Origin of the sequence: Candidatus Phytoplasma pruni (assembly GCF_001277135.1) — a bacterium.
Taxonomy (GTDB): Bacteria; Bacillota_I; Bacilli_A; order Acholeplasmatales; family Acholeplasmataceae; genus Phytoplasma; species Phytoplasma pruni.
In genome coordinates this window covers 1-42,483 of record NZ_LHCF01000004.1, presented here as the reverse complement: position 1 = coordinate 42,483, position 42,483 = coordinate 1, and the positions used below count along the sequence as shown (strand labels likewise).

Here is a 42,483-nt window from a genome sequence, read left to right as displayed (position 1 = left end):
TTAATTTTTATTATTAATAATAACTAATTTTTTAAAAAGGCGACAAAAAGTTACCTTTTTTTCAAAGTTCTAGTTTAAAGGGATATTTTTAAATAATTTATCTTAAATTTTGTTCATATTGGATAGGTGAAAGATAGTTTAATTTATTTAAAAGCCATTGATTGTTCCAAATAGAGATAATTGTTTGATAATATTTAAAACTAATTCTTTATTTTGTTTTTTTGAAAATATTAGAAGCGATAATTCGGTTATTAAAAGAATCAATAATACATGAAAAATATAAAAAACTTTGTTAAGTTTTAAAATAAGTAGATGTCAGTGAATAGTTTTTGCATTGTTTGTTTTGTTTTAAAGTCTGGCTTGATTAAATTAGGAACTATGTTTAAATCTTTTTTTAAAGAACGATAATGGTATTTATTTTTTTAATCCTTAAACAACGACAAATAACTTTTTCTTTCATAATGAGATAAACTTTTTTCTTAGTAATAGTTTCATTAAAAATTTTTTGCTATAAATCACTTATTTTTCTATACCCTAAGAAATATTCATGCATTTTACATAAAGATGCAATGCGTTTTTGTTGTAATTTTTAACTTCTTTTTTAATTTTAATTTGTTTTGAATTTTTAACCAATAATAAGTGCTTCTTTTCATTTTAATAGTTTTTAAAATGGTTGTTAAATTTAGTTTTTGATTAAATTGTTTAACCAATTCAAAAACTGTTTTTTTTATTATTTTTTTGATTTTTTTCATTAGAGTTTATAATAATAAATTATCAAATGAAGAAATAAAAAAAAATAAAATTTATTATTTACACATATTATAATAATATTTAAAAAAATTAATTATATTTTAAAATTAATAAATAATAATCAATATCACTAATGTTATTATATTTTTATTTTTTTAAAATAAGTTGATAAAACTTTAGATTATTTGTTTCTGTCCTGTTTTCTTTTGAAAAGTTAAGATGTTCAATATTAATGTTCTTTTATTTTAAAATAAAAATAACGGTCAAAAAAAGATACTGTTATTACAGGAATAGAACCTCCGCCGAGGTTCTATTTTCTTACCTACTTGAAAATGAGTATGTAATAATATGTTGTTTTAAAATGGTAAATTATCTAGTTTGAGGTTTATTATCTAAAAAGATGATTTTATGTACGATCACTTTTGTATTTGTTTTCTTTTGACCTTCGTTGTTGGTGTATTTTTGGATAGATAATGTTCCTTCTAGATAAATTTTAGATCCTTTATGTAAATATTTGTGACAGTTTTCAACTTGTGTTTTAAAAACAACACAAAGAATAAAATCTACTTTTTCTTTGGGTTGATTAACAGCTAAGTGAAAATCTATTTTAGGGATTTTTTTGTTATTACTGTGTTATAATGTATTGTTTTTCTAAATCATGTGCAATTCGACCGATTAATTAAACTTTGTTTAACATTTTTTATTCTTCTTATTTTTAGTTTAAAGACGGTTGCGGTCTTATAATTCTTTAATTATAAATCCAGCGGCTTATTAATTCATAAGCTGTATATCCAGACATTTAAATCTCCTTTTGTTTAAATTTTATTTAAATAGAAAAACAACTTTATTCACTTATCACCTACTCTTTCAAGATGAAGGGTTTTGGAAAGGTTTTAAAGTTAATAATCATCAAATCACTTTAGTATCTTATAAATTACCTTATCTTAGTTTTACCCCTCCTCCAACTGTGCCTTTTTTTAGGAACTGATCGTTTGCTTGAAATGCCATATATTGAAAAAAATATCGATGAAGAACCTAGAGGATAAAAGTGAATTTAGTTTAACTAATAAAGAAATTTATTTATTATCAATATATTTCCCTCTGATAAAAGTTATAGGATTACGGAAAAAGAATATTTTTATGGTTCTGAGGCGTTTTATCCTTATCCATACTAAAAAATAGAAACTACTTATTATGGTGTTTATAATGTACAAAAACCAAATCGAAAGAATCATAAATCGGTTATTAACCTTAACGAAGACAAAAACAATGCTTCCGAATTGATCGAATATAAAAAGGGTGATCCCTGTAAAAGAAGATCAAAACAACCTCTAAAAAAACATGCTTATGATTCACCAGTTAAAGAAATCCAGAAAAGTTATATAAAAAATGCAACAAACGCCCTTTAATATCAACAAAAAAAGACCTCTTATTTAAAGAGGTCGTTTTTTTTTAATTGTTTAAATAGATTTGATATTCTTAATTTTTGCATTTATATAGTAAAATTCTATTATTTGTTAATATTTATGGTTAACTTTACAATTTTTCTAACATATAATGGATAGCTACAACATGTAAAAGATTACCAGCATTAACGAAAAGATGCCAAATAAAATGGTAATATTTCTTATAGGAATTATTATAAAAAATAACTCCTGCGCTGTAAGCGACTCCACCTAAGACCAAAAACAACAAACTCGTTTTCAAATGCCAAAGAGAATGGATTAAAAAAAGACCACTCCAACCTAAGATTAAAAATAAAAACAAATGTAATTTTTCGCCTTTATCGAAACTCAAGATTTTAAAAGACATTCCTATAAAAACCACTATGGTTTGGATCAAGAAAAAGATCCAACCTTTTGTCACTTTAAGACTGCTGATAGAAAACAACTCTTGTTCTAATTTTAAAAATAAAAAAGGGAAGAAACTGCCCCAAATCAATAAATAAATACTTATATGATCTAATCTTTTGAATATTTTTTTAGCTTTAGTAAAAGCTAAAGCGTGATATAAAGAACTCATAGAATAAAGGATCATCATAGTCACAATAAAAGCGAATAAAGGAATACGACTGTGATCTTTACCATGTAAAGAACATTTATGAAAAAAATAAAAAATAAAAATACTGAAAGGAACCATTATGCCGTGTGATATCGCGTTAGCGATTTCTTCACCTATTGTTTGTCGTTCTACTTTTTTAGTTGGCCAATTCATTTTTATGCTATCCTCCTTTCTTGGGAATTTTTTTTAAATAATTAAAAAAGGTTATTTAATCATATTTTTTATTTTAACAAAAAAAATTTATTTATGCCAGTTTTGTAAAATACTGTTTTGAATTTCTTGATAATCTGTTTTAGTCAATTGGTTCATATGATTAACAGTGTCAATTATCAGCTCTTTTTCGTTATAACGCGGCAATAAATGTACGTGAAAATGAAAAACTGTTTGACCGGCTATTGCGCCGTTATTGTTTAATAAATTGATTCCTTCAGCGTTAAAGGTTTGAACTAAAACGTGACTCATTTGTTGGACTACTCCAAATAAATGTTTTAAGATCTCTGTCGGAACTGCGTGTATATTCGCATATTCCTCTTTAGTCGCCACTAATGTATGCCCTTTAGTGTTTTGCGAAACATCTAAAAAAGCGACCACTAAATCATCTTCATATAAAATATAACCAGGAATTTCTCGGCGAATAATTTTAGTAAATATAGTAGACATAATTAAAAAACCTCTTTTTTCTTCTATTTTTTTAAAAGAATAACTATTATTTATAAGATAACGTTATTTTAAATAAGTTCTGATATTTCTAAAATTATTTTTAGAAATATTTTTTAAAACCTCTAAACCTTTGTTTTGATAAATCCACTTAATTTGTTCATCCACTAACTTAGAAGCACCTAATTTTAACTCTATTTGTAGGGATTTATTTAAAGTTTTGATTTCTTGTAAAAAAACATATCTAGCGATAATAGAAGCCAAAGCAACGCTTAAATATTTAGATTCAGCTTGGGTTTCCAAAAGAAGATTGCGGAAAACTTCTTTTTCGTTGGCTAAATAAGCGAAATAATTTTTAGGAGAAGCAAATTGATCTAAAATAACAGGGTATTTTGGATTCGGCAATTCCTTTAAAAATTTTAAAAGATTATTGTTATGCAATAAAGCTTTGATTTTATTCAAATTATTGTTTTGAATTAAAAGGTTGTATTCTTGAGGAGAAAGGATTTGCACACGATAAGGTACTTTTCGCATCACTAAAGGAGCTATGTTCAAAATTTGTTGAGAAGATAATTTTTTAGAATCTTGAATGCCTATTTCTTGTAAAAAAGACATCTCTTCTTTTCTTATTAAAACAGCACATACCACAACCGGACCGAAAACATCGCCTGTTCCTACTTCGTCCAAACCAATGTTATTTGTTTTTGCTAAAAGACTCTCTTTAATAAGGCGGGGAGAAGATTCAGAAGATAAAGTCTGGGAAGGAGGATTAGACAAAGGAAGGTTTGTTTGCTGGGGAAAATTCAATTTTTCTTGAATAAAAGCAATTTCTGTTTGAATATTTTTACCTTGAAGCAAACAAGTTCCTGTTTTAAAAAAAGTAATTTTAACATTGTTTTTTTTAATAACCGCCATAACGGTAGGATTATTATGCGAAATCATGTCTTTTTGGTATTTTTTTTGCAGACTTTTTATTTGTTCTAAATTTAATTTAAAAGTGTGATTTTCAGACATTAAAAACCTCTTATTTTTCCTTGGAAAAAGAATGATTTAATTGATCGATTTAGCTATCTTGTTTTTATTTTTAAGTTAAAGACCAATCAATAATAGGAATTTTATTTTGCGCTAAATATTGGTTTGTTTTAGAAAAAGGTTGAGAATCGAAAAATCCTCTATGAGCTGAAAGGGGCGAAGGATGGGGACTTTTAATAATATAATTTTTTTCCGCATCAATGTATGGTTCAAAAGTTTGTGCGAATTTACCCCATAAAATATAGACAATCTTTTCTTTGCGGTTTAAAGTTTTTAAAATATTTTTAGTAAAACTTTGCCAACCGATATAACTATGACTTAAAGGTTTTCCTTTTTCTACCGTTAAAATAGCGTTTAATAATAAAACTCCTTGAAAAGCCCAATTAGACAAATTGTTTGTCTTTGTTTCTAAAGATAAATCATTTTTCAACTCTTTAAAAATATTTCTTAAACTAGCGGGCGTTTTATCGTTTAAAACACTAAAAGACAAGCCATGAGCTTGATTAACGCCGGGATAAGGATCTTGTCCTAAAATAACTACTTTTACTTTCTCCCAAGGGGTGAATTCAAAAGCATTAAAAATATTTTTTTGAGGAGGAAAAATTTCTTTGCCTTGGTTATATTCTTCTTCTAAAAAAAGCGATATTTTGTGAAAATATTTTTTTTGTTTTTCTTGTTCTATGATGGTTTTCCACACAATATTATTTTATCCCAATTCTTTTAATTAATGGTATTTTTATTCTTTTTCCTCTTCTTTGCCATAGTCCCTTATATAGGATAAATATAAATCAAACATAAATAAGATCAAGACTACAAAAAAGACAAAATAAACATAAAATTCGGGAATAATAAGCACGTGTTTAGCTCTAATATCCTCATATCGTAAATTTGTTTCATAATCCGCAGATTCCTTATTAGTCGCTTCGTTATCTCCTTTGGTCGTTATTAATGTTTTATCTTTGTCTTTGGTATTTCTTTCGTTGATCTCGTTTTTAACAACTCTATGGATAACATATCGAGCACCTTTTTTTTGCAAATCTGAAATATCTGACGTTGTGCCATCTGCTTGTTTCCCGCTAGGTTCAAAAACAATGATATCTCCATCTTTTTTACCTTTGCTAGATGGTTTTAATTTTTCCTTATCTTCGTCTGATATATATTTAATCAAAACATAATCTCCCGGTTTGATAGTTGGGTACATGCTTGGCGTCGGCACTTTAGATAAACTAAAACGAAAATATTTCAAAGTGGTAGCTAATGATCCAAAAACATTAAATAACATCATTAAAACAACTAAGAATAAAATAACGTAATAGAAAACAGTAACAATAATTTTAAAAATATTTTTTATTGGAGAATGATTATTTTTTTTCATGATTTTTTTGTACCATTACTTTTCGAATCTTTTGAGAAATAAATTATTAGAAATAGAATTAACTAACTCAATTATAATATATTTTTATTGTTTTTGGGATAAATTGAATCAATTTTTTTTCATTCTTTTTTATTAATGAAAAAAGGGACAAAATAGTTTTTAAAAAATTCGTTAAGTTAGAAAGTTTCTAATTATTGATAAATAAAGCTCATAAATTAAGATAATTGTTTATTCGTTGGACAACCCTTTCTAATAGAGATTCTTAAATCATGGTTTTGTATCTTTTTTTTGTTATAATGTTGATATAAAATAATTTATGTTTAAATTTAAAGTACATTAGAGGACAAAAAGAAATATGAATACAAAAGTAGTTTCTACTTCGACTAGTTGTTTAGATTATTATTCTGAAGCTGGTGAAATTGATTTAATAAGGATTAAAATTTATATTGATGGTAAAGAATATATAGACGGAGAAAATTTAAGTGCTTATGAATTTTACGAAATTTTAAATAAAAATCCGAAATTAGTGCCTAAAACATCTCAAATTTCAGTAGGCGAATTGGTAAATTATTTTAAAAAATTAGCTCAACAAGGTTATAAAAGGGTTTTAGTGACTACTATTTCTGCCCAATTGAGCGGTACTTATAATGGCGTCGTTCAAGCACAAAAAATAGTGAAAGACGAAATTGAAGTGATTCCTTATAACACTAATACAGTTGGTTTTTCGGAAGGCTATTTCGCTCTGGAAGGGCTACGTTTATTTAAACAAGGGGCTTCTGTTTCGGAAGTTATTCAACATTTAGATAAAATAAAAGCCAATAATACGATCTTTTTTGTTGTTAATTCTTTAACTCAATTAATCCAAAATGGTCGTTTAACTAAAACAAAAGGTTTTTTAGGAAGATTTTTTAGGGTTAAACCTATTTTACAACTAAACGACAAAGGTCAAATAGTGATGGTACAAAAAACTTTCTCTACCGAAAAAGCTTTTGATTATATTATTAACCAAATTAAAGATTATACTAAAGGTAGAAAATATCTTCTGTATTTGCCCTTTACTGGAAACCCTGGATTAAGAAAAGATTTTAGAGTCGCTTTAGAAAAAGAACTAAATTTAACTAATATTTTAGAAATGCCTTCATCTCCTTCTTTAGGCGCTCATGTCGGCAATAATGTTGTTGGAGTAGGGATTATTTTACAAGATTTATAAAATTCAAAAAAATAATCTAAAAGAGACTTTTATGAAAGTTAATCATAAACAAATAGATAAAATAAAGACAGCTCAAAAAGTTTTAAAAATTTTAAAACAAAACCACTTTGAAGCTTTTATTGTTGGTGGAGCAGTGAGAGATTTATTGTTAAATGTGTCTTTTTCTGATGTAGATATTACTACTAACGCTCATCCTTCTGTGGTGCAAAAATTATTTCCTTCTGTTCCTACTGGTTTGAAATATGGTTCTTTAAAAATTTTTTGGGAAGGTCATTCTTTTGAAATCACTACTTATCGCAAAGAAGGGAAATACCTCTCACATCGTTATCCTTCAGAAATATCTTTTATCTCTGATATTAAAATAGATCTTATGAGACGTGATTTCACTATAAATAGCTTACTATTAAATGAAGATGATGAAATTATCGATTATGTTAATGGAAGGCAGGATTTAGCTAAAAAACTGATTAGAACAGTAGGTGATCCGTATCAAAAATTCACAGAAGATGCTTTAAGGATGATGAGGATTTTTTATCTACAAGCTAAATTGAATTTTGATCTGGAAGTTGAAACGAAAAAGTTTTAAAAGAAAATATTTTTTTATTGGCAAAAATAAAACCGCAAACTTTATTAAAAGAATGGAAAAAATTTTAAAACAGAAAAATCTTACCAAAGCGTTTCGTTCTTTCCGAGATAATAACGCTCTTGAAGTGTTAACTAATTTTAAAAAAATCGTTCTTTTCGCCTTAGAAAAGAAAATAAACCATTTTACTTACGAATTATTTTTTAGTTTAGCTTTTCTTTTAGAGCCAAAAATTATCAATGATTACCCTTTTAAGTCAGAAGAAAAAACCTTATTTCAACAAATAGCTTTTTGGTATCAAAAACAACATTATCTCTTATCAGAATACGACACTCAACAACATTCTTCTTTAAATCAACAAATAAAAAAAAATTAAATTTAAATAAATAGTGAATAAAAAAAGTATGAAAAAATTAACTTATAAAGGTTTTTTTATAAATGAATTAAAAAGAGGAAAAAAGATGTATAAAAATCAAAGCAATATTTTAAAAGAAAAAAAAATTGGTCAAAAATATCAATTAATAGGGAAAGTAACTGGCATCAACCAAGGAGAAGACTTCTATAATACGACTATTTCTTTACCTGAAGGAAAATGCGTTAACATTAAATTAGAACCTCAATATACTCCTCCTATTAAAGATAAGATTTATCTTTTTACGGTTATTTGTGCTGAAAAAAAAGAAGATACGGTTTTTATTTGTCAAGATTATACTTTAATAGAGAATGTATTAGATTATCAACCAACTTATGAACTTTATTCGCATTTTTTTAATTGTTCTCCTATTTCGTTCGCTTTAGTGGATGAAATAATTCAAACTTATTTAGATAAAATTCAAAATAAAATATTAAAAGAAATCACGACTAATTTATATTTGAAAAATAAAACTTCTTTTTTAATTTGGCCGGCAGCTTTAAAAACGCATCATAATTATTATGGCGGATTAGGTTATCACACAACTAATATGTTAAAATCAGCTGAATCTTTCGTACGAATTCATTCTTTTTTAAACGTTGATTTATTGTATGCTGGAATTATTTTACATGATATGGCCAAAATAGAAGAATTCGATTTTTCCCAAAAAAAATATTTAAAAAAAGGTTCTTTATTAGGTCATTTAGTGTTAGGTTCTAACAACATTCACGAAGAAGCGCTGAATTTAGGTTATCAAGATAAAGAAGAAGTAACATTATTAAAACATTTATTAATTTCCCATCACGGTTTTTTAGAATATGGAGCCCCTAAAAGACCTCAAACTAGTGAAGCGCTTTTATTATGGCATTTAGACGATATAGACGCTAAATTAACCGCTTTGGGAGAGCTTTTAGAAAAAACTCCATCGGGAGAATTTTCAGAACCCTTATCAGCTGTAGGTAAAAGAAATTTTTATAAACCTTTATTTGACGAAAAAGATAAGAATAAAGAATAATAAAGATTTTCGAAGGTCTTTTTTTAAAATTAATGGGCGTTTTTTTATTCAAATAAAGGGGCTTTATTTTTGTCAAAAAGGTTTTCTTTTGTGTTAAAATGAATTTATGAAGAGAAAATCAAAGTAAACTAGTCAACTTTTAACCTTTCAATTTTACAAAATTAAAAAAAGAACTAGTTCAATTTATTTTTTTTAGAAAGAAAAGGATTTAAAAATGTTTGAGTTAATCAAAATTAATAAGGGTTTTGTTACTAAAACCGGCGTATCTACAATAGGTTTAAATAATATCTTTTTAAAATTGCCAAATAAAGGTTTAATCTTTATTTTAGGAAAATCAGGATCGGGCAAATCGACTCTTTTAAACTTGTTGGGAGGACTCGATAAGTGTGATAGTGGAGATATATTAATTAATAAGTTTTCTATAAAAGAATTAAAACAAAATGATTTAGACGACTATCGAAACGGCGTTTTAGGCTTTATTTTCCAAGAATTTAATTTAATAGAAAGTATGAATGTTTATGAAAATATCGCTTTAGCTAATGAGCTTCAGGGCCAAAAACCGGACAATAAACTAATTTATAACTTATTAAAAGAAATGGAACTTTTAGGTTATGAAGAAAGAAAAATTAACGAATTATCAGGCGGACAAAAACAAAGAATAGCCATCGCTCGTGCTTTGGTTAAAAATCCGGAGATTATTTTAGCGGATGAACCAACAGGGAACCTGGATTCAAAAACTGGCGAACAAATTTTTAATATTTTAAAAAAATTATCACAAGATAAATTAATTCTTATAATTTCTCACGATGTTGAAAGTGCTTTTAAATATGGAGACCGTGTGATCGAATTAAAAGATGGTCAAATTATAGAAGATTTAACTAAAGACCGAAACTTAGTTAAAACTAAGCAACCTAAGTTCACTCAAGGACAAGTTTTAAACGAAGACATAATTCAACAAATTCAAGATCAAGCTAAAAACGCTCATAGAGAAGGATTTGTGCCAACACAAGAAGTTCTTTTAGAAGAACAACCAGTAACGTTGAAAAATGTTTCAAGTCAACTACCTTGGAAAAAAGCTTTTAAAATGGGAGCTTCTGCTTTCAAAAATAAAAAAGTTTCATTAGTGTTTTCGGCACTCATTGTTTCTTGGGCGGCGACTATTTTTGCATTCATTGTAGAAACTTTTATTTCTTTTAAAGAAGCATTACGGAAACTTATCTTAGTTACAATTACAGGTTATGCAAATGCGAATCCTGCAATGAAAAAACAAATTGAAGAAAGTGTAAATTTGCAGCTTGAACAAAAATATGACACTTTAAAAGAACAGTTTTATTTGGCTCGCATAGGTTTAATTATTGTTTTAATAGTTATGAGTCTTATTGCCTTTATGATGATATACATGTATTTCAACGCCAGCATTAAATTGAAAAAGAAAGAAATTGGTTCTTTAAGAGCTTTAGGAGCGCGAGGTTCAACAGTTTCTAAAATATTTTTATCTGAAGGATTTATTTACGCAACAACCATCAATATATTAATTTTAGCTTTCCATTTGTTAGTAGGAGCAAGGTTTACAGTTTTTTCAATAATAGCAACACTTAGATTTTGGTTGATTTTAGGAGTGGAATATTTATTTGTTTACGCTTTAACATTCCTTTCTATTGCTCTTCCAATTTACAAATTATCGCGCAAAAAGCCAATTGATGTTATCGCAAATAAATAATTACAACAAATTTTTATTTAGACCTTATTTTTAAAAAGGTCTTTTTTAATGTTTTTTATATCTAGAAAATATGTTTCTTTAAGGAGTAAATATTTTTTTAAAAGAGACAATGTAATATAATAATAATGAATATCATTTTATGATATCAATTAGAAAATAATTTTAAATATAATTTAGAAAGGTTATACACAAATGTCAGACAACACTACACCAAAAATAGATTTTCAACAGTTAATTAATCAACAAGAATTAGTTTTAGTATATTTTTACGCTTCTTGGTGTTATCCTTGTCAAAAATTAATGCCTGTTTTAGATGAATATTTTGCCAAAAATAAAAATATTTCTTTAGTTAAAATCGATATTGATCAACATCCGAAAATAACGAAAGAAAATAAAGTAAATACTTTCCCTACTTTAATTTTTTATAAAAACAGGAAAGAAATCAAAAGAAGAATAGGCTATTGTTCTTCAGAAGAATTAAAATCTTTTTTAGAAAATAATGCATAATTGTTTTTGATAAAAAAGAAAGCAGTGTTTAATAATGAAATATGGATGGATTTTTTTTAATAAATAAAGAACCTAATATGACATCGCATGATGTCGTTTATAAAATCAAAAAAAAATTTAATTTTGCTAAAACGGGTCATACAGGGATTTTAGATCCTATGGCAAAAGGACTTTTAATCGTTTTAATCAATCGAGCAACTAAATTAGCTTTTTTGTTTGAACATTTAAATAAAGGTTATCAGGGGAGTATGATTTTTAATAAACAATACGACACTTTAGATATAACTGGTACTTTAACCGCTCAAAAAGAAATACCTTTGACTAATGAAATGATACAAGAAAGTTTTCGTTTTTTCGATCAAAAACAATATCTACAAAAACCTCCTCTTTATTCCGCCATTAAAGTTAAAGGGGGGAAATTATATGATTTAGCGAGGAAAAACATCGAGATAGATGTTGCTCCTAGAAAAGTTAAAATATATCATTTAGAGATGGTTTCAGCGTTGAAAAACGATCAAATAAAATTCGTGACTAATGTTTCCAAAGGAACCTATATTAGAGGCTTGGCGAGAGATATTGGGGAAAAAATGAATACTTACGGTTCTTTACAATCTTTAACAAGAACCCAAATTGGTTCTTATAATTGGAAACACGCTAAAACAATTGATGAGGTTAGTTTAGAAGATTTAAACGATGTTAAAATCTTATTTCAAAATCATAAACAAATCCTTTTAAACGATTATTTCGTTAGATTGGTACAAAACGGTGTTTATTTAGACGAAAGACAGATTATAACTGATGAACCTTTCTTGGTTTTAGATAAAAAAGAAAATTGGGTCGCTTATTATGAACCAATTAAAAAAAATAAATACCGTCCTAGATATTTTTTTTAATAAGTAAAAGTTTTTTTGCTTCATAACCAAAAGACTTTATAAATTAAAGTCTTTTTTTATTGATAAAAAAATATTTTTTTCTTCCTTAGAACCAATACGCCTCAAAAAGATCGTTTCTCAGTTTTAAACAAAGATAAAATAAATTTTACCATCAGAAGAAATTTAACAAAATTTCATTAATAAGAAAAAAATATAAAAAATAATTATAAATTAATGATAAAATTTAATAGTAAACAAGATAAATTTTTTTGCAAATTTATATAAAAAAGGAGAATCAATTTTGTTAAGTATTTTTATTTTTAAAAGATAATGATATTTAAGATTGAATAAGAATTATGAAAGGTTTATTAGTTTTATATAATGGTTTTGAAGATTGTGAAGCTTTAGTAACAAGAGCTTTACTGAAAAAAACAAATTTAGATGTTACTACTTTGACATTAAACGAATCTTTAAATGTTTTTTCATCGCAAAAACTTCAAGTTAAAGCAGATATGTATATTGATCAAGTTAATTATGATAATTATGATTTTTTAATTCTTCCAGGTGGTCCATATGTAAAAAAATTATTAGATGAAAACGTTCGTGACTTACAAATTATTTTAGATATTATTAAACATTTTGCCGATAGAAACAAAATTATTGGAGCTATTTGTGCAGCGCCATCTTTCTTAGGGAAGCTTAATTTATTAGAAAATCATCAATTTACTTGTTATCCTGGTTATGAGAAATATATTGTTGGCAATTATACAAGTGAAATTCCAACAGTTGTGAGCGGTAATTTTGTTACTTCTCAATCTCCAGCAACAGTTTTTGATTTTGTCTCTCATTTGATAGATCAATTAATCGTTTAATAATAGTTATAAATAACGATTATTAAAAATATTTTTAGTCCTTAATTAGAAACAATTAAAAAAGTTGAAATATTTTAGTCATTAAATATAAAAAATAATTATAAAAAAATTTAAGAAAGAAGAATATAAAATATTGATGCAAACACAAAATTCTGAAAAAAATATTTCGTTTCCAAGTTCTAAAAAACCAATAACTATTTTAGGTTTCCCTCTTTATTTAATTTTAATTATTTTAGCTATTTCCATAGCTTATTTAGGCTTTTCTTTTAGCGTGGAAAAAGTTGACACAGTTGACAAAGGCGTAATAAAATGGCACAATTTAATTGGTGTTTTATTAATCGCTATGGTTGTAGCTGAATTATTTAAAGTAATAGGTAAAAAAACTCCTATTTTAAAAGATATTGGCGGTGGAGCTATTTTAAGCTTATTAGTGCCTGCTTTTATTTTCAATTATAATTGTACATTTTTAAACGATAAATTCCGATTCAATTTGTTTCAACAAGCTTTTAGAGATAATATAAAAACCTTTAACGGTGCTATCGGTTTTTCTGAAATGTTTGTTGCTTCTTTAGTGGTTGGGAGCCTTTTAGGAATTGACAAAGAAATGTTGAAAAGAAATGGTCTTAAATTTTTATCTTTAGTAGTTATTTCTTTAATCGTTTCAGCTACATTTGTCGGTATAGCCGGTTGGTTTTTAAACCCTATAGGTGGTATTGATCGTCTTGGTGGTAGTGGGCAAGACAAAAACGGTGCTTTAAATGCTTTATTTTATATTTTTGTCCCTATTGCTAGCGGTGGTCTGACTTGCGGCATCATTCCTCTATCTACTATTTTTTCCCAAAGAAAAGGAAAAGAGATTGTAGGCGGTGCCGATGGAACGACTGTTCAAGCATTGTTTACAGCGCACATAATAACTGCTTTATTGATTGGCGGTATAGTAAGCGTTATGTTTAGTGGATTAATTAAAAAAATATTTGGCAAAAGTAAATTCAGCAGCCCAACTGGTTCATTAGAAAAAGAACTTTTGCCTTCTTTTGTTCCTAATGCAGAAGCAAATACGGCAGAAGTTAAAAAAGAAGAAAACAAAATTACTTTTGAACAAATCAAAACTGGTTTTGTAGCTATTTTCGCTTTATACGCTGTAAGTGCTTTAACCCGTTCTCTTCTTGCATGTTTAATACCAAGTGCTAAAAATTTAATTCCACCAACTATTATTTTCTTAGTGGTTTTAGTTTTAGTTTTCAAAGTGTTTGACATTATTTCTGATCGTTTCGTTAAAAGTATTGAACAAGCGTCTAAATTAGTGACTAATAACTTATCTTCCGCTATTTTAGTTGTTATCGGGGTAACGATAGATATTAATGCAGTGATAAAAAACGTAAGTAATATTAACTTTTTCATTGTTTCTGTTTTAACCGTATTAACAACCGCATTAACGTCTGCTATTGTCGGAAACAAAATGGGTTATTACCCAGTACAAGCTTCTATTGCTGGTGGACTTTGTGCTAACAGTATTGGTGGGGTAGGTAATTTAGCTATTTTAGAAGCATCAGATTCCTTCGAATTGATGCCTTATGCGCAAATTTCTACTCGTATTGGTGGAGATTTAGTGGTTATTATCGCTAGCATCTTTTATCCTGTTTTTTATACAATATCTATTTTATAGTCTATAGTCAATTAATTTTTAAAAATCCCAAAACTAAACTGTTTTATTTGTCGCAACAGTTTAGTTTTTTTCTTTTTTAAACGATAATCACTCCAAGGTGAAAGGTAAACTATAATCATTTATTCTAAAAGACGTTTAATGGGAAAAAAATAAATTTAACAATTATCCATCTATTTTATTTTTAATTCCTTCGCTGCGTAACATAAATGTTTTTTATTGTTCCAAAGTAATTCAATAATAGATATTTTCAGGAAATAAAAGATTAATTTTACTTCAAAAATACATTTTTAATATTTTTATATGTTAAAATAAAAAAGGTTGCTTAATTTAATTATAATTTGAATAAAATTAAAAAAGTTTTTGACGAAAATATTTCCAACTAATATGTTAGAAAAAAATATAAAAAGGAGAAAAATATATTATGAAAATCATGTCTGTTAATGCAGGTAGTTCTTCTTTAAAATTTCAATTATTAAATATGAAAAATGAAGAAGTTCTTTGTGACGGTTTATTTGAAAGAATAGGCAATACGAATACTATTTTTAAAATTAAAACACCAGGACACAAACAAGAACAAATTGTTCCTATTTCGGACCACAAACAAGCGGTAGAAATGTTGTTAGAATATTTAATTGAAAAAAACTTCATCAAAATGCTAGATGAAATTGATGGAGTAGGGCACAGAATTGTTCAAGGTGGAGAATATTTTAAAAATTCTGTTGTTTTAACAGAGGAAAACATTAAACAAGTTGAAAGTTTAAATAATTTAGCTCCTCTTCACAATCCTGCTAATCTTTTAAGCATTAAAGTTTTTAAAAAAGTTTTGCCACAAACTTTACAAGTAGGTGTGTTTGACACTAATTTCCATCAAACTATGCAAGAACAAAACTTTTTATATGCGACGCCTTATGAATGGTATCAAAAATATAAAATTAGAAAATACGGTTTTCATGGCATCTCTTATCAATATATCTCCCAAAAAGCACAAGAAATTTTCCAAAAACCTAACTTAAAATTAATAGTTTGTCATGCTGGCAACGGCGTTTCTTTAACTGCTATTGAAAATGGTAAATCCGTAGATACTTCCATGGGCTTCACTCCTTTAGAAGGCGTACCGATGGGAACGCGTAGTGGCAATGTAGATCCTAATATTGTTACTTTTATCGCTGATAAAGAAAATAAAACAGCTAAAGAAGTGATTAATGAATTAAATAAAAAATCCGGTTTATTAGGTGTTTCAGGCATTTCTAATGACGGACGCGATTTAGAAAACATGATTCAAAAAAACAACAAAAGAGCTTTATTAGCTTTTGAAATTCAAATCAAAAGAGTTGTTGATTATATCGCTAGTTATTATGTTTTACTGAAAGGTGCTGATGCTTTAATTTTTACAGCCGGAATAGGTGAAAATTCTTCTTTCTTCCGCAGAGAAGTTGTTAAACGTTTAGAGGTTTTAAATATTTATTTAGATCAAGATTTAAACAATCAACGACTGCCAGGAGAAAGAGTCATTTCTACACCTGAATCTTCAGTTAAAGTAATGGTTATCCCTACTAACGAAGAAATAGCTATAGCTCGAGATGTTGTGGCTTTAAAACAAAACAACTAATTTTTTTTCAAACCTTTTTACCACTTTGACTTTACTTAAATGTTGAAGTAGTAAAAATTATCGGAGGGGTACTCAAGTGGTTTAAGAGGCTCGCTTGGAAAGCGCGTAGATCTGAAAAGATGCGAGGGTTCGAATCCCTTCTCCTCCGCCAAATTAATAAATATTTTTCTAATGTTAAAAAAAAATCTCTTGATTATTTTTGAACTTTTTTTATCGCTTTATAACAAAACATCTTTTAAATAAAACATTTAATCGGATTAAATCTTTTCTTTAAAAGATGAACAAAAATAAATATATTCCCAAAAGTTTAATTTTTTTAATATTAAAAAATACTTCTCAAAATGAAAAAAGGTAATTTGATTCATATGAAACAATATTTAGAATTATGCAATTGGATTGTAGCAAAAGGAGAAGTGCGCAAAAATCGCACTAAATTCGTTACTCAAAGTATTTTTGGTTATCAAATGCGTTTTAATTTAGAGGAAGGTTTTCCTTTGGTTACTACTAAAAAAGTTCATTTAAGATCTATTATTCATGAATTATTATGGTTTATCAAAGGAGATACTAACATTCGTTACTTAGCAATAAATAATGTTAATATTTGGAATGAATGGCCTTATCAAAAATTTTGTCAATCGTCAGATTTTCAAGGCGAAAGTCAGAAAGAATTTATTGATAAAATTAAAAAAAATGCTCAATTTGCAGAAAAACATGGGGATTTAGGACCTGTTTATGGAAAACAATGGCGTGATTTTGCCGGAATAGATCAATTGCAAAAAACCATTCAAGAAATAAAAAAAACCCTAATTCACGTCGTTTAATTGTTTCAGCTTGGAATCCGCCTTTGGTAGACGAAATGGTTTTACCTCCTTGTCATGTCTTAATGCAGTTTTATGTCAATAAAGGCAAAATTTCTTTACAATTGTTTCAACGTAGTGGTGATGTTTTTCTAGGCATCCCTTTTAATATCGCTTCATATTCTTTGTTATTGATGATGGTGGCACAAGTGACCGGTTTAGAAGCTTATGAATTTATTCATACTTTAGGTGATGCACATATTTACCACAACCATTTGGAACAAATCAATATTCAAAGAAAGCGTATACCAAAAAAACTACCTCAAATGCTTTTAAACCCTCAGGTAAAAAACATTGAAGATTTCTGCTTTGAAGATTTTAAATTAGAAAATTATCATTATCATCCATCTTTAAAAGGAGAAGTAGCAGTATGATTAGTTTGATTACCGCCTTGGATTCTAATTTTTAATTGGAAATAAAAATAGTTTACCTTGGCATTACCCTAAAGATCTGATTTTTTTTAAAAAAAAACTTTCCAAAAAAAAGTTTTAATGGGGTGGAATACCTATCTTTCTTTAAAACAATATTACCGCAATAAATCTTTGCCTTTTGCTACCGCTTATATCGCTAGCAATTCTCAACAAGGCAATTTATCAGACGGAATTATTGTCAACGATTTAATCGCTTTTTTAAAAAAGTATCAAAATTCGCAAGAAAATATTTTTATTATAGGCGGAAGTCAAATTTATGCTCAATCCTTGCCTTATGCTGATGTTTTATATATCACTCATATCTTAAAAAGGTATAAAGGGGATTCTTTTTTTCCTTACGTAGACTTGGCCCAATACCAACTCATAGAAAAAGATATCCAAGAAGAATTGATTTTTGCTACTTATCAAAAAGGAGGCAAAGTTAAATAATGTTTACTTTATTTTTCGTCACATCTTTTTTAACTTTTTATATTTCCTTTGTTGTGTATTGTAAATGCGGCATAGAAGGTTATTTTTTAAGTTTTTTCGCTAGTGTAGCCTTATCTTGGATTATGGTTTTATTGGTGTTTTTTATTATGATGTTTATTAACAGAAGGTTAAAAATTAACAACTCTTTTCAACAGAAAGTTGTTGCTAGCATCTCTAAATTAATTCTTAGATTTTTCCGTATTAAAGTAACAGTTTATAACCAAGAATTAATACCTTATAAAGGGAATTTAGTAATTTATTCTAATCATAAAACTAATTTTGATCCTTTTATTATCGCTTGTGCGATTGATAGAACTATGTCTTTCTCGCCTAAAGATGATTTGTATAAAGGTCGTTGGGGTTGGTTTTTAAGTTATTATTTTAATTCTATTCATTGTTTAAAAATAGTCAGAGACAATCCTCGCGCAACAGCACAAAACTTAAACCAAGCGATTGAAAATGTGAAACAAGAACTAGCTATGCTTATTTTTCCTGAAGGTGGCGTTGTTAACAAAAAAAACGATAAAATCATCAGTACTTTAGATGGAGCTTATAAAATAGCTGTTAAAGGCGAAGCAAACATTCTTCCTATCACTCTCAAAGGGGCTTATAAAATGAGAAAGAAATTTTGGTTCAAAAGAAAAAAAATCGAAGTAATCATTCACCCTCATATTAAATATGAAGAATATAAAGGCAAAAATACACAACAAATAGGTCAAGAAGTGGCTGATATTATTAATTCAGCTTTATAAAAAACAAAATAGAAAGTATGCTTGCAAGCCTGATGTTTAACAAATTATTTTTTCAACGAATAACCAAAATATTTCTTTTGGGTATGTTTTTCTTTTTCATGATTACTTATTTTCCTTTCTCATCTAAAAATAGTAAAAATGTTTCTAACGATCTGTCTTCTGTAAAAAAGGTTCATCATTATCAAGAAGAAGAGGGAGATTTTTTTCCAGATGAAAAAAGGAAAAAAATAATATAAAAACAGAAACCGTCAACGGTGAAACATATTTGACTTTTTCTCAATATGACGAAAACGGCTTTTTATCGCAAGAAAGAAAATTTCATCAAAACGGTACTTTTGCTCTTTCTTATAAAAATTTTTACCTTAACGGACAATTAAAAACTGTGAGAGAAAATTATCAAAATAGCGATCAGATACATTTTATCCGCAAATACAATAAAAAAGGTGTTTTATACGAGGGGGAAACTTTTTCCTTGCAAGGCAAAACCATTGGTAAAATAATTAATTTTCCGGACGAAGGTTTAATTCAAGAAAATATTTATCACCCGGACAATGAACAACTTTCTCAAGTGTTAGAATACACTTCAGAAGGACAATTGATGCGTTCTTGGAAATATTTTTTCGATTCTAAAAGTTTAAAGAATAATGTTCAAAGATTTATAGAATATGATGCTGATGGCAAAATTCTGAAAATCACTTATTTTTATCAAAATTTTAAACAAAAAGTGATCTACGACAGACATAAGTCCGAAAGGAAAAACAATTTATTTGGTTGTTTAAATTTTTTTAAGAAAAAACTAATCATTTTTATGATAGTAAAATTCATTAATATTAAAAAAAAGATTATTTTAGTTCAAAAAAGGAGATTATTTCCTTTTTTTCTTCTTTAAAAAAGTGAAAAAAATATCACGTTATTAACTTCTTTTTTCCGCAAAAAAGAGAGAGGAAAAGTAAATAAATTTTATTTTCTTTATTTATTTTATAATTAATGTATAATTAAATTGAAATATAAATTTGTTTGAATTCTTCAAAAAGAAAATTATCAAAAGCATTATTTTTATCAACTTTGCATTAGTTATAAAAATAATGTATTTTCTTTTATGAAACTTCATTTTTAATTTTAAATAAACTAAAAAGGATATAAAAATGTAATGATTAGAATAACAAAATTAGCCCATTCTAATAATTACATAAATAAAAATTTATAAAATATAGGTAATAAAACATGCAAATTAAAAAAAAAATAACGATTTTGTACAATATCACTTTGACGTGACTGTCAATGAATTCGAATCTTATATCAAAAAAGCTTTTGACAAAATTCAACCTAAAGTAGAAATTAAAGGCTTTAGAAAAGGACATGTTTCCCAAAAAGTTTTTGACAAGCATTATGGCCATTCGGCTTTATATAAAGATGCTTTCGGCATCATATATGTAGAAAAATTTCAAGAAATATTAACTAATAAAGAATTTAAAACTGTAGGAGAATCTAAATTAGTTGATTTTGATATTGAAAAATTAGACAGACAAAAACCTTTTAGTTTCGGTTTAGAAATAGCTTTAAAACCAGAAGTAAAAATATGTGATTACCAAAAAATTACATTAAATGATTTTAGAAAAAATGTCACTGATGAAGATGTTCAAGCGCAAATGGATTTATTATTAAAACAAAACGAAACATTAGCGCCAAAAACAACTGATAATCCTTTAGAAATGGGCGATGTAGCTATTTTCGATTTTAAAGGTTTTGTGGACGGCACTCCTTTTGAAGGTGGAGAAGCGACAAATCACAGTTTAGAAATTGGTTCTAATCAATTCATTCCTGGTTTTGAAACAGGTATGTTAGGAATGAAAAGAAAAGAAAAAAGAGATATAAAAGTGGTTTTTCCTGAAAATTATGGTAAAAAAGAATTAGCTGGAAAAGAAGCGGTTTTTCAAATCTTTTTAAAAGAAATAAAAACTCCTCAAAAATTCGTTGTAACGGATGAATCTATTAAAAATTTAAAATTACCTAATATTGAAACAGTAGATGAGTTGAAAAAAAACATTAAAGAACATTTAGAAAACCAAAACAATTCAGAATATAATAACGAAGTTCTACAAAAAGTTTTTGAATATTTAATCGCTAATTCTACTTTAACACTTCCTCAACATTTTGTACAAACAGAAGTAGAAAATATCAAACAACAATTTGCTTCTCAACTGCAAGAACAAAACATGAATTTAGAACAATATTTAAAAATGACTCATTCTAACGAAGAAGAATATGAAAAAAACATTTCTGAACAAGCTTTAAAAAACGTTCAAATTAATTTCTTATTAGACGAAGTAGTGGCTAAAGAAAATATACAAGTTACTCCAGAAGAGATAGAACACAGATACCAACAAATAAGCGCATATTATAAAATTCCTATCGATAAATTAAAAGAAAATTATGCTGTGGAAAACATCAAAAACGGTTTATCTCAAATTAAAGCTGGCGATTTGTTAATTAAAAAAGTTGCTTTTAAAGAAGAAAAAGAAGTTTCCCGACCAGAAACAACAAAAGAAAATAAATAAATTATTTTTTCACAATAAAAAATTTTTTTAGATTATAATATAATTTATAATCTTAATAAAAATGAACAAAATAATATTAATTTAACTTCACGCATAAAAAAGGATGAGTGGTGAATAAAATGAATAAAAAAGAAAACATTGATAAAATAGAAAAAATCGATAAAAAAAATAAAGCAAAAATGGATGATGATATTATTCCTAACGAATTGCCTGTTGTTATTGTGAGAAACGTTGTGCCCATTCCTTCTAATGACTTTAGAATTGAAATAGGACGCTCTTTTTCTATCAATGCTATTAAGCAATCAGAATTACTTGAATCTCCTTACGTGGTCATTTTATTGCAAAAAAATTTTTTACATGAAAAACCGAAAGTTTCTGATATAGAAAAACACGGCGTTTTAGCTAAAGTTTTACTTGCTATTAAAATTGATGATTTTCTTTACAAAGTTAAATTCCGTATTTTAAATCGTGTTAAAACACAGAAATTAACGAAAAAAGATAATTTATATAGTGCTAAATTTCTGAATGTTCCTACAGTTTTAGGCGATTTACAAGAAGAACAAACTTTAATCAAATTAATCATTCAACAAATTACTTCAAATATAAGTCAGTTTTTATTAATTTCTGAAAATAGTTTTTTAGAACAAATACAAAACGGCGTAACAACCGAAAAAGCAGCTGATTTAATTATTTTTGCTTTAAGAATAGAAGAAAAAGAAAAATATAAATATTTAAAAGAACCTTCTTTAAACAAAAGATTAGTTTATATTTTGCAAGACATTAGAGTTAAAATAGACGTAGTTGAGTTAGAAAATAAAATTAACGAAGAAGTTAAACGTAGTATTGATGAAAATCAAAAAGAATTTTATTTAAGAGAAAAAATACGTGTTATTCAAAACGAATTAGGCGATAAAGTTAAAAAAGAAGAAGAAATTGAAGAATTAAGAAAAAAAATTAATTCCGCTAATATGCCTAAAACAATTAAAGAAAAAGCTTTACAAGAACTTTCTCGTTATCAATCTATCTCCTCAGCAGTAGCTGATTCCTTTGTTATTCGTAATTATTTAGATTTTTTAGTAGCTTTGCCTTGGCAAAAAACAAGTAAAGATGTTAATGACTTGGAAAAAATACAAGCTACTTTAGAAAAAAACCATTACGGGTTAGCTAAGGCTAAAGAACGTATTGTAGAATACGCAGCAGTCAAAATCATGACTAAGAAAAACGCTCAAACTATTCTTTGTTTATCAGGTCCTCCTGGCGTTGGTAAAACTACTTTAGCTATTTCTATCGCTGAAGCTTTAGGGCGTAAATTCGTTAAACAATCTTTAGGTGGTATGCAAGAAGAGAGTGAAATAAGAGGACATAGAAGAACTTATGTAGGTGCTATGCCAGGGCGTATTTTAAGCAGTTTAAAAGATGCAGGCGTGAGAAATCCAGTCTTTTTATTAGATGAAATTGATAAACTAGTGACTAATTCGCATCATGATCCTTCTTCAGCTTTATTAGAAGTTCTTGATCCGAAACAAAACCAAAATTTCGTCGATCTTTATTTATCTGAACCTTTTGATTTATCGCAAGTTTTATTTATCACAACTGCTAACGATTTAAGCACTATCGCTCCTCCTTTAAGAGATCGTTTAGAAGTGATTGAACTAAGCTCTTATACAGAACAAGATAAATTAATTATCGCTAAAGAACATTTATTGCCTAAACAGTTAAAAGAACACGGCATTGATGAAACTCAATTCGAAATTGACGATTTAACCTTACTTTATATCATCAGACATTATACTAAAGAGGCTGGCGTGAGAAATTTAACTAAGAAAATAGCTCATTTAATACGTAAAACTGTTAAAGAAATTTTAATCAATAAAGTTGAAAAAGTAAAAATCGATAAAAATAACATCGAAACATATTTAGGTAAAGTTATTTTCCAACATTTATTAATGGAAGAAAAACCTCAAATTGGCGTGGTTAATGGTTTGGCTTATACTTCTTTTGGTGGAGATATTTTACCAGTAGAAGCGACTTATTACAAAGGTAAGGGTAAATTAGTTCTTACCGGTCATTTAGGCAAAGTTATTGAAGAAAGTGCTTTTACAGCTTTTAGCTTTTTAAAAGCTAATGCGGAAAAATTAGGCATTGATTATAAAATTTTTGATGAAAATGATTTCCACATTAACTTTTTAGAAGGCGCTATTCCTAAAGATGGTCCTTCCGCAGGCGTTACTATCGCAACTTCCATTTATTCAGCTATCAAAAAAACATGTGTTCGTAAAGATGTAGGAATGACGGGAGAAATAACTCTAAGAGGTTCTGTTTTACCGATTGGCGGTTTGAAAGAAAAAGCTATCGCTGCTAATAGAAGCGGACTTAACACAATTTTCATTCCTAAAGATAATTTAAAAGATGTGGATGAAATTCCTATTGAAGTAAGAGAAAAATTAGAAATTATCGCTATTCAAAACGCTGATGATGTGTTTTTAAAAGTTTTAGTTTCTTTAAAAGAAGAGGTTTATAATAATGTCCTTTAGTCAAATGCAAATATTAACAAGTAATTATGTAGTATATCCAGTCGCTGTTTTAATTATTTTAGGCATCTTATTTTCTTCTGAAAAAAGCGTTGTAGACGCTTTTACAGAACAATATGGCGATAACAGTTCTCAAGGAAAAAGTTCCCCTTTAGATAAAATCATTTTTATCTTAGTTTTTATCCTCTTTTTTTCAGCTTTCATTACGATACGTAAATAAAAAAGAGAAAAAAAGATATTTTTTTGTTATAAAATATTGACATTCGTTATTTTATATGTTAAAATATTTTTAGTTGCAAAATATTTTATAAAAATTATAAATATAAATATTTTTTATAGTAAAAAAAAGGGGGATTGTTAAATGCCTAAAACTATAGTTCTCGAAAAAGAAAATATTGATGACGCTTTACGCAGATTTAAAAGAGATGTCTCTAAATCTGGTAATCTTGTGCAAGCTCGTAAAAAAGAATATTATGTTAAGCCAAGCGTAGAGAGAAAAAATCGTAAAAAAATCTTAAAAAACAAAAACATTAAATTATTTTTAATAAAATAAGCTACCTATCCAAAAAGGTGCTTTTTTTTATTTAAAATATAATTTTTAGTATAAAAATATTATATAAAAGGAAATTAAAACTTAATATGATTATTAAAATACATAATCAAACTGACATAAATATTAAACCTTTTACTAACGCTTTATTCAAAATATTTAGTTCTTTTGAAAAAAAAAAAACTAACATATCGTTTTTATAGATAATATTAAAATGCAAGAAATGAATTTGTATTATCGTCAAAAAGATTATCCTACTGATGTTTTGACTTTTGTCAACGATGCTAATGACGATTCTTTAGGGGATATTATCATTTCTTTACCCAAAGCTTTTGAACAGGCGGATAAATTAAACCACAGTCATCAAAGAGAAATCATTTTTTTAGCTGTACACGGATATTTACATTTAAAAGGTTATGAAGACAAAACAGAAGAAGGATTGTTGGAAATGATCGAAATACAAAATAAAATTTTAAAAGAATATAATTTAGATATATAGTTGTTTGAATAAATAATATCAATTTTGAAGGAGAAAAAAATTAGTGTTTAAATCAGGTTTTATTACTATGATAGGCAATACTAATGTAGGTAAATCTACATTATTAAATTCTTTGATAAAACAAAAAATTTCTATTACTAGTTCTAAATCGCAAACTACTCGTAATAAAATTATGGGCATCATTAATGACCCTCATTATCAATTAATTTTTGTAGACACTCCGGGAATACATAAAGAAAAATATTTATTAAATAATAATATGAATTCTTTAGCGATACAAAGTATTAAAGATGTGGATATTGTTTTATTCGTAGTTGATCGCGAATGTACGTCCAAAGAAGAAAAAATTTTACAAACTATTCAACAACATAATAAAAAAGTGATTTTAGTGATTAATAAAATAGACGAAATTAAGCAAAAAATTTTAATTGATAAAATTATTTTTAGTTATTTAGAAAAATTTCCTTTCGAACACATTATTCCTCTGTCTGCTATGACGCAACAAAACGTAGATATTTTGCAAGACAAAATTTTATCTTTAACAGAAGAAGGTCCGCTTTATTTCGATAACACCATGGTTACTAACGTGACAGAACAAGAAATGATTTCAGAATTAGTCAGAGAAAAAATACTTTATCACGTACACGAAGAAGTTCCTCATGCATGCGCTGTCACAGTAGAAGATATGCGCTCGATGGAAGAAAATCCTTCATTGTTGGAAATTTCGGTTTTAATTTTAGTGGAAAAACCTAGCCAAAAGAAAATTTTAATCGGCGCTAAGGGTGAAAAAATAAAAAGAATCGGTACAGAAGCTAGAAAAGATATCAACTGCACTTTAAACAAAAGAATTCATCTTAACGTCTGGATTAAAGTAGAAAAAAATTGGCGTAATAGAATTAATTTGTTAAAGCAATTAGGATATATGCATTAAATACAACAATAATATATATATTATTTATGACAAAAAAGCAAAGGATAAAAACATGTTATCTCTAAAAGAAATAATTATTTTTGCTAAACAGAATGGTTTTGTTTTTTCAGGTAGTGAAATTTATGGCGGTTTATCGAATAGTTTTGATTACGGTTCTTTAGGAACTTTATTAAAACAAAACATTAAACAAGCTTGGAAAAAGAAATTTTTTCAAGAAAGAAATGATAATGTTTTATTGGATAGTTCTATTATAATGAACTCCCAAATTTGGGAAGCCTCCGGACATTTAGAAATGTTTATCGATCCTTTAACCGAAAACAAAGAAACTAATAAACGTTATAGAGCTGATAAATTAATTCAAAGTCACGATCCTTCTTTTGACGTTAGTGCCTTAACTTTTGAAGAAATGACGCAATATTTAATTGAGAATGAAGTTTTAGAAACCAAAAATTGGGCCCCTGTTAAAAAATTCAATATGTTGTTTCAAACCCATCAAGGGGTTGTCATAGAGGAAAAGAAGCCTTTATATTTAAGACCAGAAACTTGTCAAGGTATTTTTGTTAATTTTAAAAATATTTTAAATTCTACTAGGAAAAAATTACCTTTTGGAGTGGGTCAAATCGGCAAATCTTTCCGTAATGAAATTACACCAGGTAATTTTATTTTTAGAACTTGTGAATTTGAACAAATGGAATTAGAATTCTTTTGTCAACCCGAAACACATCAAGAATGGTTTGCTTATTGGAAAGAATATTCTTATAATTTCTTATTAGAATTAGGGATTAAAGAAGAAAATTTAGAACTAAAAGATAATAAAAAAACTGAATTAAGTCATTATTCTAACGCTACTTCTGATATTTTATTCCGTTTCCCTTGGGGTTTTGATGAATTATGGGGAATAGCGTCAAGAACTGATTTTGATTTGAAAAATCATCAAAAATATTCTAAAAAAGATTTAAAATATTTTGATGAAAATACAAAAGAAAAATACTTTCCTTTTGTGATTGAACCTTCTTTAGGGGTCGAAAGGTTATTTTTAGCTCTTTTAGCTGACAGTTTAGAAACAGAGCAACTAAAAGAGGAAACTTCACGAACAGTGTTAAAAATTCATCCTTTTTTAGCGCCTTATAAAATAGCTATTTTACCTTTGATGAAAAAAATTCATTGTCATAAAGCAAAAGAATTGCAAAAAAAATTATCTAATTATTTCGAATTAACTTATGATGAAAACCAAAGCATTGGTAAAAGATATAGAAGACAAGATTCTATAGGTACTCCTTTTTGTTGTACGGTAGATGATCAAACTTTAAAAGATAATACGGTAACAATTAGAGATAGAGATACTATGAAACAACATAAAATACCTATTGAAAAAATCCGCGATTATATAGAAAATAAATTATTGTTTTAAGAATTTTAAAGTGGTGAAAAAATGATTTTATGGATAAAATAAAGGAATCTTTCGTTGCACAAATCAATGAAAAAATACCTATTTATGAATTAGTTCTTAAATCAGGTGTGGTCTTAAAAAAACAAGGAAAAAACTTTATGGGTTTATGCCCTTTTCATCAAGAAAAAACACCTTCTTTTTCTGTTTCTAAAGAAAAGAATATTGCCTTTTGCATGTCTTGTAGTAAAGGGGGTAAGCCAGTTACTTATTGGCGTCAATTGAAAAATATTTCTACTGAAACAGCGGTAGAAGAATTATGTGAACAATTTCATATTGATTTGCCGAAACAAAAGAAAAATAATAAAGATGTTTTGTACGATGTATTAAATTCTGCGCAACAATATTTTCATGATTCACTTTTATACATTATCGACAACATTAAAGATCACCCTTTAGAACGTTATTTATTTCAAGAAAGAAAACTGACTTTAGAATTGATTAAAGAATTTGGTTTAGGTTATGCTTACGATGATTTTAACTCTCTGAAAGATTATTTATTAGAGAAAGGCTTCTCTGCCAAAACTTTATTGAAATTAGGTTTAATTAAACAAAGATCTAACAACGAAAAAGAATATTATAATTTTTTCGTAGACCGTTTGATGTTTCCTTTGACTGATGAAAAAGGTAATATTGTTGGTTTTTCAGGACGTTTGATTAAAGAAAAAGAAAAATATCCTAAATATTTATTTAATTCGGAAACTGCTTTATTTAAAAAAAGTAATCTTTTATATCGTTTATACCAACATCAAGAAGATATTCAAACTAAGAACGAAATTATTCTAACTGAAGGTGTTTTTGATGTCATAGCTTTTTATAAAAAAGGGATTAAAAATGTAGTTGCCACTTTAGGAACTAGTTTTACGGAACAACACGCTAAATTACTTCAATCCAGAAGTCAAAATTGTTTAATTATTTATGATAGCGATAATGCGGGAAAAGAAGCGGCTCTAAAAATATCGACTTTACTGATTAAACGTAATTTTAAAATTAAAATAGTAACTTTGCCTGATAATCTAGATCCAGACCAATACATTTTACAAAAAAACATAATCAATCTCTCTTCTTTAAAAGAAAAAGCGAAAGATTTTGTCTTTTATAATGTAGAAGAATGGAAAGAACAGAACCAAAGTGATGATGAAATAGAGTCTAAAACCGTTACCTTATTGAAATATTACGATCTAGAAACTAAAAGATATTACGCGAAAGAATTGTATAAAAAATATCAAATTTCATTAAATTTAGCTGAACAAACTTATGATAAAGAAAACAACTTATTTAACGATAAAAAAGGTTATCGATTCTTAAGCCAAATCGCCAATGATTCAGATAAATTCATTCATATTAAAAAAATGAATAAAAAACAATATAACGAAACTGACAAACATATCATTATTGAAATTTTGTTGAGCGATAAGTTTTTGCCATTAATTTATGAAAAAAGAGTTATTATTTTTTTACATAATTCGGTGTTGATTGATATTGTTGCCAAAATAAAAGAATATTACGAAAAACATTTGCCTGAAGAAAACATTCACGTCAATCGGCATGTGGATTTAGACAGATTTGCCCTTCTTTACGAAGATTTTTTTCAAGAAAGAAAAGCAAAATTCGATTTTGATCTTTTTAAAGAAGATATTGAAAATAGTTTTTTATTTAAACAGAAAAAAAACCTACCACATTTAGAAGATGTAAAAATACTTTTATCGAAGAAAACACAATTAGATGATTTAGCCAACATAGAAAAAGAAATCACTTCTTTAGAAAAAGACTTAACTCAAATGATAAGCAACGAAGAAGATGTTCGACAGATAGAAGAAAAAGGGCAACAATTAATTCAAAAAAAGTTAGAACTTCACAAAGTAAGAGAAAAGTTAGCTAAATTATAAAAATCAATTAAAAGAGACTAAAATAAAAGTCATCTTATCATTATCGTACTAAAATTGTATAAAATAAAATTAATGGATGAAAAATATGAATTTAAGACAAACGATAAAACAGATATTTAAAAAACATAATTCCAAACTAGCCAAAGATGCGACTATGAGTTCTATTAATGTTGCGTTGAAAAAAAAGTTAAGATGGGTTAATAGTTTTAATAAAAATATGGTTCCGTTTAACGAAGAAATTATCAAATTTTTAATCGCTCAAGATAAAAAAATTAAAAAAGAAAATGTTAAAAAATTAAAAGAACAAAAATTGAAAAAAAATAATTTATCTTTTGAAGATGATGAAAGTAAAGAAGATTACCAAGAAGAATTGAATTTAGAAAAAATTTCTAATTCAATTAAAGTTGACGATCCTGTCAGAATGTATTTGAAAGAAATCGGTCAAATACCTTTATTAACACATGAAGAAGAAAGGGAAAATTCGAAAATGGTTTACGAAGGCATTAGAGCACGTAAACAAATGATTAAATACAAAAAGAAAGAAATAACTCTAACTTCAGAACAAATTCAAAAAAACCATGAATTAATCAAAAAAGGTTTATTAGGCAAAAGCAAATTAGTAGAAGCGAATTATCGTTTAGTAGTTTCTATCGCTAAACGTTATATCGGGAGAAAAATATTATTCTTAGATTTAATTCAAGAAGGTAATATGGGGTTAATGAGAGCGGTAGATAAGTTTGATTATAGAAAAGGTTTTAAATTTTCTACTTACGCTACTTGGTGGATTAGACAAGCGATCACCAGAGCAGTAGCCGACCAAGCAAGAACAATTAGAATTCCGGTTCATATTATCGAAACAATGAATAAAATTTCTCGTTGCAGAGGCAAGTTAACGCAAGATTTATCCAGACAAGTAGGTAATCACGAAATAGCTAAAGAAATGAATATTAAAACTAAACAAATCACTGATATTCAGATGATAGAAAAAGAAACTATTTCTTTAGAAACTTCAGTCCGAGAAGAAGATGATTCTTCTTTAGGTGATTTCATTAGTGACGCTAACGCTGTTTCTCCCCACGAATACATGTTGCAGGAAACTTTAAAAAATACTTTAGATGAAACTTTAGAAGAAGCTTTAACCGTAAGAGAACAACAAGTTTTAAAAATGAGATACGGGTTGTTAGATGATCGTATTTACACTTTAGAAGAAGTCGGCGCTATGTTTGGTGTTACCCGAGAAAGAATACGTCAAATCGAAGCGAAAGCTTTAAGGCGCCTAAGATCGCCTTCAAGACAAAATAAATTGAAAATGTTATATAAAAATATTAACAAAAAATGATGAAAAGAATTGATTTTATTGCTTCTTTGCTTCAAGGTTATCATACGGTTGTAGATGTCGGAACAGACCATGGTTTAGTGTTAAAAAAAGCTTTTGAACAAGGTTATATTCAAAAAGCGATTGCTTCTGATATCAATCCTCAACCGTTAGAAAAAGCACGGGAAAATTTAGAAAATTATCCCGTGGAATTTTATTTAAGTGACGGATTTGAAAATATCCCTTCCTCTTTTGATTTGGCTTTGATTGCCGGCATGGGTCCTTATACTATTATCCATATTTTAGAAAAAACTTCTCATATCGGCAAACCTTTCATCTTAGGTTGTCAAGGGAAAATCCATCTTTTAGTCGAATGGTTAAAAAGAAACTATTATACCATTCAAAACCATTATATTGTTCACGATAAATTTAATTATATGTTTTTAAAAGTCATCCGAAATAAATGAAATTTAATAAAAATGAAGATTTTTTTATTTTGGATGGTAAAAAAACATTATTTCAAGTATAATAATAGTTGTTTAAAAGGTTTGAGTAGCTCAGCAGGATAGAGCAACGGCCTTCTAAGCCGTGGGTCAGGGGTTCGAATCCCTTCTCAAACGCCATTGTAAAAAAAAGACGAATTAAGAAAAAATTTTGTAAAAAATTAAATAAATATTTTATTATCAAATAAAGCATTTTGCTACGAAAGTGTTTTATTTGATAATAAAAAAAAGGAGATGAAAAAATGGCTGTTCCCTTTAGAAGAACCGGTAAGACTGCAAAAAGAAAAAGACGTACACATTATAAATTAAACAAACCAACTTTAGTGGTATGTCCGGAAACTAATAATTTTACTTTACCCCATCGTGTTACTCTTAATAGTGGTTATTACAAAGGAAAATTAATTTTGTTAAAGAAAAAAAAGATAATTAAAAATATCCTATTTTCCCAAAAAGATATTAATTATCTTTTTTAATTTATAAAATTATTTTATGGGAAAATATTTAACAAATTAAAGGAACATAAACAAATGAAAAAGATGACTTCTTCTGAAATTAGAAAAATGTGGTTAAATTTTTTTGTAGAAAAGGGTCATTACCAAGAAAAATCGGCTTCTTTAGTACCGCAATCCGATCCTACTTTATTGTGGGTGAATGCTGGGGTAACTCCTTTGAAAAAATATTTTGACGGTTCAGAGAAAGTTCGTTTTCAAAACATTGTTAATGTGCAAAAATGCTTAAGAAATAATGATATCGAAAATATCGGCAAAACTTCTCGCCATAACACTTTTTTTGAAATGTTAGGCAATTTCTCTATCGGTGGTTATTTCAAAGAAGAAGCGATTGATTTGGCTTATGAATTGTTATTATTCGAACGTTTTTTCGCTTTACCAAAAGAAAAATTATATATTACTTATTTCCATCAAGACTTAGATACATATCATTTTTGGTTAAAAAAAGGGATAGATGAAAATCATTTAATCCCTTTGAAAACTAATTATTGGGAAATCGGCGAAGGTCCTTGTGGTCCTTGTACGGAAATCTTTTTTGATCGTGGATCTGAATATGATTCAAGAGGTCCTGAATTAATTGAAAACGATATTGAAAACGATCGTTTTATTGAAATTTGGAACATTGTTTTTTCCCAATATAATTCTGTTCCTGAAGCAAAACGTGAGAATTATAAAGAATTACCGCAAAAAAATATAGATACTGGAGCAGGTTTAGAACGTTTAGCTTGTATTTTTCAAGATAAAAAAACTAATTTTGAAACTGATTTATTCTATCCTATTATTGTCAAAATGGAAGAAATAAGCGGGTTTAAATATCAAGAGGACGAAACCTTTAGAATTATCTCAGACCACGTTAAAACATTAGTTTTTGGTCTTGGAGATGATGTTGTTTTAGCCAACTACGGAAGAGGCTATGTTCTCAAAAGACTTTTAAGAAGAGCTTTTCAAAAAGGTAAAAAAATAGGGTTAAATCAACCTTTCTTATATCGATTAGTGCCGACTGTGGCTGATATGATGCAAGAATTTTATCCTGAGTTAAAAGATAAAGAAACAGTTATTGCTCAAATGATCCAAAAAGAAGAAGAAAAATTTTTGCACACTTTAAAAGTGGGTGAAGTCAAAATTTTAGAATTGACTGAAGATAATAAAATATCTGATGAAAATTTTTTTAAACTTTATGATACTTATGGTTTGCCTAAAGAGGTTGTTTTAGAATTCTCCGAACAAAGAAATATTGAAGTAGATTCAGATCAATTTGATATTTTCTTACAAAAACAGAAGAAATTATCTCAAAAAAACCAAAATAAAGATTTTAAAAATAGGATGAAAGAACAAAATACGGATCATTTAAACTTTACCGCTCCAAGTGAATTTGTGGGTTATGAAGTTTTAGAAGCCAAAACAAAAGTTCTTAAAGTGTTTAAAGAAGGTATTGTTTTAGAAAAAACTCCTTTTTATCCTCGTATGGGCGGTCAATCTTGCGATGAAGGAACTATTAACAATGTGCCCGTTACTAAAGTGACGAAATTGCCGAATGGTCAAATAATACATCAAATCGCTAATGTCTTTCACGAAGGACAAGAGGTAGTAGCTATCGTAGATCCAGAGAATAGACGCAAAAATTCTTTAAATCATACGGCAACTCACCTTTTAAATGATTCTTTGAGAAAGGTTTTTGGAAAACATATTAAACAACAAGGTTCCTCTTTGAACGATAAGGTTTTAAGGTATGATTTTAACCATTATAACCTCTTATCTTTTGATGATTTGATGCAATTAGAAAACCAAGTTAATGATTGGATTTCTCAAAAATACCCCGTTATAACAGAAGCGATGTCTTTTGTAGAGGCGCAGAAAAAAGATGCTAAATTTTTAGTAGATAAAGATTATTCTGATACAGTAAGAGTAGTTAAAATCCACGATTTTTCTCTTCAATTATGTGGCGGAACGCACGCGAAAAACACTATGGAACTAAAAAGATTCGCCATTTTATCGTACAGTTCTATTGGTTCTGGTATTTACAGAATTGAAGCCACTTCCGAGGATAACGTTAGAAATGCTATAGAACAGAAAATTAGTCCTTTTGTCAAAGAAGAACAACAAATTTTGCATAAAATAGAGCAAGATCAAAAAGTAGTTAATGCGAAAATTATTCCTAAAATTATGATTAATTATAATAGTTATGAAGATATTCAAAACTATAAATCTTACGTTCAAGCTTTAAAACAACAACAGATCGCTATCCAAAAAGAAATGGTCAAAAAACAAACTGAACTAATTTTGCAAAAAGCGGATCAATTTATTCCTGATAAAATTGAAAAACAAATGTTAATTATGATTCACGATGAAACCAATATAGAACCCAATATTTTAAAAACTTTATTAGAACATTTATTTGACAAATTACAAAATGATTTTTTAATTTTATGTCAAAAACAAAACAATGGTTTTGTTTTATTAGTGAAAAGTAAAACTGTTCATGCGGGACAATTTTTAAAAAACATTAACAAAATTATTAACGGCAAAGGTGGTGGAAATAAAACTTTTGCTCGTTCTTTCAGTTCAGATATAATGAAAATAAATGAATTAGAAAAGGGATGGAAGACTTGTTTGTGAACAATAACAATTCTTTTTTAGGTTTAGATTTAGGTGAAAAAACATTAGGAATTGCTCTTTCTGAATCTGGTATTATCGCGAATAATTTAAAAACTATTAATTTTACTCAACATAAATATGAAGAATTAATAATGCCTTTAAAAGAAGTGATAGAACAATTCAATATTAAAACGATTATTTTAGGAAATCCTAAACATATGAATAATGATGTTGGCATTAAAGCAAAAATAAGTATGAAATTTCAAGAGAAACTACAAAATAATTTTCCTTTGATGGAAGTTATTTTGTGGGACGAACGTTTATCTACTGTACAAGCTTTTCAAGCTATAAATAGCAGCAGTGGCCCTAAAGTTTCCAAACACAAACAAAAGAAAAATAAAAAACTAAAAGACGAAATAGCGGCGATGATTATTTTACAAAATTTTTTAAATTTTCGTTCTAATCAATTATTGGAACAACAACAATTAGAAAAAAAAGCCGAAAAAGACAAAGAAAAATAAAAAAAGATAAAGTTTTTTATTATCAAATAAAAAAAGGTTAATTTATTTAAATATGCCAAGTATGAAAAACGAACTAAAAGAAAAAACTTTACAAGAAATTAAAACATATGCTATTTCGCATCAAATTCCTATTATACATGATGAAACCAAATTATTTTTAGAAAAAATGATAACTGACAATAATTTTAGGGATGTTTTAGAAATAGGAACAGCGATTGGTTATAGCGCTTTATCTATGAGTAATGAGAAAAATAATATTCAAACCATTGAAAGGGAATATCCCAACGTCCAATTGGCGAAGGATTTTTTTAAAAAATATTTCTCATGAAATTGAAGTTATTTGGTCAGAAGCTTTTTTTTATCAACCGCAAAAAAAATATGATTTCATTTTTATCGATGCTTCAAAGGTTCAATACGAAAAGTTATTTAAGAAATACCAATTTTTTTTAAAGGATAATGGCGTTATTGTATGTGATAATTTGAATTTTCATAATTTAGATGTCAAAACTATTTCTAGAAGTGCGAAAAGAATTATCACTAAATTAAACAGTTTTAAAACTTTTTTAACTGAAAATAGGGAATTTAAAACTATTTTTAAAGATATTGGTGATGGATTAAGTATTTCTTGGAAAAAAAATTTTTCACCTAAAATAATTTAATTTTGAAATTAAAATTATTATCAAATAAAGGAAATAAAATGAATAAAAAAAGTTATACTTTAACTCAATCAGGAGTTGATAAATTAAACGAAGAATTAAATTACCTTAAAAAAGTTAAAAGAAACGAAAACTTATTAGCTTTAAAAGAAGCAAGAGAACAAGGGGATTTAAGCGAAAATGCTGATTATAGTGCAGCTAGAAACGAACAAGCTGTCATAGAAACCAGAATTTTAGAAATTCAAAATATTTTAAAAAATGTTAATATTATTAGTGCTTCTGTTAAAAACAAAGACATCAATATTGGGAATAAAGTGCATTTAAGATTTTTAGATACTATGGAAGAAAAAAACCTACATTTAGTAGGAATTTTAGAAGCAGACCCTTTTGTTGATAAAATTTCTATTGAATCTCCTATTGGCCAAAGTATTCAAGGTTGCAAAATAGGCGATAAAGTAGTGGTTAAAACTGAAACTGGCAAAAACTTTACAGTAGAAATTCTAAAAATAGAATAGATAAAATGGGGAAAGCGAATAAATATTTGCCTAAATTTTATTATGATTCTTTTTTAGATATCCCTTATGAATATTTGGCGAAAAAGGGTATTAAAGCGTTGTTTTTTGATTTAGACAACACTTTATTAGAAAACAACCAAAAAACTTTAAGTGAAGAAAATAAACAATTTTTACAACAAATTCAACCCTTATTTAAAATAGTGATTCTTTCGAATGCTTCTAAAAAAAGATTGGAAACTGTTTTAAAAAACAATTTTGATTATATTCCGCTTACTTTTTTTCATAAAAAACCTTCTTCATGGGGTTTTTTAAAAGCTTTGGAAAAATTTAACGTTTCAGCAGAAGAAACAGTTATGATCGGTGATCAATTAAGAACGGATATTTTAGGAGCTAATAAAATGAAGATTACTTCTATTTTAGTAAAACCGATTAATAGAAACAACGAATCATTATTTTCTCGTTTAAGCCGTTATTTTATCGAAAGACCTTACATCAAAAAAATCAAAAAAAATAATCCGCAAATTTATCAACAAAAATTTAAAAACTTTGTTGAATTAGAAAAATGATTGTGATTTATGTTAATAGAAAATATTTTAAAAAAATTAAACGAAAAATTTAAAAATGATGCTCCTAGATTGAACCATATTTTAGGAGTTTATAGGAAAGCTATGGAATTGTCTCGTTTTCATAAAGCAGACATCTTGCAAGCGCAAATAGCTGCTTTATTTCATGATTATACTAAAAACGATTCTTTAGAATTCCATGTCTCCGTTTTAGATAAAAAAATCATTAATAAATATAAACAAGCTACTTTTATGTATCACGCTTTTAGCGCTCCTGTAGTGTTAGAAAAAGAGTTTAAAATTAGTGATAAAAAAATTTTAAACGCTATTAGAAAACATGTTTGGGGTCATAAGACGATGAATAAGCTGGATAAAATTATTTTATTAAGTGATAAATTAGAAAATAATCGTGATTTTCCGCAAGTTAATTATTTTAGAAAATTGGCTTTTGAAGATTTAGATCAAGCGGTTTATCAACTTTTAAAATTTAATTTTGCATATTATCAATCTAAAGGTTTTAAACATTCTGAAGAACAATTGGCCATTTTAACTTCTTTAGAAAAGAAATTGAAAAAATAATGGTGTTGAATAATGTTACAAATTATTTCAGGAAAATACAAAGGTTTTAGATTAAATTTAGTTCCTTCGGAAAAAACCAAAAGTACTTCTCATTTAGTTCGAAAAGCTTTATTTGATACAATTGGGGCAGAAATAGAAGGTCAAACGGTGCTAGATTTATTCTCTGGTTCAGGAGCTTATGGTTTTGAAGCTTTAAGTAGAAAAGCTAAAGTGATCTATATGGTGGATAATTTATTGACTGCTTATAAAACAATTAAAAAAAACTGCCAAAAATTGCAACTAAAGAATGATGAAGTTTATATTTTTTATGGCGATGCTTTTAGAATGTTGAAAAAATTTATTAAAGAAGAGTTAATCTTTGGTTTAATCATTTTAGATCCTCCGTATTTTTCTGATTATTTTGAGCCTTTATTCAATATTTTAAGTCCCTTAACTAATCAAAATAGTTTAGTGATTTACGAAACCAGTCACAAGATGAATTTGCCGTCAAAAATAAACGATTTTCATTTAATTAAAAGTAAAAAATACGGTAGCAAGAAGTTAAACTATTATCGCAAAGTTTTCTTTGCTTTATCATGAAAATTTATTTATGTTTTAAATTATAATAAAATTGAATGATTTTATTTTATAAATTTATTTTATAAAAAAGGAGAATTATATCATATGAATTGGATCGGAACTTGTTTGTTTTTATTAGGATTAATTTTAGGAATTGTTGTAGGAGCTTTTTTCATGTTCCGTTGGTTCAAAAAATATTTAGAAAAAAATCCTCCTATTACGGAAAGACAAATTAAAGAAATGTTTAAACAAATGGGAAGAACCCCAGGAGAGAAACAAATTAAACAAATCATGTCTTCTTTCAAAAAAAATAAAAGGAGGTTTTATTCAATGAACCAAAGTTATTTAGTTTGTTTTGCAATCGTTTTCATTGTGGTGGGAGTTCTTTTTTTCATGAACTTTCTTTACGACAGAAAAGTTAAAATGAAAATGAAAAAATATTTACTGAATTGTTCGGATATAGAAAAAGAAGTATTAAAAAGTTTTTTACAAAATAAAAATAAAGAATTTCCGTTAACTAAAAATTCTTCTATTACTTTTAATTTAGTGAAATTAAATATTTTAAGAAAAATAAAAGACGATAATACAAATCCTCTACACTCTTTTTACGCTATCAATATAGAAATCTTTAATTTAGTGAACAAAGATAAAACTTTAAGAGAGATATATTTATTCACCAATCATCAACTTTAAAAGGAGAAATATAATTCTTTTATCGTTGAAAAATTACAAAGGAATGGAAAACAAAATGAGTCAATTAAAATTAATCGCTTATCATGATGAAAGATTAAACGATATAGGAATCGTTAAAAACGGTTTAAAAACTAAATTAGATTCAGCTTTAACTAATGCTAACGATAATTACAGTGATCCAAGAGAATTAATGAGTTTATCTTTATTAGTGTGTGTTTATAAAACTACTAAAAAATATCTTGCTTTGAAAAAAACCGCATTTATCAGACATTAAAATAAAAGTGTCAACTAGCACTTCTAAAGATGAACAAGGTTTTTATTTCAAATTAGAACTTATTATGGGCATTAAAGAAGCCTCCGTACAAGAAACAACTGAAATCATGGATACAGTTCATACTAAATGTCCTGTTTCTAGAATGTTAAATGATTATCCTCATTTAATCTTAAGTGCTGTTTTATACGAAAGTATCGCTTAAAAAAATTTGCAAAGTTAAAAAGAAATTGACCTAAATTTCATAGGATTTTTTAGGTTTTTAAAACGCGTTTTAATATAAGATAAAAATTTATATCATTTGAAAAAATAATTATTGTTTGTAAAAGAAAGATGGATTTTAATATGAAGAATTTAAACAATAAAAAAGAAAGAAAAGTAGTTAAAGTTGGTAGCCCGATACAAGCGGTTATTAATACCTTAAATAAAGCTAAAGAATTATATTACGATAAAGGTATCGATTTAGAAGTAGTCAAAACTAATTGGACTGAAGAAAATATAGATATTTTAAAAAGTAAAAAAATTGATGGTTTGATTTACACTAATATTCATGTTTTTAAAGCGACTAATGATTTTTTAATTAAAAACAAACAAGAACCTTTTGTTTTTATTCAACCTTTTTATCATTCTAAATACGGTTTATACGCTAATAAAAAAAGCAAAAAACAATTATTAAGCTTAGAAGAAGTTAAAAAACATAAAAATTTAAAAGTCTTATTAGCTGTGGCTTTTTCTTTTATTGAACCTTGTGATACTTCCCGTTCTCTTTTGGTGTTGAGAAATAACGGATTAATCGATATTCCTGAAGAGGTTTTAAAAGAAAAAAGATTAAATATTAATTTTTCTGATATCACCAATCCTTATAATTTAGAATTTACTAAAACTTCTCAAATTCCTTTTAAATTTGCTGAAAATCCTGATGAATATGATTTAATGGCTAATTGGCCTGCTTTTATGAATAGCAACCCTGATTTTATCAGAATCGGTTCTAATATCACAGGCGAAAATGAACCAACTAACGAAATAGTAGAATCATACGCTATTGGTTTGATTTCTAGACAAGATAATCAAAATAGCGAAGAGATCAATATACTAAAACAAATTCTACAAGATCCCGAAGTTAAAGCGTTTCACGTGAATCAAACTCATAACGGAATGAAAAATTATGTTATGATTGAAAAACCTGAAGAATTAAAAGATAGACTAATTAAAAATTGGTTATAAATTGTATAACCGTCAAGAAAAATAATAAATAAAAAGATTAAAAGGATACAATTATGAATAACTTAGCTAACAATCACAACGATAATAAACCTAAAAAAACTATTAAAATAGCTACTAATTTTCCTTCTTCTTTAAATACTTTACAAAGTACTAAACATTTAATCGAAGATGGCTACATTTTAGAAGTTATTTCTGAAGCAGAATTAAAAGAAAAATATCAAATTACTTGCAATGACGCTCTTAAAGAAGGTCTTGTAGATGTGAGCATTTCTAATAATTACCACACTATGAATTCTTATAACGATTTTTCGGCAACCGATGAAGAAACTAAATTAACGATGGTGCAACCGTTTTTTCACCCTCGTTACGGTCTATACGTTCATCAAAAAAACCCTTTAAAACTTCAATCAGTAGAAGATGTTAAAAAACATAAAAATTTAAGATTATTATTCGCTCCTTTTAATGATTTGTTCGCGGCACCATGTGATTTTTCACGTTCTCTTTTGTTGTTAAATAATTTAAAATTAGTTAAAATCGATGAAGAAGTGATCAAAGCTAAAGGTTATAATTTGAACTTAGACGATATAGAAAATATTTATAATTTGGATTTTGTTAAAACTAATAATTTATTTAAAGTAGTGGAATTATTCGCCGATCCAACTAAATACGATTTATCTATCAACTGTCCTGGTTTTATGAGAAAAAACCCTGATTTCAAAAGAATCGGTACTGTAAGTCCCGAAGAACAAGAAAATAATATCGTTTTCTCTTCTTACGCTATTATTTTAGCTTCTAGAAAAAACAACCAAGATGATGAAAAAGTCCAAGCGGTTAAAAGATTTTTAAAACACGAAAAAGTGCAAAAAACTATGTTTGAAGCTGGTGGACCAGGCAAAGATTACGTTATGGTGCAAAACCCTGATAAATTAAAAGCAGACATACTAGCTAATTTCGAAAAATAATTATCCATAACTATTTGATACAAAAAAACAAAAAACTATGACATCCTCGCGGGTGATATTTTTTTGAAAAAAGGAGTTTAATAACCACTTATGAAAGATAATTCTTTTCGTTCCTATTTTCCTATTTTTAAAAAAAATCCTAAATTAGTTTATTTCGATTCCGCTTCTACTTCTTTAAAACCACAAACAGTGATAGATGCTATGTCAGATTTTTATAATAATAATGGCATGAATTTTAGATCTTTCGGCACTTTATCTGTACAAAACAATCGTTTAATGGGTGAAACAAGAGAAAAAACGGCTCAATTCATCAACGCAGAACCTGAAGAAATTATCTTTACTAAAGGAACGACTGAATCTTTAAATATGTTAACACAAATTCTTTCGCAAAACATCCAACCAGGAGATGAAATTATTACTTCAGAATTAGAACATAATTCATCTGTTTTACCTTGTATTAAAGCGGCAGAAGATAAACAAGCTAAATTAGTGTTTGTGCCTTTGAGCGACCAAAACAAAATCACTGTTGAGAACTTTAAAACTGTTTTAACCGATAAAACTAAAATAGTAGTTTTAACTCATATGTCTAATGTTTTAGGTTATGAAACTCCTATTAAAGAAATCGCTAAAATTGCTCATCAAAAAGACGTGTTAGTAATTTTAGATGCTGCTCAATCCGTAGCTCATCAACGTTTAGATATGAAAGATTTAGATGTTGATTTTATGGCTTTTTCGGCTCATAAAATTTATGGACCTTTTGGTGTAGGCATCCTTTACGGTAAAAAAGTACATTTAGAAAAAATGAAACCTTCTTTTTTAGGCGGTGGTACTATTCAAGAAGTTTTTAAAGATCGTTATGTTTTAAGAGATACTCCTTATAAATTTGAATCAGGAACTCCTAATATAGGCTCAGTTATTGCTTTTAAAAAAAGTTTAGAATTTATTGAATCTATTGGAATAGACAAGATTCATCAACATAATAAAAAAATGGTTGCTAAAATTAAAGAAGAATTTAAAAAAATCCCACAAATTAAGGTTTTAAACGAAGGGGCTGATAATTTAGTACTTTTTGTTTTTGACAAAATTCACGCTCATGATGTCGAAAGTTCTTTAGCTAAACATAATATCTATCTTAGAACAGGTCTGCATTGTGCTAATTTAGCTTCTAAAAAATTAAATCAAATAAGCACTATTAGAGTGTCTGTTGGGTTACACAACACCGAAGAAGATATAGCTTTTTTAATTACTCATTTAAAAAAAATAAAAGATTTTTTTAGTTTAATTTAAAAATCAAAGGAATTAACCAATGTGTGTAATGAACGAATTACAAAAAAAATTAATGATTCAGCATTCTAGCTATCCCCAAAATTATGGTTTAGTTAAAGATGATAGTTATTTATATATTCATTATCAAAATAACTCTTGTGGCGATGCTATAGATTTACAAATCAAAATAGTAGATGGCGTTATCGTTGATATTAAACACGATACTCAAGCTTGCGCAGTATGTTGTGCATCAGCTAGTTTAATGTCAGTACATTTAAAAAAGAAAACTATTCCCGAAACACTCAATAAAGTGAATCATTTTTTAGGAATGGTGAAAGATAAAAACTATGATGAAACGCAAATAGACCCTGACTTGAAAGTTTTTAACTTATTGAAACAACCTTCCAGTAGAGTTTTATGCATCAGCCTCCCTTGGGAAGCTATACAAAAAAATATCGAACAAAACCATTCTTCCTTAAAATAATAATATACCAAAAAA

44 protein-coding genes, 2 tRNA genes and 4 pseudogenes are annotated in these 42,483 nt (G+C 27.3%); 43 read left to right on the top strand and 7 right to left on the bottom strand.

Annotation, left to right across the window (positions count from 1 at the left end):
* Nucleotides 1–177: 177 nt before the first annotated feature.
* The 7 genes and pseudogenes from CPX_RS03555 to CPX_RS01120 all read right to left on the bottom strand — a co-directional run.
* Nucleotides 178–752: pseudogene (locus CPX_RS03555) on the bottom strand (transposase family protein); the annotation flags it as partial.
* A gap of 354 nt (nucleotides 753–1,106) precedes the next feature.
* Nucleotides 1,107–1,426: pseudogene (locus tag CPX_RS02880) on the bottom strand (single-stranded DNA-binding protein).
* A gap of 860 nt (nucleotides 1,427–2,286) precedes the next feature.
* Nucleotides 2,287–2,964, bottom strand: a complete 678-nt coding sequence (gene trhA / locus CPX_RS01140; RefSeq protein ID WP_053521404.1) for a PAQR family membrane homeostasis protein TrhA — start codon at nucleotides 2,962–2,964, stop codon at nucleotides 2,287–2,289.
* A gap of 87 nt (nucleotides 2,965–3,051) precedes the next feature.
* On the bottom strand, nucleotides 3,052–3,471 hold the full coding sequence (locus CPX_RS01135) for an HIT family protein (protein WP_053521403.1): 420 nt from the start codon (nucleotides 3,469–3,471) through the stop codon (nucleotides 3,052–3,054).
* Nucleotides 3,472–3,534: 63 nt separating this feature from the next.
* A complete protein-coding gene (rnhC, locus tag CPX_RS01130; protein WP_053521402.1) occupies nucleotides 3,535–4,482 on the bottom strand; it encodes a ribonuclease HIII in 948 nt (315 codons plus the stop codon).
* A 70-nt stretch (nucleotides 4,483–4,552) separates the two neighbouring features.
* On the bottom strand, nucleotides 4,553–5,197 hold the full coding sequence (locus CPX_RS01125; RefSeq protein WP_053521401.1) for a uracil-DNA glycosylase: 645 nt from the start codon (nucleotides 5,195–5,197) through the stop codon (nucleotides 4,553–4,555).
* 39 nt (nucleotides 5,198–5,236) lie between these two features.
* Complete coding sequence (locus tag CPX_RS01120; RefSeq protein WP_053521400.1) at nucleotides 5,237–5,875, bottom strand: S26 family signal peptidase; 639 nt, start codon at nucleotides 5,873–5,875, stop codon at nucleotides 5,237–5,239.
* 355 nt (nucleotides 5,876–6,230) lie between these two features.
* Between CPX_RS01120 and CPX_RS01115 the strand changes: the two genes are divergently transcribed.
* The 43 genes and pseudogenes from CPX_RS01115 to CPX_RS00920 all read left to right on the top strand — a co-directional run bounded on the left by CPX_RS01115 (nucleotide 6,231) and on the right by CPX_RS00920 (nucleotide 42,468).
* On the top strand, nucleotides 6,231–7,085 hold the full coding sequence (locus tag CPX_RS01115; protein WP_053521399.1) for a DegV family protein: 855 nt from the start codon (nucleotides 6,231–6,233) through the stop codon (nucleotides 7,083–7,085).
* 31 nt (nucleotides 7,086–7,116) lie between these two features.
* Complete coding sequence (locus tag CPX_RS03230) at nucleotides 7,117–7,671, top strand: hypothetical protein (RefSeq protein ID WP_235443193.1); 555 nt, start codon at nucleotides 7,117–7,119, stop codon at nucleotides 7,669–7,671.
* 52 nt (nucleotides 7,672–7,723) lie between these two features.
* Nucleotides 7,724–8,044, top strand: a complete 321-nt coding sequence (locus tag CPX_RS03225; protein ID WP_235443192.1) for a hypothetical protein — start codon at nucleotides 7,724–7,726, stop codon at nucleotides 8,042–8,044.
* A gap of 28 nt (nucleotides 8,045–8,072) precedes the next feature.
* Nucleotides 8,073–9,095 carry an HD domain-containing protein gene (locus CPX_RS01105; RefSeq protein WP_053521398.1) on the top strand — a complete coding sequence of 341 codons (1,023 nt, stop codon included), beginning with the start codon at nucleotides 8,073–8,075 and terminating at the stop codon, nucleotides 9,093–9,095.
* A gap of 214 nt (nucleotides 9,096–9,309) precedes the next feature.
* Nucleotides 9,310–10,815 (top strand): ABC transporter ATP-binding protein/permease, encoded by a 1,506-nt coding sequence (locus tag CPX_RS01100; protein WP_053521397.1) that lies wholly within the window; start codon nucleotides 9,310–9,312, stop codon nucleotides 10,813–10,815.
* Between the two features lie 192 nt (nucleotides 10,816–11,007).
* The gene (locus CPX_RS01095; RefSeq protein ID WP_053521396.1) at nucleotides 11,008–11,322 is read left to right on the top strand and encodes a thioredoxin family protein; all 315 of its coding nucleotides are present in this window, start codon (nucleotides 11,008–11,010) and stop codon (nucleotides 11,320–11,322) included.
* A 41-nt stretch (nucleotides 11,323–11,363) separates the two neighbouring features.
* Nucleotides 11,364–12,215: a tRNA pseudouridine(55) synthase TruB gene (gene truB / locus CPX_RS01090; RefSeq protein WP_053521395.1), complete on the top strand. Its 852-nt coding sequence runs from the start codon at nucleotides 11,364–11,366 to the stop codon at nucleotides 12,213–12,215.
* A gap of 335 nt (nucleotides 12,216–12,550) precedes the next feature.
* Nucleotides 12,551–13,066, top strand: a complete 516-nt coding sequence (locus CPX_RS01085; RefSeq protein ID WP_017191653.1) for a DJ-1/PfpI family protein — start codon at nucleotides 12,551–12,553, stop codon at nucleotides 13,064–13,066.
* A 136-nt stretch (nucleotides 13,067–13,202) separates the two neighbouring features.
* The gene (locus CPX_RS01080) at nucleotides 13,203–14,732 is read left to right on the top strand and encodes a 2-hydroxycarboxylate transporter family protein (RefSeq protein WP_053521394.1); all 1,530 of its coding nucleotides are present in this window, start codon (nucleotides 13,203–13,205) and stop codon (nucleotides 14,730–14,732) included.
* Between the two features lie 421 nt (nucleotides 14,733–15,153).
* Nucleotides 15,154–16,341: an acetate kinase gene (locus tag CPX_RS01075; RefSeq protein WP_017191651.1), complete on the top strand. Its 1,188-nt coding sequence runs from the start codon at nucleotides 15,154–15,156 to the stop codon at nucleotides 16,339–16,341.
* Between the two features lie 62 nt (nucleotides 16,342–16,403).
* A tRNA-Ser gene (locus CPX_RS01070) sits at nucleotides 16,404–16,492 on the top strand.
* 214 nt (nucleotides 16,493–16,706) lie between these two features.
* Nucleotides 16,707–17,572: pseudogene (locus CPX_RS01065) on the top strand (thymidylate synthase).
* A 117-nt stretch (nucleotides 17,573–17,689) separates the two neighbouring features.
* Entirely contained in the window at nucleotides 17,690–18,058 is a 369-nt protein-coding gene (locus CPX_RS01060; protein ID WP_235443191.1) for a dihydrofolate reductase, read from the top strand.
* Nucleotides 18,058–18,849, top strand: a complete 792-nt coding sequence (locus CPX_RS01055; RefSeq protein ID WP_053521393.1) for a lysophospholipid acyltransferase family protein — start codon at nucleotides 18,058–18,060, stop codon at nucleotides 18,847–18,849. Before CPX_RS01060 ends, CPX_RS01055 begins: the two co-directional genes overlap by 1 nt.
* 98 nt (nucleotides 18,850–18,947) lie before the next feature.
* Nucleotides 18,948–19,085, top strand: a complete 138-nt coding sequence (locus CPX_RS03220) for a hypothetical protein (RefSeq protein WP_235443190.1) — start codon at nucleotides 18,948–18,950, stop codon at nucleotides 19,083–19,085.
* A 29-nt stretch (nucleotides 19,086–19,114) separates the two neighbouring features.
* Nucleotides 19,115–19,738 carry a hypothetical protein gene (locus tag CPX_RS01050; protein ID WP_235443189.1) on the top strand — a complete coding sequence of 208 codons (624 nt, stop codon included), beginning with the start codon at nucleotides 19,115–19,117 and terminating at the stop codon, nucleotides 19,736–19,738.
* 382 nt (nucleotides 19,739–20,120) lie between these two features.
* Nucleotides 20,121–21,407 (top strand): trigger factor, encoded by a 1,287-nt coding sequence (gene tig, locus CPX_RS01045; RefSeq protein WP_053521392.1) that lies wholly within the window; start codon nucleotides 20,121–20,123, stop codon nucleotides 21,405–21,407.
* A gap of 119 nt (nucleotides 21,408–21,526) precedes the next feature.
* Entirely contained in the window at nucleotides 21,527–23,941 is a 2,415-nt protein-coding gene (gene lon, locus CPX_RS01040; protein ID WP_017191557.1) for an endopeptidase La, read from the top strand.
* On the top strand, nucleotides 23,931–24,158 hold the full coding sequence (locus CPX_RS01035) for a hypothetical protein (RefSeq protein WP_017191558.1): 228 nt from the start codon (nucleotides 23,931–23,933) through the stop codon (nucleotides 24,156–24,158). The genes lon and CPX_RS01035 overlap by 11 nt, the downstream gene beginning before the upstream one ends.
* Nucleotides 24,159–24,299: 141 nt before the next feature.
* On the top strand, nucleotides 24,300–24,491 hold the full coding sequence (gene rpsU, locus CPX_RS01030) for a 30S ribosomal protein S21 (RefSeq protein WP_053521391.1): 192 nt from the start codon (nucleotides 24,300–24,302) through the stop codon (nucleotides 24,489–24,491).
* 211 nt (nucleotides 24,492–24,702) lie between these two features.
* A complete protein-coding gene (gene ybeY, locus CPX_RS01025) occupies nucleotides 24,703–24,987 on the top strand; it encodes an rRNA maturation RNase YbeY (RefSeq protein WP_017191482.1) in 285 nt (94 codons plus the stop codon).
* Nucleotides 24,988–25,030: 43 nt separating this feature from the next.
* On the top strand, nucleotides 25,031–25,918 hold the full coding sequence (gene era, locus CPX_RS01020) for a GTPase Era (protein ID WP_053521390.1): 888 nt from the start codon (nucleotides 25,031–25,033) through the stop codon (nucleotides 25,916–25,918).
* Nucleotides 25,919–25,970: 52 nt separating this feature from the next.
* A complete protein-coding gene (locus CPX_RS01015; protein WP_017191480.1) occupies nucleotides 25,971–27,329 on the top strand; it encodes a glycine--tRNA ligase in 1,359 nt (452 codons plus the stop codon).
* Nucleotides 27,330–27,358: 29 nt separating this feature from the next.
* Nucleotides 27,359–29,254 (top strand): DNA primase, encoded by a 1,896-nt coding sequence (gene dnaG / locus CPX_RS01010; protein WP_053521389.1) that lies wholly within the window; start codon nucleotides 27,359–27,361, stop codon nucleotides 29,252–29,254.
* 85 nt (nucleotides 29,255–29,339) lie between these two features.
* Entirely contained in the window at nucleotides 29,340–30,593 is a 1,254-nt protein-coding gene (locus CPX_RS01005; protein ID WP_053521388.1) for a sigma-70 family RNA polymerase sigma factor, read from the top strand.
* On the top strand, nucleotides 30,590–31,036 hold the full coding sequence (locus tag CPX_RS01000; protein ID WP_017191477.1) for a class I SAM-dependent methyltransferase: 447 nt from the start codon (nucleotides 30,590–30,592) through the stop codon (nucleotides 31,034–31,036). The genes CPX_RS01005 and CPX_RS01000 overlap by 4 nt, the downstream gene beginning before the upstream one ends.
* Nucleotides 31,037–31,115: 79 nt before the next feature.
* Nucleotides 31,116–31,192: transfer RNA gene (locus tag CPX_RS00995), tRNA-Arg, on the top strand.
* Nucleotides 31,193–31,314: 122 nt separating this feature from the next.
* On the top strand, nucleotides 31,315–31,545 hold the full coding sequence (gene rpmF / locus CPX_RS00990; protein WP_053521387.1) for a 50S ribosomal protein L32: 231 nt from the start codon (nucleotides 31,315–31,317) through the stop codon (nucleotides 31,543–31,545).
* Nucleotides 31,546–31,599: 54 nt separating this feature from the next.
* On the top strand, nucleotides 31,600–34,197 hold the full coding sequence (alaS, locus tag CPX_RS00985) for an alanine--tRNA ligase (protein WP_053521386.1): 2,598 nt from the start codon (nucleotides 31,600–31,602) through the stop codon (nucleotides 34,195–34,197).
* Nucleotides 34,188–34,697, top strand: coding sequence for a Holliday junction resolvase RuvX (gene ruvX, locus CPX_RS00980; protein ID WP_053521385.1), 510 nt, complete (start codon nucleotides 34,188–34,190; stop codon nucleotides 34,695–34,697). Before alaS ends, ruvX begins: the two co-directional genes overlap by 10 nt.
* 52 nt (nucleotides 34,698–34,749) lie before the next feature.
* A complete protein-coding gene (locus CPX_RS03465; protein ID WP_268760249.1) occupies nucleotides 34,750–35,025 on the top strand; it encodes an O-methyltransferase in 276 nt (91 codons plus the stop codon).
* A complete protein-coding gene (locus CPX_RS00975; protein WP_268760248.1) occupies nucleotides 34,964–35,356 on the top strand; it encodes an O-methyltransferase in 393 nt (130 codons plus the stop codon). The genes CPX_RS03465 and CPX_RS00975 overlap by 62 nt, the downstream gene beginning before the upstream one ends.
* A 38-nt stretch (nucleotides 35,357–35,394) precedes the next feature.
* Nucleotides 35,395–35,868 carry a transcription elongation factor GreA gene (gene greA, locus CPX_RS00970; protein ID WP_053521384.1) on the top strand — a complete coding sequence of 158 codons (474 nt, stop codon included), beginning with the start codon at nucleotides 35,395–35,397 and terminating at the stop codon, nucleotides 35,866–35,868.
* 5 nt (nucleotides 35,869–35,873) lie between these two features.
* Nucleotides 35,874–36,434: a YqeG family HAD IIIA-type phosphatase gene (locus tag CPX_RS00965; protein ID WP_053521383.1), complete on the top strand. Its 561-nt coding sequence runs from the start codon at nucleotides 35,874–35,876 to the stop codon at nucleotides 36,432–36,434.
* Between the two features lie 9 nt (nucleotides 36,435–36,443).
* Nucleotides 36,444–37,010 (top strand): bis(5'-nucleosyl)-tetraphosphatase (symmetrical) YqeK, encoded by a 567-nt coding sequence (gene yqeK, locus CPX_RS00960; protein ID WP_017191470.1) that lies wholly within the window; start codon nucleotides 36,444–36,446, stop codon nucleotides 37,008–37,010.
* Nucleotides 37,011–37,022: 12 nt separating this feature from the next.
* Nucleotides 37,023–37,589 carry a 16S rRNA (guanine(966)-N(2))-methyltransferase RsmD gene (gene rsmD / locus CPX_RS00955; protein ID WP_053521382.1) on the top strand — a complete coding sequence of 189 codons (567 nt, stop codon included), beginning with the start codon at nucleotides 37,023–37,025 and terminating at the stop codon, nucleotides 37,587–37,589.
* A gap of 84 nt (nucleotides 37,590–37,673) precedes the next feature.
* A pseudogene (locus CPX_RS03505) lies at nucleotides 37,674–37,877 on the top strand (YneF family protein); the annotation flags it as partial.
* A 439-nt stretch (nucleotides 37,878–38,316) separates the two neighbouring features.
* A complete protein-coding gene (locus CPX_RS03210) occupies nucleotides 38,317–38,535 on the top strand; it encodes a hypothetical protein (protein ID WP_235443187.1) in 219 nt (72 codons plus the stop codon).
* A gap of 7 nt (nucleotides 38,536–38,542) precedes the next feature.
* On the top strand, nucleotides 38,543–38,737 hold the full coding sequence (locus CPX_RS03205; protein ID WP_235443186.1) for a hypothetical protein: 195 nt from the start codon (nucleotides 38,543–38,545) through the stop codon (nucleotides 38,735–38,737).
* Nucleotides 38,738–38,877: 140 nt separating this feature from the next.
* Complete coding sequence (locus tag CPX_RS00935; RefSeq protein WP_053521381.1) at nucleotides 38,878–39,756, top strand: MetQ/NlpA family ABC transporter substrate-binding protein; 879 nt, start codon at nucleotides 38,878–38,880, stop codon at nucleotides 39,754–39,756.
* A 53-nt stretch (nucleotides 39,757–39,809) separates the two neighbouring features.
* Complete coding sequence (locus tag CPX_RS00930; RefSeq protein WP_053521380.1) at nucleotides 39,810–40,718, top strand: MetQ/NlpA family ABC transporter substrate-binding protein; 909 nt, start codon at nucleotides 39,810–39,812, stop codon at nucleotides 40,716–40,718.
* A 90-nt stretch (nucleotides 40,719–40,808) separates the two neighbouring features.
* Nucleotides 40,809–42,005: an aminotransferase class V-fold PLP-dependent enzyme gene (locus tag CPX_RS00925; protein ID WP_017191463.1), complete on the top strand. Its 1,197-nt coding sequence runs from the start codon at nucleotides 40,809–40,811 to the stop codon at nucleotides 42,003–42,005.
* A gap of 19 nt (nucleotides 42,006–42,024) precedes the next feature.
* Entirely contained in the window at nucleotides 42,025–42,468 is a 444-nt protein-coding gene (locus CPX_RS00920; RefSeq protein ID WP_235443185.1) for an iron-sulfur cluster assembly scaffold protein, read from the top strand.
* Nucleotides 42,469–42,483 lie beyond the last annotated feature (15 nt).

Bases quoted from the DNA above. Each gene is read 5' to 3' on its own strand.
- trhA (WP_053521404.1), bottom strand. From the start codon at position 2,964: ATGAATTGGCCAACTAAAAAAGTAGAACGACAAACAATAGGTGAAGAA.
- CPX_RS01135 (WP_053521403.1), bottom strand. From the start codon at position 3,471: ATGTCTACTATATTTACTAAAATTATTCGCCGAGAAATTCCTGGTTAT.
- rnhC (WP_053521402.1), bottom strand. From the start codon at position 4,482: ATGTCTGAAAATCACACTTTTAAATTAAATTTAGAACAAATAAAAAGT.
- CPX_RS01120 (WP_053521400.1), bottom strand. From the start codon at position 5,875: ATGAAAAAAAATAATCATTCTCCAATAAAAAATATTTTTAAAATTATT.
- CPX_RS01115 (WP_053521399.1), top strand. From the start codon at position 6,231: ATGAATACAAAAGTAGTTTCTACTTCGACTAGTTGTTTAGATTATTAT.
- CPX_RS03230 (WP_235443193.1), top strand. From the start codon at position 7,117: ATGAAAGTTAATCATAAACAAATAGATAAAATAAAGACAGCTCAAAAA.
- CPX_RS03225 (WP_235443192.1), top strand. From the start codon at position 7,724: ATGGAAAAAATTTTAAAACAGAAAAATCTTACCAAAGCGTTTCGTTCT.
- CPX_RS01105 (WP_053521398.1), top strand. From the start codon at position 8,073: ATGAAAAAATTAACTTATAAAGGTTTTTTTATAAATGAATTAAAAAGA.
- CPX_RS01100 (WP_053521397.1), top strand. From the start codon at position 9,310: ATGTTTGAGTTAATCAAAATTAATAAGGGTTTTGTTACTAAAACCGGC.
- CPX_RS01095 (WP_053521396.1), top strand. From the start codon at position 11,008: ATGTCAGACAACACTACACCAAAAATAGATTTTCAACAGTTAATTAAT.
- truB (WP_053521395.1), top strand. From the start codon at position 11,364: ATGGATGGATTTTTTTTAATAAATAAAGAACCTAATATGACATCGCAT.
- CPX_RS01085 (WP_017191653.1), top strand. From the start codon at position 12,551: ATGAAAGGTTTATTAGTTTTATATAATGGTTTTGAAGATTGTGAAGCT.
- CPX_RS01080 (WP_053521394.1), top strand. From the start codon at position 13,203: ATGCAAACACAAAATTCTGAAAAAAATATTTCGTTTCCAAGTTCTAAA.
- CPX_RS01075 (WP_017191651.1), top strand. From the start codon at position 15,154: ATGAAAATCATGTCTGTTAATGCAGGTAGTTCTTCTTTAAAATTTCAA.
- CPX_RS01060 (WP_235443191.1), top strand. From the start codon at position 17,690: ATGGGGTGGAATACCTATCTTTCTTTAAAACAATATTACCGCAATAAA.
- CPX_RS01055 (WP_053521393.1), top strand. From the start codon at position 18,058: ATGTTTACTTTATTTTTCGTCACATCTTTTTTAACTTTTTATATTTCC.
- CPX_RS03220 (WP_235443190.1), top strand. From the start codon at position 18,948: ATGATTACTTATTTTCCTTTCTCATCTAAAAATAGTAAAAATGTTTCT.
- lon (WP_017191557.1), top strand. From the start codon at position 21,527: ATGAATAAAAAAGAAAACATTGATAAAATAGAAAAAATCGATAAAAAA.
- CPX_RS01035 (WP_017191558.1), top strand. From the start codon at position 23,931: ATGTCCTTTAGTCAAATGCAAATATTAACAAGTAATTATGTAGTATAT.
- rpsU (WP_053521391.1), top strand. From the start codon at position 24,300: ATGCCTAAAACTATAGTTCTCGAAAAAGAAAATATTGATGACGCTTTA.
- ybeY (WP_017191482.1), top strand. From the start codon at position 24,703: ATGCAAGAAATGAATTTGTATTATCGTCAAAAAGATTATCCTACTGAT.
- CPX_RS01015 (WP_017191480.1), top strand. From the start codon at position 25,971: ATGTTATCTCTAAAAGAAATAATTATTTTTGCTAAACAGAATGGTTTT.
- dnaG (WP_053521389.1), top strand. From the start codon at position 27,359: ATGGATAAAATAAAGGAATCTTTCGTTGCACAAATCAATGAAAAAATA.
- CPX_RS01005 (WP_053521388.1), top strand. From the start codon at position 29,340: ATGAATTTAAGACAAACGATAAAACAGATATTTAAAAAACATAATTCC.
- CPX_RS01000 (WP_017191477.1), top strand. From the start codon at position 30,590: ATGATGAAAAGAATTGATTTTATTGCTTCTTTGCTTCAAGGTTATCAT.
- rpmF (WP_053521387.1), top strand. From the start codon at position 31,315: ATGGCTGTTCCCTTTAGAAGAACCGGTAAGACTGCAAAAAGAAAAAGA.
- alaS (WP_053521386.1), top strand. From the start codon at position 31,600: ATGAAAAAGATGACTTCTTCTGAAATTAGAAAAATGTGGTTAAATTTT.
- CPX_RS03465 (WP_268760249.1), top strand. From the start codon at position 34,750: ATGCCAAGTATGAAAAACGAACTAAAAGAAAAAACTTTACAAGAAATT.
- greA (WP_053521384.1), top strand. From the start codon at position 35,395: ATGAATAAAAAAAGTTATACTTTAACTCAATCAGGAGTTGATAAATTA.
- CPX_RS00965 (WP_053521383.1), top strand. From the start codon at position 35,874: ATGGGGAAAGCGAATAAATATTTGCCTAAATTTTATTATGATTCTTTT.
- yqeK (WP_017191470.1), top strand. From the start codon at position 36,444: ATGTTAATAGAAAATATTTTAAAAAAATTAAACGAAAAATTTAAAAAT.
- rsmD (WP_053521382.1), top strand. From the start codon at position 37,023: ATGTTACAAATTATTTCAGGAAAATACAAAGGTTTTAGATTAAATTTA.
- CPX_RS03210 (WP_235443187.1), top strand. From the start codon at position 38,317: ATGAGTCAATTAAAATTAATCGCTTATCATGATGAAAGATTAAACGAT.
- CPX_RS00935 (WP_053521381.1), top strand. From the start codon at position 38,878: ATGAAGAATTTAAACAATAAAAAAGAAAGAAAAGTAGTTAAAGTTGGT.
- CPX_RS00930 (WP_053521380.1), top strand. From the start codon at position 39,810: ATGAATAACTTAGCTAACAATCACAACGATAATAAACCTAAAAAAACT.
- CPX_RS00925 (WP_017191463.1), top strand. From the start codon at position 40,809: ATGAAAGATAATTCTTTTCGTTCCTATTTTCCTATTTTTAAAAAAAAT.
- CPX_RS00920 (WP_235443185.1), top strand. From the start codon at position 42,025: ATGTGTGTAATGAACGAATTACAAAAAAAATTAATGATTCAGCATTCT.